This window comes from Curtobacterium sp. PhB191 (genome assembly GCF_004346515.1).
In the GTDB taxonomy this organism is placed as follows: Bacteria; Actinomycetota; Actinomycetes; order Actinomycetales; family Microbacteriaceae; genus Curtobacterium.
On record NZ_SMBV01000010.1, the window covers coordinates 54,730 to 112,400 of the forward strand.

Sequence of the window (57,671 nt, forward strand, 5' to 3'; positions counted from 1 at the left end):
GGTCGGCGGACGTCACCGGACCGCGCGACGTCGCCGAGTTCCGCGGGCGGTTGGCCGAGCACACCGCGCGGCTCGAGGCGATGGGGATCGAGTACCGGCACGAGGCCGGGCCGTTCCCGTGGGAGCAGCGTCCGGGCGTCCCTGGGCGGCCGCACTCGCGCGAGGACCGCGCCGCCTACATCGACGCGATCACGGCCAACATCGCCGAGTAGGGGGACGCGCGTGCTCCTCGCGTGGTCACGACACCCCGTTCAGTGCCGGCGCGCGGTCACGTCTCGTCTTTTGGGCGCCACGCCAGCGACGGAACGTGACCGCCCGACGTGCGGCCGGCGGTGCGTCGCGACCACGGACGGACGGGAGGCCCGGCGCCAGCTGGCTCCGGGCCTCCCGTCCGTCACGCGGTGACGTCGACTACACGGCGACGGCCACGCGGTCGTCTGCCGTCTCGGACACGGCGGCGTCCGCCGCCGGGGCCCGACGCACGAACTTCTTCAGCCCGACGAGCACCAGCGCGGACACGATCGTGCCGGCCAGGATCGCGACGATGAACATCGCGACGTCCCCGATGGCGAAGAACACGAAGATCCCACCGTGCGGCGCCCGCGAGGTCACACCGGCAGCCATCGAGATCGCACCCGTGACCGCGGCACCGACCATCGACGCCGGGATGACGCGCAGCGGGTCGGCCGCGGCGAACGGGATCGCTCCCTCGGAGATGAAGGACGCCCCGAGCAGCCAGGCGGCCTTGCCGTTCTCGCGCTCGGGCTTCGTGAAGCCCTTGCGGTACAGGACGGTCGACGCGAGTGCCAGGGCGAGCGGCGGCACCATGCCGGCAGCCATCACGGCAGCCATGATCTCGAACGGCACGACGTTGGTGGCGGTCCCGGCGCCGAGCCCGGCGACGGCGAACGCGTAGGCGACCTTGTTGACCGGGCCGCCGAGGTCGAAGGCCATCATCAGGCCGAGGATGATGCCGAGCAGGATCGCCGAGGCGCCGGACAGCGAGTTGAGGAACTCGGTCAGCTGGGTCATGAGCCAGGCGATCGGTCCACCGAGCACGAGCAGCATGAGGCCGGAGGCGATGATCGAGGCGAACAGCGGGATGATCACGACGGGCATCAGGCCACGCAGCCAGCGCCAGGTCGGGATGCGACCGATCCAGTACGCCGCGGCACCGGCGATGAGGCCACCGATCAGGCCACCGAGGAACCCGGCGTTCATGAAGACGGCGATGGAACCGGCGACGAAGCCGGGCGCGATGCCGGGTCGGTCGGCCATGGCGTAGGCGATGTACCCGGCGAGCGCTGCGACGAGGAAGCCGAGCGACACGGAGCCGATCTGGAACGCGGCGGCACCGAGGTAGTAGCGCAGCCCCTCCGGCGGCAGGTCGACCAGGTTGTAGTGCTGGAGCGCGAAGACCGCGTTGTTCACGCCGTCGTCACCGTGGGTGAGCGCGATGCCGTAGCCGGCGAGCAGGAAGCCGAGCGCGATGAGCAGCCCGCCGCCCGCGACGAACGGGATCATGTAGCTGACGCCGGTGAGCAGCCAGCGCTTGAGCGCTTGGCCGAAGTGCTCGTTCTTGGCGGTGGACGCACCGTCGACGGCTGCACCGCCCTGGACGCGTGCGGCGTTCGGGTCGTCCGAGGCACGGATGGCCTCGGCGATCATCTTGTCGGGCTCGTCGACGCCGCGCTTGACGGGGCCCGAGACGAGCGGCTTGCCGGCGAAGCGACCGCGGTCGCGGACGTCGACGTCGACCGCGAACACGACGGCGTCGGCGCGGGCGATGAGGGCCGGGTCGAGGGGCTCGACCTGCGAGGACCCCTGGGTCTCGACGTGCATCTCGGCACCGGCGCGCTGCGCCGCGGCGACGAGGGCGTCGGCCGCCATGTAGGTGTGCGCGATGCCGGTCGGGCAGGCGGTGACGCCGACGAAGACCTTGCGGCCCGGCGCGGGTGCGGCGGTCGGACTGGAGGCGCTGCTCGCCTTCCCGACGCCGGCTTCGGACACCTCGCCGCTCACCTCGCGGTCGACGAGCTGGACGATCTCGTCCGGGGTGGCTGCGGCGCGCAGGGCGGCGGTGAAGTCGTCGCGGATGAGCGCACGGGCCAGGGTCGAGAGGACCGTCAGGTGGTCCTTGTCGGCCCCTTCGGGTACGGCGATCATGAACACGATGTCGGCGTCGCCGTCCGGGGCGCCGAACGACACCTTCCGGGCGAGACGCGCGAACGCCAGGGTCGGCTCGGACACCGACGCCGATCGGGCGTGCGGGATCGCGATGCCGCCGGGAACCCCGGTGCCGACGCTGGCCTCACGCTTGATGGCGTCCTCGGCCAGGACCCGGCCGTCGGCGGCGCGGCCGGTCGCGGCGACGCGGTCGGCGAGGACGCGGATGACGTCGGCCGAGGTGGCACCGAGGTCCTCGTCGAGGCCGACGAGCTGGGCGCTGATGAGGCGCGGACTCGAGTCTGCGGACATGTGCTTGCTCCTTCGCAATGGCGCTGATCGCGCGGGTCGTGCAGGTGTTCGGGGAGTGGGGGTGTTCGTGGAGTGGGGGTGTTCGGGCGGGGTCAGGCGGGCTCGGGTGCCGGGTGCGTCGTGAGCACCCGGACCGAGATCGCCGTCGGGTCGGTGTGGTCGAGGGCCGGCACGTCGCTGCCGGGCAGGGCTGCGGCGGCGGCTCCGGTCGCGACGGCCTGGGCGAGGCGCTGCTCGGGGGACGCTCCGGCCACCTCGGCGAGCAGGTAGCCCGCGAGCGAGGAGTCCCCCGCGCCGACGGTGGAGCGGGCGACGATCCGCGGTGCTGCGGCGGCGAAGGCGCCCTCGTCCGACACCAGTACGGCGCCGGCGCTGCCGAGGGTCAGCAGCACCGAGCCGACGTTCCGGTCGCGTAACCGCTCGGCAGCGGCCACGGCGGCGTCGCGGTCCTGCTCGTAGGTGTCGGGGTCGCCGCCGACGACCTCGGCGAGCTCCTCGGCGTTCGGCTTGACCAGGTCGATCCGCTCGCCGGACTGCAGCAGTGCGGTGAACGGGACGCCGGACGAGTCGACCGCGATCCGGACGTCCTCACCGTGGCGTGCGCGGACGGCGCGGACGAGCACGGCGAGCGCGTCGTCGGGGAGTCCGGGCGGGAGCGATCCGGCGAAGACCACCCAGCGGGCGGCGGGTCCGGTGGCGGTCGCCGCGGCCGTGTCGGCGACCAGGTCGGCCAGGTCGTCCAGCCGGCCGGCGAGCGAGGGACCGGGCTCGTTGAGCTTCGTGGTGGTGCCGGTCGGCTCGGTCACGGTGACGTTCGAGCGGAGCGGCGCACCGATCGGCAGGGCGGCGGTCGGGATGCCGCGCGTGGCGAGGCCGAGCAGCACGGGGTCGAGCTCGTCGCCGGGCAGCACGGCGATGGTGTCCCCACCGCTCGCGACCACGACGCGGGACACGTTGACGCCCTTGCCGCCGGGCTCCGCGGTGGAGCGGATGGCACGCTGGACGGCGCCGCGCTGCAGTTCGCCGGAGAGCTCGATGGTGCGGTCGAGGCTCGGGTTCGGCGTGACGGTGACGATGCGGCGGCTCATGCGACGACGACCTCGACGTCGGCGTCGGTCAGGGCGCCGGCGAGGTCGGCCGGCGGCTCCTGGTCGGTGACCACGGTGTCGATCTCGTCGAGCCGGGCGAAGCGCATCAGGGCCTCGACCCCGTGCTTCGCGGCGTCGGCGAGCACGACGGCTCGGCGGGCGGCGAGGACGTAGGCGCCCTTGACCGCGGCCTCGTACTCGTCCGGGGTGCTCAGCCCGAAGCCGGCGGACAGGCCGTTCGTGCCGACGAACGCGATGTCGGGCCGCAGGGCGCTGATCTGCTCGACGGTGGCGGTCCCGACGGCGGCGCTCGTGACCCCGCGCACCCGGCCACCGAGCAGGTGCAGCTCGACGTGCTCGCTGTGCTGCAGGGTCGCGGCGATCGGGACGGAGTTCGTGATGACGGTGAGGGTCGCGCCGGCGGTGGCGGGCTCCCAGCGTGCGAGTTCGGCGGCGGCGGCGGCGCAGGTGGTGCCGGCGTCGATCGCGATCGAGCCGGTGAAGGTCGAGGGCACCAGGCGCATCGCGGCTCGGGCGATCTCGGACTTCGCGGAACCGTGCTGCCCTTCGCGCTCGGCGACGGAGAGTTCGACGACGCTCGAGCGGCCGATGGGCACCGCTCCCCCGTGCACGCGGCGCAGGACCCCGGCGGACTCGAGGGTGTCGAGGTCACGGCGCACGGTCTCGGTGGTGACGTCGAAGTGCTCGGCCAGATCGGCGACGGAGACCCGGCCGGCGTCCTGCAGCGCTGCTGCGATCGCGTCGTGCCGCTCGGTTGCGTACATGCCCGAACTCCTTCGTTCCCGTGGGTTTCAGGAACCATAAGCCACAAACCCACACAAACACAACCACCCGCACTCGTCCCGCTCCCCCGCTCCGTCCCCGCCCCCTCCCCCGAGGTTCCGAAATCTCGGCATCTCGCGGCGCCCACAGCCCGTCCGTGGAACCTCGGCGTCCAGCACGCGGCATGTCGTGGAACCTCGACGGACGGCACACGCACGAACACCCCACACGCACGAACGCCCCACACGCACGAACACCCCGCCGCGTGTGCGACGGGGTGTTCGGTCGAGCGCGTCAGCCCTTGACGGCTCCCGCGGTCATGCCGCTGACCAGGCGACGCTGCACGATGAGGAAGAAGACGACCACGGGGATCGAGAACAGCACGCTCGCCGCCATCAGCCCGCCGAAGTCCGTGCCCTTGTTCGTCGAGAAGCCCGCGAGCCAGACCGGCAGCGTGTACATCCCCTGGTCCTTGAGCATCACGTACGCGATCAGGTAGTCGTTCCACGCCGCGATGAACGCGAACACGCTCGTGGCGATGACTCCCGGCATCACGAGCGGGAACAGCACGCTCCACAGGATCCGGAAGGTGCCGGCCCCGTCGACCTTCGCGGCCTCCTCGATCTCGACGGGTACAGCTACGAAGAACCCGCGCATCACCCAGATCGAGAACGGCAGCACGCTCGCGACGTACGCCAGGATCAGCCCGACGTAGCTGTTGAGCAGACCGAGCGTCTGGAACGACAGGAACAGCGGGATGAGCAGTGCGCCCGACGGGATCATCTGCACGAACAGGATGCCGACCAGGATCGCCCGCCGCCCGCGGAACCGGAACCGCGACAGCGCCGCCGACGCCAGGAACCCGACCACGATCGACAGCAGCACGGCGGCCACCACGACGATGGTCGAGTTCCGCAGGTAGACGAGGAAGCCCTCTTGGGTGAGCGCGCGCGTGAAGTTGTCGAGCGTGGGGTGCAGCGGTGCCCAGATCGGGGTCATGGTGGTGACCTCGTCCGCCGGCTTGAAGGCGGTGTTCACCATCCAGTAGATCGGGAACACCCACACCAGGCAGAACACCACCGCGATGGTGTTCGCCACCACGCGCGGCTTCCGCTTCCGCGCCCGCACCGGCGCAGCATTCGAGACGGTCACAGGTCCTCCTCCCCGCTGCGGACGAGCCGGCGGATGTAGTAGCTGGTGAGCGCGCCGAGGATCACGGTCGAGATGACGGCGATCGCGGCGCCCTGGCCGTACGCGTTGGAGACGAACGACTTCACGAACGTCCAGATGCCGAGCGTCAGGGTGGCCTCTTCCGGACCACCCCTCGTGAGCAACCAGATCTGGTTGAAGACGTTGAAGTCCCAGATCACCGACAGGATCGACACGAGCAGCAGCGTCGGGGCGAGCGCCGGCAGCGTGATCGCGCGGTACATCGTCCACGTCGAGGCACCGTCGAGCGCCCCGGCCTCGTAGTACTCCGGCGCGATCTGGGACTGTGCGGCGTAGAGCGTCAGGGCGACGAACGGCACGGCCTGCCAGATCACGAGCGTGAGCACGATCGTGTACGCCTGCCCGGGGTGCGACGCCCAGTTGTCCTGCGTGTGGTCGCCGAACACCCGCAGCTGCGTGATGAGCCAGTTGAGCACGCCGTAGAAGGGCTGGAACAGCCACTGCCACACCAGGCTCGAGGCGACGTTCGGCATCGCCCAGGCCAGCACGAGCACGACGCTGACCACGGTGCGCATCGCGACGCCCAACCGGGTCAGCAGCTGCGCGACGCCCATCCCGATGACGATCGTGCCGAGCACCATCGCTCCGGTGACCAGGACGGTGCGCAGGATGACCGGCCAGAACGAGGCGTCGGTCAGGACGTTCGTGTAGTTCGAGACCCCCGCGAACCCGGCTTCCCCGGTGAAGATCGCCCTGAGTCCGTAGTCCTGGAACGAGATGACGACGAGCCGGACGAGCGGGTAGACGACGAGCGCGAGCAGCAGGATCGCCGCGGGCGCCAGCAGGACGAGCGGTGCGCGCGACGCCACCGCCGACCGACGACGCGCCCCGCGGCCGGGACGGACCGGCCGCCCCGACCCGGCACCGCCGGTGCCCCCGGTGCCCGCGCCCCCGGTCCCCCCGCCGCCGGCGACCGGCTCGGACTGCTCCGAACCGGTCGCCTGCTCTGCAGTGGAGGTCATCGACTACTGCTGCGCGTTCAGCGCGGTCGTGAGGTGCTTCGAGAAGCCCTCGGCGGCCTGCTCCGGCGACTTCCGCCCGGTGGCGATATCCGCGAACATCGACTGGAACGACGCGTCGCCCTCGATGGTCGCCCAGCCCGGCGTCGCCGGGGTCGGACGGCTCGTGCCCGCTGCCGCGAAGTACGGCTTGTGCAGGGTGTCGACGTCGTCGGCCACGGCGTCGAGCAGCTCGGTCGAGTTCGGCTCCCAGCCGTCCACGCCGAACACCTGGTCCTGCTGGAACTCCTTCGAGGTCAGGATCTTCAGGTAGTACAGCGCGAGGTCCTGGTTGGCGGCCTTCGCCGGGATCCCGAGGTCGGAGCCACCGAGGAACACCGGCTGCGTCTTGCCGTCCGTCTGCGAGGGCATCGGGAACGTGCCGATCTGGTCGGCGAGCGCCGGCTTCGCGGTGGTGATCGAACCGATCTCCCACGCCGAGCCGAGGAACGCCGAGGTGTTGCCCTGCGCGAAGACGTCGCTCTGCGAGGGCTTGTCGGTGTTGATGTCCTGCGTCGACTTCGCGGAGTAGTCGTTCTGGAACGTCTTCCACGCCGTCAGGCCCTGCACGGCGTCGTCGGAGTCGAGCTTCCCGGTCCACTTGCCGTCCTTGTCGGAGGCGATCTCGCCGCCGGCATCCCAGACCCACTGCAGCCCGCCGTACCAGTACTGGCCGGGCATGTAGAAGGCGGAGAAGTCGCTCGCCGTGTTGGCGGCCTTGACCTTGTCCAGGTCGGCGGTGAGCTCGTCGTAGGTGGTCGGCACGTCGGTGACGCCGGCGTCCTTCCAGACCTTCTTGTTGTAGACGACGGCACGGTTGCCGGCGAACAGCGGAGCACCGTAGAGCTTGTCGTCCACCGTGGCCGGCCCCTCGAGCCCGGTGAGCCAGGTCTGGCCGTCCTTGAGTTCGTCGCGGTACGGCGTCAGGTCCATGAGACCGCCGGCCGCTGCGTAGACCGGCACCTGGGTGTTGCCGAGGTCGACCACGTCCGGGGCGTCGTCCTGGGCGAGCGCCGTGGTGAGCTTCGTGGTGATCCCGTCCCACTGCTGGGTCTGGATCTTCACCTTCGCCCCGGTGTCCTTCGTGAACTGCTTCTGAGCTGCGTCGAGGACCTTGTCGCTCAGGTCGCCGTTCATCATCCAGACGGTGATGGTCTTGCCCTTGCCATCGGGTGTGCCGATGGCCTTCGTGCCACCGTCGGAAGCTCCGTTGCTTCCGGCGGAGCACCCGGTGAGGGCGAGCGCGGCCGCCAGGCCGAGCGCACCGAGTGCGGCGAAACGCGTGCGTGTCACGTTGACTCCCTTGGTCCGGCCTTTATGAAAGGTCGTTGCGTATTCGCAATAGAAGACCTTCCGAGAGCCCTTGTCAACCGTTGGATCGGTCCCTGTGAGCGGGTTCGATCCGCGTGTTTCCGGGGGATCACGGATGGCGAACAGATCGTCGCCAACGCTTGACGCGACTGGTCATGACCAGGCATGATCTGCGCCACGCGTCGACGGGGTGGACGGAACGACCGGGAGGCCCGGTACCGGTCCCGCAGACCGGCACCGGGCCTCCCGGATCACCACCACGGCCTCAGACGGCCGCCAGGGCGGACGTCGGTGGGATGCGCGCTGCGCGCGCGGCCGGGTACCACCCGGACACTCCGCCGATCACGACGGTCGCGCCGAGCCCGCCGCCGACGGCCCACAGCGGGATCGCCACCGGCCATCCCTGCGCCAGGGCGAAGGCGACCGTCACCCCGACCCCGATCACCACACCGGCCACCCCGCCCAGGAACGACAGCAGCAGCGACTCGACGAGGAACTGGTCGCGGATGTTCCGCCGCCGCGCTCCGAGGGCTCGCCGCACCCCGACCTCGGCACGACGTTCCAGCACGGTGATCACCATCGTGTTCGCGACGCCGATGCCGCCGACGAGCAGGGCCACACCGCCGATGCCGACCAGCAACCCGGTGAACGAGTCGTCGGTGGCGTCCTTCGCGGCGAGCGCGTCGGACGGTCGGGTCACGCCGACGTCCTGCGGCGCTCCGGGGCGGATCGCGTTCGCCAGGACATCGCGAGCCGGTGCCACCGGCGGGTCGACGCGGGTGTAGACGGCGGTCGGCGCCCCGTCGAACCCGAGCTGCCGGCCGAGGCCGCGGGGGACGAACACCTGGCTGTCCAGGTCGTCGGCGAGCGCGATCGGCTCCAGGATCCCGACCACCTGCACCCACTGCCCGCCGATCCAGACGCGGCTGTCGGCACGGACCCGGTCGATGCCGAGTGCCGACGCGGCGGCCGCACCGAGCACCACCTGCGGCGGAGCCACGACCGAGTCATCGATCCAGCGCCCGGACCCGAGCTCGCCGCCGAGCACGCGCGGCACGTCGCCCCAAGCCGCCATCACGCCGATGCCCTTCGTCTCCGGCGGCGGGATGAACTCGTTGCGGTAGACGGCCGCGTCGACCACGGTGCCGACCGCGGCAGCCGACTGCACGTCGTCCTGGCGGAGTGCCGACTCGAGTGCGGTGGACGGCAACGGCGGCACGTCACCGAACCCCTGGGCCTGCGTGGCGGTGAGCACGTTCGTGCCGAGGGCGTCGAGCACCTGGTCGAGCTTCGCCTTGCTCGACGACGAGATCCCGACGACGGCGATCATCGCGGCGATGCCGATCGCGATGCCGAGCGCCGACAGGACGACACGGCCGGGTCTGGTGCGCAGCCCGAATACCCCGAGCCGGAGCAGGTCAGCGGCACCCAACCGTGCTCGCACGCCGGTCACCAGCCACCCCCGATGGAAGCGGCGATGTCCCCAGCCGGCCCGACCGCCGAGTCGTGCTCCACCAGACCGTCACGCATCCGGACCTGCCGCGGCAACGAGGCTGCGAGGCCCAGGTCGTGCGTGATGACGAGGACCGTGGTGCCGGTGGCGTTCAACGCACGCAGGAGCGTCACGATCGCCGCACCGGAGGCGGAGTCCAGCGCGCCGGTCGGCTCGTCGGCGAGCAGGATCGTGGGGTTCCCGACGATCGCGCGGGCGATGGCCACGCGCTGCTTCTCACCCCCGGAGAGCTGGGTCGGGCGGTGGTCGGTGCGGTGCCCGAGGCCGACTCGTTCCAGGGCCTCGTGGGCGCGTCGGCGCCGTTCACGTCGCCCGGTCGCCGAGTACAGGAGCCCGTCGGCGACGTTCTCCGCCGCGGTGGCACCGGCCTGCAGGTGGAACTGCTGGAACACGAAGCCGACGTGCTCAGCTCGCAGCGCGGACAAGGCGTTGTCGGACATGGTCGCGACGTCGTTCCCGGCGATCGACACCGAGCCCTGCGTGGGACGGTCGAGGGTCCCGACGATGTTGAGCATCGTGGACTTGCCGGACCCGGACGGACCGACGACCGCGACGAGCTCCCCGGCGGCGACGTCGAGCGTCACCCCGCGGAGCGCGCCGACGTCGCCGTAGGTCTTCGTGACCTCGCGCAGGGCGAGGACCGGCCCCGTGCCGCTCATCCCGGCACCACCACGCGGTCGCCTTCCGCGACGTTCCCGGTGATCGCGATCCGGCCGTCGGCGATGAACCCGGGGGTCACGGGAACCCGCTTCGTCGTGCCGTCGCGCCGCACCACGTCCACCGCGTACGCGCCGTTCCCCGTCGTCACGAGTGCCGCGACCGGCACGGAGAGGACGTCCTTCTCGGTGGCTCCCGCGGCGTCGATCTGCGCGGACGCCGCAGCGGGCAGCCGTCGCGAGCCGGGGTCGAACGCGACGGACACGTCGACCTTGGACCCGGCGTCGTCTCCCGAGCTCGGTTGGACGTCGGTGACCTCGCCCGTCATCGGTGCCCCGGCGCCGTTGATCCGGACCCGCACCTCCGTGCCGACCGCGAGCCGTTCGGCGTCGCGCTGGGAGACGGTGGCGACGACGATGCGCTTCGTGCTCGTGACGGAGAGCACGTCGCCGCTCCCTCCCTCCGCCGGCTGGCCGAGCTTCCCGTCGACGGTCGCGACACGCACGTCCCCGTCGACGAACGCGATGTCCGCCGAGGTCAGCACGCCGGTGACCTCCTGCCCCCGGTCCTCCTGCCACTGCCGCACGGCGCGCTGCGTCCGCGGGCCGAAGGAGTCGTCCTGCGCGACGTCGTACCCGAGCGCGGCGAGGTTGTCGTTGAGCTGCTGCACATCGGTGCCCGTCAGCCCGCGTTCGAGCGAGCGCCACATCGGCACCGTGCCGTGCATCGCCCGCACCCCGCGCTCGTCGACCGCGTACAGGAACTCGTCGCTCCTGATGACCTGCCCGGGCGCGGGGAGCCAGGTCAGCGTGCCCGAGGCGGCGCCGGGGACCCCGGTGGCCGTGCCGTACCCGAGGGTCCCGGCGAACACCTTCGAGTCCGTCAGGTCGCCCTTCGTGACCGCGGCGGTCGGGTGCTGCTGCTTCCCGGACTCGGCTGCTGCCGAGGACGGCGCAGCCTGCAGGTCGATGAACAACCACGTGCCAGCGCCTGCGGCGAGCACCGCGACGAGGCACGCGCTCGTGACGAGCGCTCGACGCCTGGTCAGGACGGTCGTCACGGCTGCACCGTCGTGTTCGAACCGGAGCTGCCGCCCTTGCCCAGGACCTCGTCGAAGCACGTCGACGACGCGTCCTGGAACGCGTCCTGGTCGTCGGGCCGGTACGTGGACATCGCATCATCACCGTCGGGGTAGTCGGCGAACCCGTTCTCACGGATGCACTCCGCGATCTGCTTCCGCTGTTCCGGCGTCCCGGCGGGCTTCGCCGCCTGGAACCCCTCACCGGCTCCGGCGTCGCCCATGCACTCCTGCAGGTCCGCCGTCCACTGTTCGTCGTCGATGCCGTCCGGAGCCGACAGGGACAGGGTGCTCCCATCCGACGACGGATCCGGCATGTCGTACCCGTGGTCACGCATGCAGGACGCGAGCGAGGCCCCGGCCCCCTTGCCGCCGCCCGAGGCCGTGTCGGTCGAGTCGCTCGACGGCGCTCCGGAACAGCCGGCGAGGAGGCCGGGCAGGAGCACGACGGCTGCGGCGACGGCGATGATGGTGGTGGTGGTGGAGTGTTTCGTGGATGGCTTCATGGGACCAGCACAGCGGACCCGGTGTTTCGTCCCCGGTACGCGTGGGGTCACACCGACGAAACGTCGATGCGCAGGCCGCCCTCACGGCGCGCGGTGACGACGAGTCGCCACCCGTGCGCGTGCACGATGGACGCGACGATCGACAGGCCGAGGCCGCTGTGCCGGCCGCCGGATGCGACCTCGGGGCAGCGTCGGAACGGTTCGACGAGCAGTGGCGCGACCTCGTCCGGCACGACCGGCCCGGAGTTCTCCACGACGAGGCCGTCACCGCGCGTGGTGACGCGGACGAAGCCGCCGGCTTCGTTGTACTCGACGGCGTTGCCGACGAGGTTGACGAGCAACTGCCGGACGAGCATCGGCTCACCGGTGATGGTGGGTCTGCCAGGAGGCGCGGCTCGGCCCTCGTGGGTGATGGTCACGCCCGCCTCGTGCGCACTCCCGGCGGCTCCCGCGACGACCTCGTCGGCGATGGCCACGAGGTCGATCGACGTCCCGACGCCTGCGAGCCCTCGATCGGCCTCCGCGAGCACGAGCAAGGACTCGACGAGGTGCTCGGTGCGCCGGTTCTGCGCGAGCAGTTCCTCGCGCACCACTCGGACGTCATCGGCGCCGGCACCGTCGTGCAACCCGATCTGCATCGCGGCACGCTGGACCGCGAGCGGGGTCCGGAGTTCGTGCGACGCCTGCGCGACGAACCGTCGCTGGCTCTCGAACGCGGTCTGCAGCCGGTCGAGCAGGTCGTCGACGGTGCCGGACAACCGTCGGAGTTCGTCGTCCGGGCCCTCGAGTGCGATGCGTTCGTGCAGGTTCGACGCCGTGATCCGGTTCGCCGTCGCGGTGATCCGGTCGATCGGTCGGAGCATGCGCCTGCTCACCAGCCACCCGACGCCACCGGCGACGAGGCCCGCCCCGGCGATGCCGATCGCGGACCACTGCCACTGCTGCACGGCGACGAGCCGGACCACCGCGACCGTGGTGGAGGGTGCGTCGTTCGCTGCCGAGCGCTCGCCGATCGGCACCGGCGAGGCGGTCACGAACGTGTCCGCCGGGGAGGCACCGCGCATCGCCGTCGTGTCGAGACCCGCGCCGACCCCGGCCAGGGACATCACGTTCGAGAACACCACCACCCCGGTGGCGAGCGCCATCGCCGCGAGCGCGAACGTCAGCGCCGTGCGGGCCCGGATGCTCCAGGTCCGCCGGAGCCGTCTCACAGCGCGTAGCCCTCGCCCGGGACCGTCCGGATCGGATCGGGGCGGCCGAGCTTCTTGCGGAGCTTCGACATCGTCACCCGTACGGCAGCGGTGAACGGGTCGATGTTCATGTCCCAGACCTTCTCGAGCAGTTCCTCGGCGGAGACGATGCGACCGTCGGCTCGCAGGAGCGCCTCGAGCACCCCGAGTTCCTTCGAGGTCAGGTCGAGCGGTCGGCCGTCACGGGTGACCATCCGACGGTTCGTGTCGAGGACGATCCCGACGCGTTCGAGCACGGGCGCGACCGGGGCCACGCTGCGCCGACCGAGCGCGCGCACCCGGGCGACCAGTTCCGGGTACTCGAAGGGCTTCGCGAGGTAGTCGTCCGCGCCGAGTTCGAGCCCGTTGACGCGGTCGGTCAGGGTCGCCGCCGCGGTGAGCATGAGGATGCGGGTCAGGCTGCCGCGCGACGCCAGCCGACGTGCGACCTCGTCGCCGTGCACCCCCGGGACGTCACGGTCGAGCACCACGACGTCGTAGTCGTTCACCGCCAGCAGTTCGTCGGCGTGGTCGCCGCGGTAGGTGACGTCGACGGCCATGTCCTGCCGCGACAGGCCCTTCGCGACGAGGTCGGCGAGGGCTGCTTCGTCATCGACGACCAGGACCCGCACGGCTGGTCACGCGGCGGTGAGGTCGAGTGACACGACCCCCGCCGCCTCGTCGATGTGGACGATGAACTCGAGGCCGCCGCGGGCGGGAAGGCCGGTCAGGGGAACGGTGTCGGTGCTGAGTCGATCCATGGGTCGAGCATTTCACGTACCGCGTTTCGTCCACATAACGTTTCCGTATCAGTGGTCACGCGTCGAACGGCACCTCACCGTGGTCGCTCACGCCGGCGCGCTGGCGGTACGCCAGGTGTCCGCCGAGGTACCCGCCCACCCCCACGACACCGAGCGCGGCGAACCCGAGCAGCTTGCCGGCGCCGTGGTTGCCGTTCTTGCGCTGCCACCACGACAGGCCGTACAGCGAGATGCCGACCCAGTTGACGGCCTGGTGCACCCATCCCGTGCGCAGCTGCTCGCGGTCGAGTTCGGACCAGTCCACGTACCCGGCGAGGCTCGCACTGCCGGAGGACACGAGCCCGACGCCGACGAGGGTCTTCGCGGCCTTCGCGTTGCCCTTCCCGCCGAACACGTCGAGCACGGCGGCCGAGATCCAGGCCCCGAGCGGTACCTGCACCATGAGCGGGTGCAGCGGGTGCCCGAACGGCACACCGTGCAGCAACTGCCGCAGGGCCTTCGGCCGGGCGAGGGCGTTCACGACCGAACGGTCGATGTCGACGGCCTTGTCGAGCACGCTCGCGTGCTCGACGGTGTCGGTGAGGCGACGGATCGCGCGGATCTCAGGCATGCCCTGCAGCCAACCCGGGAGGCCCGTGCCGGGTCCCAGGAACCGGCACCGGGCCTCCCGTCGGTCACCCCACCCACCGCGGCCGTCGCCTACTCCTCGACGACCTCCGCCAACTGGAACGGCTCGACAGTCAGACCGTCGCCGTCCTCGGCGACGTCCACCCGGACGGTGTCACCGTCACGGACGTCACCGGACAGGATCGCGCGCGCCAGCTTGTCGTCGATCTGCCGCTGCATGAGGCGGCGGAGCGGCCTCGCACCGTAGAGCGGGTCGTACCCGCGTTCGGCGAGCCAGCCGCGCGCCTCGGGCGTGACCGCGAGTTCGAGCCGGCGGTCGGTCAGGCGACGGGCGAGCCGGTCGACGTACAGCGACACGATCTGGCCGAGGTCGTCGGCCGTCAGGGCCTGGAACACCACGATGTCGTCGAGACGGTTGATGAACTCCGGCCGGAACGCCTGCTGCACGAGCTCGCGCACGGCGTCCTCGCGCTGCTCGTCCGTCAGCGTCAGGTCGGTCATGAACTGCGAGCCGAGGTTCGACGTCAGCACGAGGATCGTGTTCCGGAAGTCGACCGTGCGCCCCTGCCCGTCCGTCAGCCGGCCGTCGTCGAGCACCTGGAGCAGCACGTCGAACACCTCGGGGTGCGCCTTCTCGATCTCGTCGAGCAGGATGACGGAGTACGGGCGACGCCGGACGGCCTCGGTGAGCTGCCCGCCGGACTCGTAGCCGACGTACCCGGGCGGGGCGCCGATCAGCCGCGAGACCGAGTGCTTCTCGCCGTACTCGCTCATGTCGATGCGGACGAGGGCCTTCTCGTCGTCGAACAGGAACTCCGCGAGCGCCTTGGCCAGCTCGGTCTTGCCGACACCGGTCGGTCCGAGGAACAGGAACGATCCGGTCGGACGGTCCGGGTCGGAGATGCCGGCACGGGTGCGACGGACGGCCTCGGACACGGTGTTCACGGCGGTGCGCTGCCCGATGATCCGGCGGCCGAGCTCGTTCTCCAGGTGCAGGAGCTTCTCGGTCTCGCCCTGCAGCAACCGGCCGAGCGGGATGCCCGTCCACTGCGCGATGACGGCGGCGATGTCCTCGTCGGTGACGCTGTCGTTCACCATGCGGTCGGCGGACTCGGCCTGCTCGGCGGCCGCGAGCTCCGCTTCGATCCGGGGCTTCTCGGCGTACTCCAGGCGCGACACCGTCGCGTAGTCGGCTTCGCGCTGGGCACGTTGGCTGCGCATGTTCAGGTCGTCGAGCTGCTGCTTCAGCTCACCGATGCGGTTCAGGCTCGCGCGCTCGGCCTGCCAGCGCTGCTCGAGCTCGCCCAGTCGTTCCTCGCGCGTGCGCAGCTCGTTCCGCAGGGTCTCGAGCCGCGCCTTCGAGGCGTCGTCCTTCTCCTGCTTGAGCGCGAACTCCTCGACACGCAGCCGGTCGACGTTCCGCTTCAGTTCGTCGATCTCGACCGGGCTGGAGTCGATCTCCATGCGGAGCCGGCTGGCAGCCTCGTCGATCAGGTCGATCGCCTTGTCGGGCAGCTGGCGGCCGGAGATGTACCGGTTCGACAGGCTGGCCGCGGCGACGAGGGCGGAGTCGTTGATCGTGACCTTGTGGTGCGCCTCGTAGCGCTCCTTGAGCCCGCGGAGGATCGCCACGGCGTCCTCGACGCTGGGCTCCCCCACGTAGACCTGCTGGAAGCGGCGCTCGAGGGCGGCGTCCTTCTCGATGTACTCGCGGTACTCGTCGAGCGTCGTCGCCCCGATGAGCCGCAGTTCGCCGCGCGCGAGCATCGGCTTGAGCATGTTCGAGGCCGCAACGGACCCCTCGCCGCCACCGGCGCCCATCAGGGTGTGCAACTCGTCGATGAACGTGATGACCTGGCCGTCGGAGTCGTTGATCTCCTTGAGCACGGCCTTGAGGCGTTCCTCGAACTCGCCGCGGTACTTCGCGCCGGCGATGAGCGAGGAGATGTCGAGCGAGACGAGCCGCTTGTCCTTCAGTGAGTCGGCGACGTCACCGGCGACGATGCGCTGCGCGAGCCCCTCGACGACGGCGGTCTTGCCGACCCCGGGCTCGCCGATGAGCACGGGGTTGTTCTTGGTGCGGCGGGTGAGCACCTGGCTGACGCGTCGGATCTCGGAGTCGCGTCCGATGACCGGGTCGAGCTTGCCGCTGCGAGCGATCGCCGTCAGGTCGACGCCGTACTGCTCGAGGGCGGTCTTCTGTCGCTCTTGCGAGTCAGGAGCACCCTGGAGGTTCGCCATGCGTTCCGTCCTTTCGTTGCGGTGGTGTTGTACTTGAGTCTACTGCACTCAACTTACGTCGGCGCCGGGAGATTCCGGATCCCGACGGCGCTGACGACCGCGCCGGCCAGCAGGAGGACGGCCATCACGACGACCGCCCGGTGCAGGCCGGCGACGCTCATCTCGCCGCCGAGGACCACGCCCGCGAGCGCCACCATCACCAGGCCGGCGATCCGCGCGATCGCGTTGTTCACCGCCGACCCGACGCCGGCCTCGGACTGCGGCACCGACCCGAGCACGGCGCTGGTCAGCGGTGTCACCATGAGCGCGATCCCGAACCCGATGAGCACGAGCCCGGGGAACACCGCGATCCAGTACCCGTCCGGCTGCGCACCGACCAGCAGCATCAGGAGCGCACCGACCGCTGCCACCGCCGGGCCCGCGGCCATGAACCAGCGCGGCCCGAACCGTCCCGCCAGCCCGCCCACGGCCGAGGACACCAGCAGCAGGACCACCGTCGGGGGCAGCGTCGCCAGGCCGGCGAGCCAGGCCGGGAACCCCCAGACCTCCTGCAGGAACAGGGTGACCACGAAGAAGACCATGCTCAGGGCGCCGTAGATCGACAGGGTGGCGAGGTTGCCCACCGCGAAGTTGCGGGCCCGGAACAGCGCGAGCGGCACCAGCGGCGAACCGGTCGTCCGGATCACGTGGAGTTCCCACGGCACGAAGGCCCCGAGTGCCAGGGCACCGAGCACGAGCGCGGTGACCACCACGGGCGCGCCCCACCCGAGCCGCTCCTGCTCGATGAGCCCGAGCACCGCCCCACCGACCCCGACGACCGCCAGCACGGCGCCGACCACGTCGATGCGCGGTCGGATCGCGGGGTGTACGTCACCGGTGATCCGCAGCACGAGCGGGATCGTCACGGCGATCGGGACGGCGGTCAGCACGAAGATCCACCGCCAGCCGATGCTGTCGACCACCATCCCGCCGAACACGGGTCCGAGGATCGTCGACGCGCTCGACCAGGCGGTCCACGTGCCGATCGCCTTCGACTGCGCGGCCCCGCGGAACGCCGCCACGATGAGGGCGAGCGCGCTCGGGGTCACCAGGGCGCCGCCGACACCCTGGAACGCCCGCGAGACGATCAGGAACTCCCCCGTCGGGGCGATCGCACACGCAACCGAGGCGATCCCGAACACGACGAGCCCCCACGTGATGATGCGCACCCGGCCGAACACGTCCGACAGTGATCCGGCGACGAGGATGAGCGAGCCGAGCGTCACCAGGTACGCGTCCACGGTCCACTGCTGCACGACGAGTCCGCCGCCGAGCTCCTGTCGGATCGCGGGGAGCGCCACGTTGACGACGCTCGAGTCGAGCCCGACGACGAACGACGACAGGATCGCCACCACGAGCACGGTGCGCCGGTCGTCCCGGAGCGGCGCGGTCGCGCGGGGTGCGGCAGTGGTCATGTGCTCATCCTGCGCCCCCTCGGACCGCTGCGCGCCCCGCACGACGAAGCCCCCGCGACCGATGTGGTCGCGGGGGCTGCCGACAGGACGGGGCTGGGTGTCCTGAGCTGGTGTTCTAGCGCCGGGAGTCGGTGTTCGGCTGCGCGCTCGGGCCGGGGTTCAGGATCGGACCGGCGGCGGGCTCGGCGGGAGCGTTCGGCACGGTGCTGGTCGGGGCCGCGGTGTTCTGCACCGTGGTGTCGCCTGCCTGAGCCTTCTTCTCGTCGTCGGTCATCTCCTTCTTGAAGATGTTGATCGACTGCCCGAGGCCCTTGGCGAGCGCCGGGAGCTTCGTCGCGCCGAACAGCAGGATGACGATCCCGAGGATGATCAGCAGGTGTACGCCGCCGAGGTTTCCGAGCATCATGACTCCTTGATCTGGAACTGGTCGCCGTTCGCAGGTCTTCTTCGACCCACGCGGCGGAAGTCCGTGTTCTCCCCATCGTAACTCTCCCGCTCCCCGATGCCCAGGCCGAGGACCGGAACGGACACCGTTCGCACAGGGAAGGCGCCGGGCCGATCCGCCGCAGCACCCTCAGTAAGCGCCGCGCGACCGGAGCACCGACGGCACCGTCCGGGCGAGGATCACCAGGTCGTGCAGGAACGACCAGTTCTCGACGTAGTGCAGGTCGAGCCGCACACCCTCGGCCCAGTCGAGATCCGACCGGCCACTGACCTGCCACAGGCCGGTGATCCCCGGCGTGACCAGGAGTCGGCGGTCGGCGAAGTCCTGGTACAGGGCGACCTCGCGCGGGAGCGCCGGGCGGGGTCCGACCAGGCTCATCGAACCGGTGAGCACGTTCCACAACTGCGGCAGCTCGTCGAGCGACGTCTTCCGCAGGAACGCCCCGACCCGGGTGACGCGGGGGTCGTCCTTCATCTTGAAGAGCGGGCCCGCACCCTCGTTCGCTGCCTGCAGTGCGGCCATCCGCGCTTCGGCGTCCACGCACATCGTGCGGAACTTCAGGATCGAGAACTCCGCGCCCCCACGGCCCACACGGGTCTGGCGGAAGAACACCGGACCGCGGTCGTCGAGCCGGATGACGAGCGCGATCACCGCGAGCACGGGCGCCAGCAGCAGGAGACCGAAGCCGGCTCCGACGACGTCGAGCAGACGCTTGCCCGTGCGACGGCGGTAGTCGGGGGTCTCCACGTGCATCAAGGGCAGGCCGTCGACGGGACGCTCGTGCACGCGACCCGCGGCGATGTCCGCGAGGGGCGACGACACGACGAGCTCGACGCCGTGCTCCTCGAGTTGCCACCCGAGGCGGCGCAGTCGCTCGTGCCCGCCGCGTACGGCGCCGGCGACGACGACCGCCGAGACTCCCTCGAAACGAGCCAGCGCGAGGACGTCGTCGATCCCGCTGACCACCGGGACGGACGCCGAACCGAGGTCGATCGTCGCGCCCACCGGCTCGCAGTCGGTCACGACCGCGCGGACCCGGTACCCGGCGCTGGGCGTCGCGGCGATCCGTCGCCCGACGTAGCGGACGTCCTCGGTGTCACCGACGATCAGGACGTCCTGCAACCGTTGCCCGCGAGCACGACTGCGCGCCAGGACGGTGCGGACGGCCTTCCGCCCGACGGCGAGGAAGAGGAGCCCGAGCGGGAAGGCGATGGCCACGTACCCCCGGGCCAGGTCGAGCTGCGCGGCGTACGCCACGACCGCCACCACGGCGACGGCGACCAGACTCGCGGTGACGAGCCGGCGGTACTCGTCACTGCCGATGCCGGCGATGCGTGGGTCGCGGGTGCGGAACATCGACAGCAGGGCCATCCAGACCAGGATGATCACCGGAGCCGTCGCGAACTCGATCCAGCCGGCCTGGGGTCGCACGGCCGACAGCTCCCAGGGGAAGCGCACGACGTGGGCGACCGCGAACGCCAGGACCAGCAGTCCGACGTCCAGCAGGGCAACGGCGGGGGCGAAGCCTCGGCGACCACCCGCGGGTGCCGACGGCGGCGCGGTGGTCGGTGCGGCGGCGGGGGGAACGGTGATGGCAGCGGTGGGTGGGCGCATCGCGAGCGACATGGTGGGGTCCTCCTGTCGACCGGGCCGACGGGAGGTCGACCGGACGCCGGAGTCGTCGGGTCACGACAGCGAGCGGCGCGCCACCAAATATATCACTGTGTCATTCTGTATATCAATGTTCGAGTGCGCGATCCAGGCTCCACAGGACGGGTTCGGCACCGAGCGCGGGGATGTCGGCCTCGGTCACGCCGGTGAGCCGGAAGGTCACCCGCTCCCCGGGCAGCAGGGTCATGAACCCACGGTCCACCGCACCGGCCGCGGTCACCCGGTCGGGCTGCACGAGCAGGTCGCGGACGAGCGTCTCGGCCTCGACGGTCAGGTCGAGCCCGCCGTCGACGGGCGAGAACGAGGTGCGGTACCGCGCGGGTTCCCACCGCACGTCGACGTCGGGGCCCGGTGTCCAGACCGCCCGACGCCAGTCCATGTCCGCCACGATGAGCTCCCGCGCGGGGTCGTCGACCACGCCGACGGACTCGGGCAGGGCGACGACGGCGACCCCGGCGGACGACAACCGCACTGGCAACGACGCCTCGGCCAGGATCGTGCCGGCCGTGGTGACCCGTCGCACGCGCACCACGCTGTCGTGGCCGCCGCGCGTGGACCGGACGGCGACCTCGACGGGCGAGGACCCGAACGCACCGGGCGAGACGCCGAGGGACAGGGTGTCCGCCACGTCGCCCAGATCAGCCGTCTCGCCTGCGGAGGCCGAGTGGCCGGGGTGATCTGGGCCTCCCGTCCGATCCGCACCAGACGCGACCGGTGAGACGGGCGACGACGCCGGCGAAGCAGCCGGCCCGGAGACGGCGGACGGCGCGACCGCCACCCGCGACACGGGACGGATCGTCAGCAGGACGTCGTCGTACAACCGACGCAGCTCGTGCGCGAGCGGCTTCAGCCGCCCCGCCGAGTCGATCGCCGACCACGACGACACCGGCCACAGGTCGTTGAGCTGCCACATCACCACGCCCGTGTTGCGCGGCCAGTGGGTGCGCCAGTGCTCGACGCCCGTCGCGATGGCCCGAGCCTGCTGCAGCTGCGTCAGGTAGTGCCACGCATCGAACGAGAAGGGCTCCGTGCCGAACCGGGGCTCGATGCCGCGGGCCAGCTTGCCCATCCCGTCGGCAGCCTTCTGGTGGTGCACGACCCCGGGTGCGTCCTGCGACAGCACCTCGTCCGCGACCCCGTCCCGCAGCGTCCGCCAGGCGGGCGGCGCCTGCCAGCCGAACTCGGACACGAACCGCGGCACGGATCCGCGGTAGGCGGTGTCGGGCAGGCGGTTCCAGGCGTCCCACGAGTGGTGCGTCTCGTGGTCGACGTCGTTCGCGGGCAGCGACTCGGCGCCCGACCACGGCGAGGCCACGGTGTAGAAGCGCGACGGGTCGACCGCGTCGACGATCGTCGGCAGCAGGTCGAGGTAGTAGTCGAGGCCCCAGCCGCGGTCACCGAGCGAGTCCGCCCAGCCGTCCACGTCGTGCAGCCAGATGTTCTCGTTGTTGCCGTTCCACAGCACCAGCGAGGGGTGCCGCGCGAGGCGGGCGACGTTGTCGCGGGCCTCGGCGATGACCTCGCTGCGGATCGGTTCGACCTCCGGGTACGCCGAGCACGCGAACGGGAAGTCCTGCCAGACGAGCAGGCCGAGCTCGTCGCAGACCTCGTAGAAGTCGCGCGACTCGTACACACCGCCGCCCCACACGCGCACGAGGTTCGTGCCGAGCGAGGCCGCCGCGGTCAGACGGGACTGCAGGCGCGCGCGGTCGACGCGCGAGATGATCACGTCGTCGGGGATCCAGTTCACCCCGCGCACGTCGATCAGCGTCCCGTTGACGTGGATGCCGAAGGGACGACCCATGTCGTCCACCTGCGTGTCGATCCGCGTCGACCGGAAGCCGGTGCGGAACGTGTCGCGGTCGAGCACCTCGCCGTCCACCGTCTGCAGCTCGACGACCACGTCGTACTGCGCCTGCGCGCCGTAGCCGCGGGGCCACCAGCGCAGCGCCTCGGGCACGCGCACGGTGACGACGGTCTCGTCGTCCTTCGGTGTCAGCTGCGCCCGCGACCGCTGCCGCGTCGGCGTGCCGTCCTCCTTCAGGCCGCTCACGGTCACGACGAGCACCAGGTCGTCGTCCTCGCCGTCCTGGTCCAGGTCGTTGAGGCCGGAGCGCTCGACGGTGATGTGGGCGTCGAGCACGCCCTCGCCGGCCTCGACGTCGACGAGCGGGCGGACCTCGCGCAGCCGCGCGGTCGACCACCGCTCGATCGCGACCGGTCGCCAGGGACCGCTCGTGACGGCGGTGAGCCCCCAGTCCCAGCCGAAGTTCGAGGCGTTCTTGCGGATGTACGGGAACGGCTCGTCGTACGGGCCCGGCATGCTGCCGGCCTTCGCGGCGACCCGGCCGGCCTCGCGGTACGGCGACTCGAACAGGATCTCGAGGTCCTTCGTCGTCGCGCCGGACCCGGTCTGCACGCGCGCGTCGAAGCGGTAGCGGCGGTGCATGTTCCGGGTCGTGCCCACGACGACGCCGTCCAGGCTCAGTTCGGACACCGTGTCCAGGCCGTCGCAGACCAGGTCGACACGCTCGTGGCCGCGCGGGTCGACGTCGACCGCGGTCCGGTAGGCCCAGTCGGCCCGGCCGACCCACTTCGCCGCCTGCTCGTTCAGGTGGAAGGTCGGGTCCGGCAGCAGGCCCTCCCGCTCCAGGTCGGTGTGCACCTGCCCCGGCACCGTCGCCGGGATGCTGCGTCCCGCGACGCCGTCCGGCGCGCCGGTTCCTCCGGCCATGGTCACGGTCCAGCCGTCGCGGAGTTCCTCGCGTTCGAGGGTCATGCAGGTCCTTCTCTTCGGCGGACGGGGTGTCCGTCGCCTCGGTCGGGACGCCGGCCGGTGGCCCGCCCCGTGGCCGGTTGGTCGGCCTGGAGGCGCGGCACCGGTTGCCCGGGCGTCGTCACGTCGCGCGCGCGATCGGGTGGCGCTCGCGCGTGGGGGTGCTCGGCGATGCTAGTACGGGATGCTTTCGGCAACCTACGTGGTGACAGCGCGACTTCGTGGTGACAGCGCGGTCTCGCGCGTGCAGGGTGGGGAGGTGATCACCGTTGCACTCGCCAGGACCCTCCGCGACGCCGGCCTGCGCTGGCACCCCGAGACGGGCGACCGCTTCGTCATCGACAAGCCCGAGGTGGACGAGGACGTCTACACCGTGTCCGAGATGACCGTCGAACGACACGACTCCCCCACCGGCACGATCCTCGGCTTCAACGGGACGACCGAGTGGGCGCTCGACTCCGTGACCGCGTCGGAGTCGCTCTGGCTGCCGCGTGAGGACCAGTTGCGCGAGCTCCTCGGTCCGTCGTTCATCGGGTTGACCCGGGTGTCGGTGAACGGCCGGATCGTCTACACGGTCACCGCGACGATCGGCGGCGCTGACCGCAGCTTCGCGTCCGAGGTCCCCGCGATCGCCTACGGCCAGGCGCTGCAGGCGTACATCGCCGCTGCGCTGGAGTGACGGACCGCCCCTGTCCCTGGGCTGGGACAGGGGGCGGTCCGTGTTGGCTGCGCTGTGTCGTGCCGGCGCCGCTGCGCGTCAGACCTGGCGGTCGTCCGGGCGGCGCTGGCGGCGCCAGAGCAGCAGGACCGCTCCGGCGAGCAGGAGCACGATCGTCGCGGGGACGCCCATCGCGAGGACGGTCGATCCGGTGAACGCGAGTTCCACCGGCTCGGCGGAGGGCTTCTCGGCGGCGGGCACGGGCTGCGGCTCGGCGTGCAGCTTCGTGTGCACCTCGAGCGAGAACACCCAGACCGGCTTCGTCGACGCCGCGGCGGTGGTCACGCCGAACGTCGCTGGCGTCGCGGTCTGCCCCGTGCTCGCAGCACCCGGCTCCTCGGTCGTGGCACCGTCGGCGCGCGTGACCTGGCCGGCCACCTGACCGGTGATCGCGGCCTCGCCGGTCGCTGCTTCTTCCTCGGTCACGACGTGCGCGTCGCTCTCGCACGTGGCACGCTGCCCCGGCTCGACCGTGGACTCCTCGCAGGTCACCGCGGGCATGCCCTCGGCCTGCTGCAGGTCGTGCACCGCGAGGTTGCCGGTGTTGAGCACCTCGTAGCGGACAGACACGCGGTCGCCCGGGCGCAGCACGTGGTCATCGGCGACGACCTTCGTGCTGCCGTCGGTTCCGTGCAGCACCGGCTCGGCGGACAGGTCGAGGGCGCTCTTCGCCGTCAGGCCGACCTGGACCTCGTCGCGCGAGGTGACGGAGTCTCCGGCGGGACCGGTCGCGTCGAGCACCGCTGCGACCGTCACTGTGCCGTGGTCGACGTCCGCCTGGGTGAGCACGTACTGCGGGGTCGTGCAGCCGATCGACGCACCCGGTGCGACACCCTCGCCGACGCACTCGACCGGTAGACCGGCGAGTTCGACGACCTCGGCGCGGGTCCCCGTCAGCGTGACGTTCCCCGCGTTGGTGGCGCGGATGCCCACGCTCACGTGGTCACCGGCGCGCGGCGCCTCGTGCTCGGACTCCGCCAGGTGCGCGGTGACCTGGACCTGCACGCCCGGGGCGCGCTCGATCGCAGTGCCGGCCTTCGCGCCGGCAGTCACGGTCTGGTCGTCCGGGCCGACGGCCGCTGCGGTGAGGGCGAACTGCACCTTGCCCGCGTCGACGTCGCCCTGGGTGAGCGCGTACTCCGCCGCTGCGCAGTCCGCCGAAGCACCGGGAGCGACCCGCTCGGCGGGGCAGGCGACCGTCGTGCCGGCCCGCTCGTCGACGATGCCGCTCAGGTCGTGCACCGTGACGTTGCCCGTGTTCGTGATCGACATGCGGACCGATGCCGTGTCGCCCGCGGTCGGGGCTCCGTGGTCGGTGTCGTCGAGCGCAGCCGTGGCCGTCGTCGTGATCGACGGCGCTCGCACGATCGAGAGTGTCGTGTCGGCACGGGCCTCGACGCGCTGACGGTCGGCACCGGTCGCTGCGCTCGACAGCACGAACCGGACGGCACCGCTGTCGACGTCGCTCTGGGTGAGGGTGTACTCGGACACCTCGCACGTCACCGCGGCGCCCGGGGCGAGATCGTCGTCCGGGCAGTCGACCTCGAGGCCCGCACGGTCTTCGACCTTGCCGCGGATGCCCGTGACCGTGACGTTGCCGGTGTTCCGGATCGTCATCGTGACCGTCGCGGTGTCGCCGGCCAGGGGGACCTCGTGCTCGTTCGCATCGAGGACGCTCGTCGCCGACACGGCGATGGCCGGCGCGCTGACGAGCTCGACCGCCACGGTGTCCGATGCCTGGGTACGCGAACCGCCGGGGCCGTTCGCGTTGACCGTGAGCGCGAAGTCGACGGTGCCGGCGTCGATCTCGTCCTGCGTCAGGACGTGGTCGCCGACGGAGCAGGTCGCCGCGGCGCCGGGGGCGAGCGCACCCTCGGCGCACTCCACGTCCAGGTCGCGGCCGTCCACCTCGGCAGCGAGGCCCCGCAGGGTGGTGTTGCCGGAGTTGCGCGCCGAGACGGACAGCTCGACGTGGTCACCGGCCTTCGGCGCGCGGGACTCGTCGGCCAGGCCGGCGGTCGCGGTCGCGACGATGCCGTGCTGGCGGTCGACGGTCACCGACGCAGAGTCCGAAGCAGTCACGCGACGGTCGTCGGGTGCGGTGGCGGTCGAGGTCAGGGCGAACCCGACCGTGCCGGCGTCGATCTCCCGCTGGCTCAGGGTGTGGTCCGGAACGGTGCAGTCGACGCTCGCGCCGGGTGCGAGCGGGGAGGTCGGGCAGGAGACGGGCATGCCGTCGCGGTCCTCGACCTCGGCGGCGACGTCGCGGAGCGTGACGTTCCCGGTGTTGCGTACGGCGACGCTCAGCGTGACCTCGTCACCGGGAGCGGGGGTCTTGCCGGCGGTGTCGAGCGCCGGGGTGACGGTCGTGGCGAGCGCGGGGGCCTGGGCGACCGTGGTCTGTGCGGTCCGGGCGTCACCACGGACCGGCTGACCGGCGGCGTCGACTGCGGTCATCGTGGCGACGAACGTGACGGTGCCGCGGTCGACGTCGTGCTGCGAGACGGGGTGCGAGCCCTCGACGGCGCACTCGATGGACGCGCCGGGCGCGAGGCGGGTCGGCGGGCACGCGACGGTCATGCCGGGCTCGTCGGCCACGGTCACCGCGAGGTCGCGGATCGAGACGTTGCCCTCGTTGGTCACCGTCACCGTGAGCCCGATGTCGTCACCGACCGCGGGGGCACCGCCCCGCACGACGGGCGTGATGGCGAGCAAGGCGCGCGAGGTGGTGCTCGAGGTGGGGACGGTGGCGGTTGCGCTGGCCGTCACGGCCTGGCCGGCGCGCGATCGTGCAGAGACCGTGGCGGTGTCGTCGATCGAGCCGTGGTCCAGGTCGTCCTGCGTGACCGGGCGGGGAGCGGTCGCGCACGCGGCGGATGCTCCGGGGGCGAGCTGCCGCACGTCGCAGTCCGCGTCGCCGTTCGGGCTGGTCAGCGTGACGTCCCGCACCAGGACGTTGCCGGTGTTGTCGACGGTCGTGCGGAACGAGACGGTCTCGCCGAGGTCGGCGACGGCGTCACCGTTGCCGCCGGACAAGACGGCCTGGTCGGTGACGCGCAGCTCGTTCACCTCGGGGGCGAAGGTGATGCTCGCCGAGCCGGTCGGCAGGTCGACGCCGGTGCGCTCGGTCACGGCGTCTGCACCGATCGTGTACGTGCCGGGAGCCGAGGCGCTGACGTCGAACGTCACCGTGCAGTCCGGTGCGTCGATGTCCAGGTCGCCCGACGCACCGATCGTCGTGGCATCTGCCTCGACGTCGAGGTCCGCCGCGGCGCAGGTGGTCGCGACCTTCGGGTCGGACGCGACGCTGAGGCCTTCGGGCAGCGCCTCGGCGAAGGACCAACCGGGCTTCGAACCGTGCTCGCTCGTGTTCACGACGCGCGCCGTCATGCGCGCGGTGTCCCCGACGATCGGGGCGCCGGAGAACTCGTTCGCCAGGGTCGGGGTCGAGTCGACGATCGTCACTCGGTCGATCGCGCCGTCGTTGCCGCTGTAGGACGACTGGGCGTTGCGGAGACGCCATCGCAGGGTGTCGCCGGAGAAGAGGACGCCGCCGTTCGAGACGAACTCGCCGCCCTTGTACGTGTTGCCGCCCGCGGTGAAGGTGCTCGAGCGAGGGTCGTTGCAAGGGTCGAGGGGACGCTCGGACACCGGGTGCTCGGCAGATCCGTCCACCAGCAGGAAGTCGAGCAGCGGGTGGTCGAACCCGACACAGCTTCCGGCGGCGGCGCTGACACCGAACGACACGAAGCGTCCGGTCTGCCCGAGCGAGAAGTCATCGCGCGACTCGATCTGAACGGCGTTCCGCGGCAGGTTGCGCGACGCGGTCCAAGCACTCACGACGTGGTTGGTCTCCGGGTCCTCGCCGGTGATCTGCCCGAGGACCGACCCGAGCTGCTTGAGCTGGGGGTTGGCGTCGCAGGATGCCATGTCGGAGCTGCTGGCGCTCGTGACGATGCCGTTGCACTCAGCGGCGTTGATCCACGCCGGGTCGGCCGTGTAGGTCTCACCGTTCGCGCCCTTGTACGCGTTCAACAGCACCGGCGTCGTCGTGACGCCGTTCTCGAAGTCCTCGACGAACAGGATCGTGGAGTCGGCGGCAGAGTCGGTCCGTGCGGATCCGGCGTCGGCCGCGGGGGCCGGGACTGCCGTGGCGGCGAGCGGGGTGGCGAGCGCGGCGACCAGGCCGGCCGCGGTCGCCACGGCGGCGACGCGCGGCGCGGTGCGCGCACGAGGGCGTCGTGAAGCGTGTCGGTTCATCACGCCAGAATACCAATATTCTGCATTTGACTTGAACGGTCCTGGGAGCGAGCGGAATGCCTGGGAGCTGGTCGGGTGTTGTCTGGACTCATGACCGTTCCGAACATCACCCTGAACGACGGCAAGACCATCCCGCAGCTCGGCTTCGGCGTCTTCCAGATCGACCCCGCGTCGACCAAGGAAGCGACGCTCACAGCGCTCGAGGTCGGCTACCGCCACATCGACACCGCCGAGATGTACGGCAACGAGAAGGAGGTCGGCGAGGCCATCGCGTCGTCCGGCATCCCGCGTGACGAGATCTTCGTCACCTCGAAGCTCAACAACGGCTTCCACGACCCTTCGGCAGCTGCCGAGAACGGCAAGAAGTCAGCTGACCTGCTCGGCGGCTACACCGACCTGTTCCTCATCCACTGGCCGCTGCCCACCGTCTCGGACTTCGTGCCGACGTGGAACGCGCTCGAGGAGCTCTACGCCGCTGGCACCTCCCGCTCGATCGGCGTCAGCAACTTCCAGGCCCACCACCTGCGACGCCTGCGTGCCGAGACGGACGTCCCGCCGGCCGTGAACCAGATCGAGGTGCACCCGTACCTGACCCAGGACGAGCTCCGCGCCGTGAACAACGAGCTCGGCATCGCGACCGAGGCCTGGTCCCCGATCGCCCAGGGCCTCGTGCTCGACGACGAGACCATCACCCGCATCGCCGGCGCCACGGGCAAGAGCCCGGCGCAGGTCGTGCTCCGCTGGCACATCCAACGCGGCGACATCGTGTTCCCGAAGTCGGTCACGCGTGCCCGCGTCGAGGAGAACTTCGCGATCTTCGACTTCGAGCTCTCCGACGAGGACATGACGGACATCACGACTCTCGACAAGGGCCACCGAACGGGTCCGGACCCGGACACGTTCGACTACGTCCCGGCCTGATCGCTCGGAACACACGACGAAGCCGCCCGGGGAGACCCGGGCGGCTTCGTCGTCTCCGTCGCGTCCGGAGTCGTACCGGTGTGGATCAGGCGTCGGCGTCCGGGCCCACCTCGAGTCGGCGACGTCGAAGCGTCAGGAGCACGCCACCGGCGGCCGCGAGCCCCAGGCCGAGGACCGCTGCGACGAGCACCCCGTCGGAGCCCGTCCACGCGAGCCGGTCCGGTCCGCCGGACGACGGTCCGCCGACGGTCGACGCGTTCTGGGGACCGTCCCCGGGCCCAGCGGCGGAACCGGCACCCGGTACCGCGGTCGTATCGGCCGTCGGCCCCGCGGTCGGCGCCGTGGTCGGATCCGGCGTGGGTTCCGCCGTCGGCTCCGGCGTGGGCCCCGGCGTCGGGTCGACCGCACCGGCCTCGATCTCCACCCGGAGCTCGGCGGACGCGACCTGCCCGGCGTTCGACGTGATCTCGTACCGCACCGGCGACGCGACCCCGCTGAAGCCGTCCTCGGGCGTGAACGTCACCCGCCCGGCGTCGTCCACGACGTACGTGCCCTCGCCCGGAACGCGCAGCTGTTTGCCGTCGTCGGACAGCTCCGCACCGTCGAGTCCCTCGTCGGTGAGCCGCAGCGAGCCGAGGTCGACACCGCTGCCGTCGAGCGCGTCGTTCCCCACGACGTCCACGACCACTGGTTCACCCTGCTGTCCGGTCGCAGCGTCATCCGAGGCGACGGCGTCCGGCAGCACGACGTCGAACGCGATCGTGTCCGTGTTGTTCGTCAGGTCGACGTCGCTCACCGAGCCGTCCCGCGCGAGCGCGGCCCGCCCTTCGTCGAACCGGCCGGTGGTGAAGTCGGTGACACTCTCCACCGGCGCCGAGTACGTCCCGCTCCTCGTGGTCGCCGGCACGGTCCCGCGGGCCAGCAACTCGATCTGCCCTCCGGGCGGCGCCGTCCAGTCGGTCGCCACGACTCCTGCGCCCTGATCGGCACCGCACGACGCGCCGCCCGTGGCCTCGCACGACCAGGTGACGTCCTCGAGCGGGAGCGCATCGATCAGTGCCGTCGTCCGCGCCACTGCGTCGGTGGGCCCACCGATCGTGGCCGGCCCGTCGTTGACCGATCGGACGCGGAACGACACGTCGTCGCCTGAGGTCACCGGCCCCTCGGTGTCCACTGACGCCGTGGTCACGACGTCGGTCGGCTGTGTGGCCCGCACGTTGCGGATCTCGTGGAACTCGGCCCGCCCGCCGGTCGACGCGCTGAACCCGAAGCGCATCTGGCCAGGCAACGCCGTCGCCGGCAGGTCGGTCGAGATCAGGTGGTGCAGCTCCGCCGGCTCCGAGCCGACGGGGGTGGCGTCCGACATCGTGACGATGGCCGTGATGCCACCGGCGTCCCGGGGCACGACGTCGACCTTCACGTGCCGGTAGGTCGCCGTCTCGGCGTCGACGCCGCGGTCCTCGAGGAACCCGTCGCCGCGGTTGCCCGTCGTCGCCAGCACGGGGTAGCACTCAGCCTCGGCCCCGCGGACGGTGACGGCGTTCTGGATGAACTCCGGCAGCGCGAAGTTGCCGAACCGGTCGAACCCGACGCCGACGACACCGCCGTCCAGTCCTGCCGAGCAGGCGGACTTGCCGTCGAAGTAGCCGAGTCCGCCGCCCACGGGGCCGATGGAGTCGAGCGGCATCGCGGCGTCCTGCAGGAAGAACCCGATGCCGTCGGCGTACCCGGTGTCGGTGGGGCTCCACATCCGCTGGTCGAACTCGACGGTCAGTCCGTTGCTCGAGTCGTACGGCACCTCGTTGTACACCGCCGAGGCCATGTACTTGGCGTTGTCGGTCATCCGCAGCCACTTGCCCGCCGAGCCGTTCTCGACGATCGCGGCCTGCTGGTCGTTCGAGGCGATGCGAGCCCAACCCGACGGCATCGTGGTGCCGACGGGCAGGTCCACGAACGGATCGTGGACCGGGAACGGGTCGACGGCGTGGGCCGGTGGTGCATCTGCGACGACGCCCGCGCCGGCGACGAGCGCGCCCAGGGCGACCATCGGGACCAGCGCGACGGTGACGGCCGCGCGGGACGGACGGGCACGAGGCGGACGGGCCGGCGGTGGAAGAGCACGGGTGGAGCGAGTGTGCATGGGAGTCCTCTCTGACGGTGCAGGAGACGACTGTGCACGGGCCGCGGAGTGGTCCGCAAGTATTATCCGTACGATATTCCGCGTTCGGTATGGCGGGCCTCAGTGCGGGGCAGCGACCGACGCCGTGACCGTGAACTTCGGGGTGCGCAGGACCTGCCGCGTCGGCCCGACCAGGCGCTCCAGTACCGGCCGGTAGCGCAGGTGCCCGTTCCACACGCACCACAGTTCGCCGCCGGGCTGCAGGACGGTGGCCGCGTTCCGGAACATCGCCTCGGCCGCGTCGGTGGTCACCGTGGTGTCCGCGTGGAACGGGGGGTTGCAGAGCACGAGCTGGGCGGACCCGACGGCGAGCTCGTCCCCGGCGTCGGTGTGCAGTGCCGTCACCCGGTCAGCGACGCCGTTCGCCTCGGCGGTCGCCCGTGTGGACGCCACCGCGATCCGGGACACATCGGTCGCGATCACCTTGACGTTCGGCCGCCGCAGTGCGATCGCCGCGGCGATGACACCGTTGCCGGACCCGAGGTCGACGACGGTCCGCGCGGTCGGCACCGCGGCGTCCATCGCCTCGAGCAGCACCCGGGTGCCCTGGTCGAGCGAGGTACCGGCGAACACCCCGCCGTGCGCGACGAGCGTCATGCCGAGGTCGTCGACGTGCACCGATCTGGGCCAGGGATTGGTCGCGGCCGCACGGTTCGCCTGGGCACGCAACGGGTCTTGCGCGATGAGCAGGCGCGACTTCCCCCGCCCCCGCGAAGCCGTGACCTCGCCGAACGAGCGGCGCAGCACGTCGTTCTGCGACAGGTTCATGTACTTGACGTTGCCGCCGCACAGCAGCACGACGTCGGGAGCGGCGAATCGCGCGACGGCCCGGGCGATCTCGTCGAGGCGGTCGTGTGACTTCGACAGCCGCAGCACGACGAGCCGGACGTCGCGGAAGGCGTCTTCGAGCGAGTCCGGGTGGTGGAATCCGCGCAGACCGAACGTGCCAGCGTTGGCCTCGAGCGCGCGTTCCCCGACGAGCGAGTCCTGCACGACGCGGATGTCCGATGCGCCGTACTGCGTGATGAGCCCGAGGGTCAGGACTCCAAGACGGTCATCGACGACCGCCACCTCGCCGGGCTGCCGCAGGGCGTCCCCGTGCACGTGCGGCGCCTCGTCGATCAGGAACCGGTCGGTGCCGTCGATCGCGATGAGGTCCGGGGCGGTGTCGTCGCGGCGGCGGAAGAGGTCGGCGAAGTCTGGCACCGCGTCAGCGTACCCATCCCTCGACGGCGGACCTCGCAGCGGCGCGGACGACCGCGTCCAGTTCACGCGGACCAGCGTGCGACTGCACGTCGCCGCCCGAGCTCCACGACGGCAGGTCGGTCCGGGGGCGCTCCTCGTTGCAGAGGACTCAGCCGGTGGTGCCCTCCGCACGCAGCTCCAGCGACGAGTCGCCCGCGACCGCGTCGGCCGGGACACGGACGACCGGCTTCCAGCGAAGCGTCGAACCCGGGGGCATCGAGAACCCCGAACCCGTCTGCAGCGTGAACCGCATCGTCGTGCCGCCGTCGGCGAGCGTCCCGCCCCGCAGCACGAGGTTCGCGCTCGTCCGCCAGTCCTCGCCCGGCTTCCGGTACATGCCGGCGAGCGTCGACTGCCCGGGTGCGAAGGTCGTGCCGTCCGGACTGGTCAGCGTGATCGCCCCGGTGATCGTCGAGATCTGGGCGTGGACCTGCAACCCGGCCTCGACCTCGACGTCGGCGCCGCGGGTCAGGGCGGTCTTCGGGCCCTGCAGTCCGGACAGGGACTGCCACCCCGGGATCGCCTCGGGCGCGGTCAGGTGCAGTTTGCCGTCCGCGATCCGGAACGCCTGGGGCGCGCTCGAGTCCGAGATGAGCGAGTCGGAACGGTACGCGGCGAGGAGCGTCGGTTGCGCGTGCAGGACGAGCACGAACTCGCCGTCCGCGTACGGGCGGTCCCGGAAGGTCTCGTCGAGGACCTTGCCCGTCTGGTTGCCCTGCACCGTGCCCGTGGCGAGTACCGTGCCGTCCGCCGCGAAGTGCGTGACGGTCAGGTAGGCGTTCGATCCCCAGGACCAGTGCGCGTCGTAGGACGTGACCGCCCGCCACCGGAGTTCCTCGTTCCGCTGATCGAGCCACAGGTCGCCGACGACGCGGTTCGACGCCCCGCGCAGCACGATCGAGTCCCCGCCGACGGCCGCAGTCCTGACGACGATCGTGTCCTCGGCGCCGGTGTCGCTCCGGAGCCGCACGAGGAGCCGTCCGGTGTCGGTACCGACGGCATCGGCGACCGCTGCGGCGTCCACGGCGGTCGCGCTCCCTCGGCCGCTCGCGGTCCCGAGCCCGGTGACCGTCGGCGCGGCGACCACGTGCTCGCCGACTGGCACGGGCGACACTGCTCCGGTGACCACGCCGACCGGCGGGTCGTAGTCGGGGACGAGTCGTTCCACGATGCGGTGTCGTGAGTCGACGTTGTCCCAGATGGGCTCCCGCAGGTCGGGGAGCGCACCGATGACAGCGCGGGTCGCGTCCGACATCGGGAACCCGAGCTGGTCGTAGAACGGCGCGAGGTCGCGGTCGGCCACCCGCGAGGCGACCTCGACGAAGATCGCGTGCTTGTCGTCGATGGTCAGGGCGTTCACGTTCGTCTTCGCCGCCTCGGCACGCAGCGCCGCGAAGAACCTCGGCAGGTAGCCGTCGCCGAACGCGCGGCGCAGCTGTTCCCATGCCAGGAGCCGGACCCGGTCGTGGGCGCCTTCCCAGTCCCGGTCCGCGATCGGTGTGGTGAAGTACCGCTCGAGGAGCGGGATGCTCTCGTCCCACCGGCTCCCGAACCCGAGTCCGTCCTGCACGGCGAGCGCGGACAGGTTGGTGATGGTCTCCGCGGTACCCGGGAAGATGTTGATCGGAGCTTCGTAGGTGTGGCCGATCTCGTGCCACAGCCCCCACAGCCCACTCAACGGAAGCCGGAAGAGATCGGCGGCAGCACCGGTGCCGGTCTGGAACATGATGCGCGCGTTGCTCGCGTTGGCGTACCCGGCACCGGAGTCGGGTGAAGCGATGTGGATCCGGTGCGGGTACTTGTGCGAGGTCCCGACGGCACGCTCGTCGAGGCCGTACGTCTCGTTCGTGAGCTCGATCACCCGGTCCCAGTTCGCGGTGCGCTCCGCGAGGTCGGCACCGGCGATGGCCGTGCCGGTCTTCGGCTTCTGGAAGTCGCCGAACATCCGGTTCGACACCACCTCGACGAACGGTGCATCGGCGAACCGCCGGAGGTCCGCTGCGAACGAGTCGGCGGTCGACTGGCCCCGGACGTAGGTCGGGACGGCAACACCACCGGCGATCGTGACCGTCGCTTCCCCGGTGTCCGCCGCGCTGACCATCGAGACCATCCCGTCGTGCGGAGCCGTGACACGGTTCACGCCAGCGGTCAGTCGCGTCTGCTGGTACCCGACATCGGCGCCCGAGTTGTGCGCCGCGTACGGGCCGATCAGCCCGATGGCGACGTCCATCGCCGGCGCACCGGTCGGTACCGACACGGTGACGACGTCGCCGGCGGCGACGAACCGTCCGGCAGGCTGCAGATCACTGTGCCGGAACCGCCGTCCCTCTGCTGTGGCCGCGGCCGCCGCATCACCGATGCCGTGCACCAGGACGCTCGTCGCGTCGCCGTTCGCCGAGTGCTCGATCACCGTCTCGTGGACGTCGACTCCGCCGGTTGCCGCTGCGGCGACCCCGCCACCGATGGCGAGTGCCGTGACGACGAGGACAGCAGGGAGGGCAGGAAACAATCGCATACAGATATTTTACATGCGGTATGGCGATTCGGGAAGGGTCAGCGCGGCCCGCGGTACAGCACGATCTGCGTGTTCCGCTGCGGCCGCGCACCGGCCCGCAGCGACACCGCGGCACCCGTCGTCGTCGCCGCGAACACGCGCGCGCCGGGCCGGTTGATGAGCTGGTCGGCCAACGCGGTCTCGAGCTCGCGCACCCGGTCGCGCAGGTCCTTGTTCTCGTTCTCCAGGTCGAGCACCCGCCGGATCCCCTCCAGCGACACCCCCTCGGAGCCGAGGCGCGCGATCTCGCGCAGCTGCGCGACGTCGCGCATCGAGTAGCGGCGGGAACCGCCGCGAGTACGGCCGGGTACGACCAGGCCGAGCCGGTCGTACTGCCGCAGCGTCTGCGGGTGCATCTCGGACAGTTCCGCGGCGACCGCGATCGCGAAGACGGGCGAGTTCTCGTCCATGTCGGTCATGGCGTGCTCCTTCCGTCGTTCGCGTGGGGTGAAAACCAGCCTGGAGGCGCGGTGCGGCTTCCTGACGGAGCCGCGCCGCGCCTCCAGGCCGGGTCTACTGCATTCGGTGCGTGACGCTAGTCACGCGCCTTCGCGAGGATGTCCTCGCGCGGGTTCTCGTCGGGAAGTGCCTCGGCGAGTGCCTCGACGGCCTCGCGCTGCTTGTCCGACAGGTGCGACGGCACCGCGACCTGGACGGTCGCGAGCAGGTCGCCCGTGCCGTTCTTCGTCGCGACGCCACGGCCCTTGACGCGCAGGACGCGACCCGACGGCGTGCCGGGAGCGACCTTCAGCTTGACGGGCGAACCGCCGAGCGTCGGGACCTCGATCGTCGCGCCGAGCGCTGCCTCGACGAACGTCACGGGGACGTCCACGCGGAGGTTCAGCCCGTCGCGCTCGAACACCGGGTGCTTGCGGACCGAGACGGCGACCACCAGGTCACCGGCCTCGCCGCCGTCGGGCGAGGGTTCGCCCCGACCGCGGAGCCGGATCTTCTGGCCGTCCGCGACCCCCGCGGGGATGCGGACGTTCACCGGGCGACCGTTGCCCTGCGACAGCTTGACGGTGTCGCCGGCGATCGCCGTGGTGAAGTCGAGCGTCGTCGACGCCGTGACGTCCCGGCCCTTCGTCGGTCCGCCGAAGCCGCGGTAGCCGCCGGAGGTCTGGCCGAAGCCACCACCGCCGCCGAACATCCCGCCGAGGATGTCCTCGAAGCCGCCGGCGCCGCCCGGGCCGCCCTGGCCGAAGCGGACGCGCTGTCCGCCCCCGCCCTGCTGCTGCCCGAACATCCCGCCGAAGACGTCCTCGAAGCCACCACCCTGGCCTCCGCCGCCCGCTGTGAAGCGGGCGCCGGAGCCCATGGCACGGACCTGGTCGTACTCCTGGCGCTGCTCCTTGTCGGAGAGCACCGAGTAGGCCTCGCTGATCTCCTTGAAGCGGTTCTCCGCCGCGGCGTCACCCGGGTTGGAGTCCGGGTGGAACTGCCGCGCGAGCTTCCGGTAGGTCTTCTTCAGCTCGGCCTCCGACGCGTCCTTCGACACTCCGAGGACCTTGTAGAAGTCCTTGTCGAACCAGTCCTGACTGGCCACTGGTACCTACCTTCCGTTCCGGCTCAGGCCGGGACCGCCACCGCGACCTTGGCCGCACGCAGGACGCGCTCGCCGAGCTTGTAGCCCGGCTCGACGACGTCCGCCACGGTCTGGCCGGTGGCACCCGGGGTCGGGAGCTGGACGATCGCCTCGTGGATGTTCGGGTCGAAGGCTTCACCCTTCTCGCCGATCTGCACGAGCTTGAACTTGTCGAAGCCCCCGCGGATCTTCTGGCCGATGACCTGCATCGGACCCTCGGCGAGGTCACCGTGGGCCTCGGCCCGGGTGAGGTCGTCGAGCGCCGGCAGCAGGGCCCGCACCACTTCGGCGATGGCGACCTCGCGGTTCGCCTCACGGTCACGCTCGACGCGCTTCCGGAAGTTCACCAGCTCGGCCTGCGCACGGAGCATGTCCGCACGCATCTCGGCGACGAGGTCGCGGTCCGTGTCGGACAGCTTGTCCTCTTGGATACCGCGGGCTGCGTCGTCGAGCAGGGCCTGGTCCTCCGGGGAGAGGTCGTTCGCCGCGTCCGTTGCCGGGCCGCCGGCGGCGGGGCCGTCGGTCGGTACTTCGACGTCGGGCCCCTCCGCCTCGATGAGGTCCTCGGGCTCGGCCGCGTTCGTGGCGTCGCCCTCGACCTGAGGGTCTTCCTCGTTCGGCACGTTGTCCTTGGGATCCGTCATCGTTACTTCTTGTCCTTGTCGTCCTCGTCGTCCACGACCTCGGCGTCGACGATGTCCTCGTCGTCCGCCGGCTGCTCACCCGCGGGCTGCTCGCCACCGGCTGCACCGGCTGCTGCATCCTGCTGGCTGTAGATGGCCTGGCCGAGCTTGCCCTGCGACTCGTTGAGCTTGTCGAAGGCCGTCTTCACGGCGTCCTCGTCCTCGCCCGCGAGCGCCGACTTGAGCGCGTCGACGTCGGCCTGCACCTCGGACTTGACGTCCTCGGGGAGCTTGTCGTCGTTCTCCTTGATGAGCTTCTCGATCGAGTAGACGAGCTGCTCGGCCTGGTTGCGACGCTCGTTGGCCTCACGACGGGCCTTGTCCTCGGCCGCGTGCTCCTCGGCTTCGCGGACCATGCGCTCGATGTCCTCCTTCGGCAGCGACGAGCCGCCGGAGATGACCATCGACTGCTCCTTGCCGGTGCCCTTGTCCTTGGCGGACACGTGCACGATGCCGTTGGCGTCGATGTCGAAGGTGACCTCGACCTGCGGGACGCCACGGGGAGCCGGCGCGATGCCGGTGAGCTCGAACGTGCCGAGCGGCTTGTTGTCGCGGGTGAACTCGCGCTCGCCCTGGAAGACCTGGATCGCGACCGACGGCTGGTTGTCGTCAGCGGTCGTGAAGGTCTCGCTCCGCTTGGTCGGGATCGCGGTGTTGCGGTCGATGAGCTTCGTCATCAGGCCGCCCTTGGTCTCGATGCCGAGCGACAGCGGCGTGACGTCGATGAGCAGGACGTCCTTGCGCTCGCCCTTCAGCACACCGGCCTGCAGTGCGGCGCCGACGGCGACGACCTCGTCCGGGTTGACGCCCTGGTTCGGGGACTTGCCACCGGTGAGCTGCTTGACGACCTCGGCCACGGCGGGCATGCGGGTCGAGCCACCGACGAGCACCACGTGCGCGATGTCGTTGACCGAGACACCGGCTTCCTTGATCACGTCGTTGAACGGCTTCTTGGTGCGGTCGAGCAGGTCGGAGGTCATCTGCTCGAACTGTGCGCGCGAGATGGTCTCGTCGAGGTTGAGCGGGCCCTCGGCCGTGAGCGTCAGGTACGGCAGCTGGATGTTCGCCGACATCTGCGACGACAGTTCCTTCTTGGCCTGCTCAGCGGCTTCCTTCAGGCGCTGCTTGGCGATCTTGTCCGTGGACAGGTCGACGCCGTGCTCGTCCTTGAACTTCTTGATCAGGTAATCGACGATGCGCTGGTCCCAGTCGTCGCCACCGAGGCGGTTGTCACCGGAGGTCGCGCGGACCTGGATCGTCGAGAAGTCGTCGTCCTTGCCCACCTCGAGCAGGGAGACGTCGAACGTGCCGCCACCGAGGTCGAAGACCAGGATGAGCTCGTCTTCCTTGCCCTTGTCGAGGCCGTAGGCCAGAGCGGCCGCGGTCGGCTCGTTGATGATGCGGAGGACGTTGAGGCCGGCGATCTCACCGGCGTCCTTCGTGGCCTGGCGCTCGGCGTCGTTGAAGTACGCCGGCACGGTGATGACCGCGTCGGTGACGTCTTCACCGAGGTACTGCTCGGCGTCGCGCTTGAGCTTGCCGAGGGTGCGGGCCGAGATCTCCTGCGGCGTGTACTTCTTGCCGTCGATCTCGGTGGTCCAGTCGGTGCCGACGTGACGCTTGACCGACGCGATGGTGCGGTCGACGTTCGTCACGGCCTGGCGCTTGGCGGTCTCGCCGACCAGGACCTCGCCGTCCTTGGTGAAGGCGACGATCGACGGCGTGGTGCGGAGGCCCTCGGCGTTCGCGATGACGGTGGGCTCGCCACCCTCGAGAACGCTGACGACCGAGTTGGTGGTTCCGAGGTCGATGCCTACTGCACGTCCCATGTGTGGTGCTCCTTCTTGCTCGAGGTAAGTCGTTGGACTTGCGTCCGATGGACTCAACTCTACTCAGGACCCGGCTCGCGTCAACTCAGGGCGGCCGAAGTTGCGTCGATCCCACTCAACTCCCAGCCAACAGCGCGCCATGCAATGTTTCGCATGTCATATGCCATGTGATATTCTGGGCTTGCAGGCTGGCCGAGAGGTCCTGGACTGCGATCCCCCACCGTGCCGCGGATTTACGGCGGCCCTCCCCGAAAGAACGTCACATGTCTCGAAAGAAGAGGGCAACGGCCCTCAAGTCCTTCGGCGCGGCAGGTCTCGCCGCAGCCACGCTCGTCTCCGGCTTGTCCTTCGGTCCGGCCGCCTCCGCCGCTTCCGCGGCCCCGTCCCCCACCGCATCGGGTGATCGCCTGACCGGCAAGATCGTCTTCAAATACCCTTTCAACGAGCAGTACGCCGCTGTTGATAAGAACTTCGGCTCCAAGTGGTATTCGACGTACGAAGCGGCACTGCAGAACGCCGCTCCAGGATGGGAGATCCCCGCCAAGGGATCAACAGGCATCATCAAGAACAGCGACGGTCGCTGCGTACAGAATCCTGGCTGGGACTTCGGCGGACGGCTGTTCTTCATGGGAGCCTGCGACTCGGTTCAAGCTCAGAGTGGCACTTACTACTCCACCGGTCAGCTGGCGATGGCCCCGTGGGCGATGTGGCACAACGGTTCAGGCTTGTCGACTGGCAACCAGTCGAGCCTTGAACTTGCGAGCGGCAAGGACATGCGCCCCGCGCAGTCCCCACTCGTTGCGAAGGTCGACTCCGTGGACAACGTCGCGAAGACTGCCGTCGTCTCCGGCACCGCCACCCCCGGCGCCGCGATCACTGTCAGCGGCACCTCGTTCGCGACCACCGCGGACGGCACCGGCAAGTGGTCCCTCACCGTCCGCGACCTCCCCGTCGGTGCGAACGGCCGCACCATCATCCAGAAGGTGAACGGCACCGAGGTCGACCGCGTCAACGTCACGATCACCATCGGCGCGCCCTCGACGACGCTCGGGACGTACAACCTCACCGGGAAACCCAACACCGGCGACGCCTTCGCCAACGGCACCCAGGGCACTGTCTCCTGGAACGCACGAGCCAAGACCGGCGAGACCGGCGTCGACATGGAGAGCGGAACCTCGTACTCCTGGCTGTTCACCATGCCCCGCGGCTACGAGGTCTACGACCTCCCCGCCGGGACGAACAACGGCGTGTGGAAGGACGAGTGGATCACCGGAACCAACTCGAACGGCCTCCAGACGCTGACCTACAAGGCCACCAACGTCTCCGCGGTCACGCAGAAGAACGTCGCCACGGGCGTCGCCACCCGCACCTTCAAGATCCGTGCGACCACGCAGCCGACAGCCGACGCCACCCTGTCCGCCGTGTTCACGGCACCTCCGGGATACACCTCCACCACGCCCCAGGCCTCCACCATCCTCAAGGCCGGCGTCGGGAACAGCGTCGTGGTCCCGGAGACGACTCCCCCGGTCGCACTCAACCGCGGCGCGACGACGACCGTCCCGGTCACCGTCAAGACCACCGGCGCACGCTCGGGCGTCAACGCCACGATCGTCCTCTCTGCGCCCGCCGGCACTACCTTCGCCAACGCCGACACGCGTGCCGTGCAGTACAAGACGCCGGACGGCAACTGGACTGACTCGTCGTACCTCGGGATGCGCAACGGTGTCCGCTCCGACAGCAACACGAAGCTCACATACGCCGTCAACGGCTCCGGCTTCGATGTCCCCGCCGGCACGCTCATGCGGTTCAACACCCTGGTGTCCACGCCCGCCCAGGCCGCTGGCGGCAACAGCACCGTCGGCTACGTGTTCGCTGGCACGAGCACCCAGGGTGCCTTCAGCGCGACGGGGTCGACGGTCACCACGCTCACCGCTGCCGCCACGAGCCCGATCACGGCGAAGGTCGATTCCGTCGACAACGCCGCGAAGACCGCCGTCGTCTCCGGCACCGCCACCCCCGGCGCCGCGATCTCCGTCAGCGGCACCTCGTTCGCGACCACCGCGGACGGCACCGGCAAGTGGTCCCTCACCGTCCGCGACCTCCCCGTCGGTGCGAACCCCCGCACCATCATCCAGAAGGTCGGCGGCGTCGAGATCGACCGCACCAGCGTCACGATCACCATCGTCGAGAACGGCCCCATCATCGGCGTGCCCCAGCCGAACGTGACCCTCAGCCGCACCACACCCACCAACGTGCCGTTCGTGGTCGAGAACCAGGCGACCCGCACCGGCATGGAGGGGACCGTCACGGTTGCCGCTCCAGCCGGCACCACCTTCGCGCCCGGCCAGACCACGGTCACCGGACAGTGGCGCAACGGCTCCAGCGGCGCGTGGGCGAACTCCGAGGTTCTCAACCTCAAGAACGGCCGCCTGTTCGACAACAACCGCCAGATGGAGTTCAACTTCGGCAAGACCGGCGGCTCGCAGAGCGCCGGCCAGCAGTTCCGCTGGAACCTCAAGGTCGACGCCTCGAACGCCACGACGACCTCGAGCCAGATGAACTACCTGTTCATGGGCACCAGCTCCATCGGCAGCTACCGCGTCAACGGCTCGACCCCGACGACCCTCGAAGAAGCTCCGGCGAACCCGGCACCGCTCATCGTCCAGACCCCGACCAACGGGTCCACCGTCACCACCAAGCGCCCGGTGTTCTCCGGCACCGGCGACGAAGGCGCAACCATCGAGGTGAAGGGCAACGCCGGCCAGATCATCGCCACCGCAACCGTCAAGGACGGCAAGTGGTCTGCCCCCTCGGACATCGACCTCACGAACGCCGCCTACGACCTCACCGTCACCCAGACGCCCGTCCGCGGCGACACCTCGAACGCACGCGTCAACTTCACCGTCGAGGCGGCTCCGGAGTCGACCACCCTCGGGACGTACAACCTCACCGGGAAACCCAACACCGGCGACGCCTTCGCCAACGGCACCCAGGGCACTGTCTCCTGGAACGCACGAGCCAAGACCGGCGAGACCGGCGTCGACATGGAGAGCGGAACCTCGTACTCCTGGCTGTTCACCATGCCCCGCGGCTACGAGGTCTACGACCTCCCCGCCGGGACGAACAACGGCGTGTGGAAGGACGAGTGGATCACCGGAACCAACTCGAACGGCCTCCAGACGCTGACCTACAAGGCCACCAACGTCTCCGCGGTCACGCAGAAGAACGTCGCCAAGGGCGTCGCCACCCGCACCTTCAAGATCCGTGCGACCACGCAGCCGACAGCCGACGCCACCCTGTTCACCGTGTTCACGGCACCTCCGGGATACACCTCCACCACGCCCGTCGCGATCACGACGCTCAAGGCAGCCGAGATCCCGGCCGACCCGGCACCGCTCGTCGTCCAGACTCCGGCCAACGGCTCGGTCGTGGACACCAAGCGTCCGACGTTCTCCGGTACCGGTGACGAAGGCGCGACCATCGAGGTCAAGGGCAACTCCGGCCGTGTCGTCGCCTCGGCGACGGTCAAGGACGGCAAGTGGTCCGCTCCGGCGGACTTCGACCTCGGCGAGGGCTTCTACGACCTCGGCGTGACCCAGACCCCACTCACGGGCTCCGCCGAGACGAAGCGCGTGAACTTCACGATCCGCACCGAGGCCCCGGCGAACCCGGCCCCGCTCGTCGTCCAGACCCCGGCGAACGGCTCCACGGTCGACCAGAAGCGTCCGGTGTTCTCCGGTACGGGTGACAAGGGCGCACGTGTCGAGGTCAAGGGCACGTCCGGCCGCGTCGTGGCCGCTGCAGTGGTCGATGACAACGGCAACTGGTCCGCCCCGGCGACGTTCGACCTCGGCAACGGTGTCTACGACCTCACCGCGACGCAGACCCCGGTCCGTGGCAACGCCGACTCGAAGCCCGTCTCGTTCACGATCAACGCCTCGGAGTTCTCCACGGCGCTGACCGCCACCGGCGCCTTCGACCAGGACGTCACCAAGCCCGCGACGATCTCGGGCGCGGCGACCACCGGCGCGACCGTCGTCGTCAAGGACAGCCTCGGCAACGAGATCGGCCGCGTCGTCGCAAGCGACGGCCGCTACACGATCCCGGTCCCGGCGAACCGCGCACAGTTCGGCGTGAACGAGTTCAGCGTCACCCAGACGCTGAACGGCAAGACCTCCGCAGCCGTGAACGTCTCGCTCGACTACGGCACGCCGACGCCGATCAACATCACCTCGCCGGCGAACGGCGCGACCGTCAACAAGGAGGGCCTGACCTTCACCGGCACCGGTCAGACCGGCGCGAAGGTCACCGTCCGTGGCACCGTGAACGCGATCGCCAGCGGCGACGTCGTGAACGGCGAGTGGACCGCCAAGGTCGACTTCCCGCTGACGAGCAACCTCTACAACCTGTGGGCGGTGCAGACCACCAAGGGCGGTCTGACCACCCAGCAGGCGATCACCGTGACGGTCACGGACGAGCAGGCGGTCACCCCGCTCACCGCAACGGCGGCGTTCAACACCACCGACGAGAACCTGCCGGCGACGGTCTCCGGCGCGGCCCAGATGGACGCGACGGTCACCGTGAAGGCTGCTGACGGCTCGATCGTCGGTACCGCGAAGGCGACCGGCGGTCGGTACACGATCACGATCCCGCCGGCCAAGGCCGCGTTCGGTGTCAACACGTTCACGGTCACCCAGACCGTCAACGGCGCCGTGTCCGCCCCGTTGAACCGCTCGCTCGACTACGGCAACCCCGTCGCCCCGGTGATCTCCACCCCGGCGAACGGCGCCACCGTGACGAACGGCCAGATCCGCTTCACGGGCACCGGCGCCACCGGCGCCAAGCTCGACATGCGCGGCAAGACCTCGTCGATCGGTGACACGAAGGTCGCCAACGGTGCCTGGACGGTCGACGTCTCCCGGCAGCTCACCCCCAACCTCTACGAGCTGCACGCGCTCCAGACGAGCAAGGGCGGGCTGACGAAGCAGGCCGAGATCACCGTCACGGTGCAGGACAAGCAGGTCACGGAGCTCACCGCGGCCGGCTCGTTCCAGGCCGACGTCGAGAAGCAGGCCACGATCAGCGGCAACGCCCAGACCGGCGCGACCGTCGTGGTCCGCGAGGGCAGCACCGTCATCGGCACCACCACCGGCGCCGACGGCAAGTACTCGCTCTCGATCCCGGCCACCGTCGCGGGCGTCCGCACCTTCACCGTCACCCAGACGGTCGACGGTGAGGTCTCCCCCGCCAAGACGGCGACGCTCGACTACGGCACGGCGACCCAGGTCGTCGTGAACACCCCGGCCGAGGGCGCACAGGTCCCCGGAACCGGCATCACGTTCACCGGTACCGGCCAGGCCGGCTCGAAGGTCGTCCTCGGCGGCACCACGAGCCGACTCGGCGAGGCCACGGTGAACTCCGAAGGCGAGTGGTCCATCACGATCAGCCGCACGCTGACCCCGCAGGTCTACGTGCTCTACACGAAGCAGATCACGAAGGGCAACCTGATCGGCGACGCGGTGGTCACGACCATCAACGTCACCCAGTAACACCCCAGCAGGACCCGACGGCCCGACCCCACCCAGGGGTCGGGCCGTTCGGCGTTCCCGGCACCTGCGCAACGCGCAATGCCACCGGCACCGGCACCGGCACGACAACCCAGCAACCGCAACCGCACCGGCCCACCACCCACCGCCGACCGCCCTGCCACAGCCCACAGCCCACAGCCCACAGCCCACAGCCCACGTTCACCAACGACGAAGGCCGCCGCCCGTCGTGACGACGGGCGGCGGCCTGGCCGCTCAGCGGCGGACTGCGATCAGAAGGCGGCGATGCGGTGCCGCACGGAGCCTGCGAACCGGCCACAGGTAGCGCCGACGCGCGAGGCGGCGGTGATCCGGGCCTCCTGGCCGGTGCCGGCGAGCAGAACGGCTTTGACCGTCGATGCGAGCTCACGGACCCCGTCGACCGCGCGCCACCGTGCACCGGCGGCGCGGTGTGCCCGAAGGAGGCGCGCATCGTCGACGCCGTAGCGGTACGCCTGGTGGAACGCACCGCGGGCCGCGCTGCGCAAGCGGTACTGGACGACCGCCTGCGGGACGAAGACGATGGGCGAACCAGCCGCAGCCACCCGCCAGCAGAAGTCGATGTCCTCGCCGCAGTGCAAGGACTCGTCGAAGCCGTCGACGGCCTCGAGCAGCGCGCGGGTCACGCCGAGCGCACAGCTCGGCGTGTAGGGCAGGTGCCGGAACTTGACGGGCAGCTCCGTCGTCGACGCGGTCACCCGGGCCGCGAGCGCGGGTGCGTTGAGCAGGTCGTACGCCAGTCGGCCGCCGCCGATGCCGTCTTGCTGCACGGCCGCAGCCATCGCCGAGATCCATCCGGGTTCGAGCACGTCGTCCGCGTCGCAGAACAGCACGATGTCGTGTCGTGCGGCGCGCCAGCCGACGTTGCGAGCGTGGCTCGGCCCACGGACGTCCGTCGCGTCGACGACGCGCACGGCCCAGCCGGATGGCCACTCCGTGGCGTCGACGAACGGGCGCAGGACGCTGGGCCTGACGCCGTTGGCAGCGAGGACGACTTCGACGTCGCCCTCGTGCTGTTGCACGGCGATCGCCCCGAGCTGCGCGCTCAGGGCGGTGTCGGGTCGACCGACCGGGACGACGACGGAGACGGGCACGGCGGAGACGGGCACGGCGGACTCGCTCTCTCAGGGTGTGGTTGCGGCGGTGCGCCCGAACCGGGCGGGCACGACGTGGCGCGCCATCGCGATGACGTCGCGGCGGATGCCCGGCAGCACGACGGCAAGGGCGAGCACGACGAGCGCAGAAGCGCCGCCGACCGTGATCGCGAGCCAGGGGCCGAGGTCGAGCAGCCGGGTCAGGAGCGTGACACCACCCACCGCCACGGCCACGATGCCGGGGCGGACGATCGGCGTGACGAGGTCACGGAGCCCGAGCCCTGGGCGTCGACCAGCGACCACGAAGCCGGGGACGACGAGGACGAGCGAGCTGACGGAGAACGCCCACGCCATCCCGGTGACGCCCCACGGCAGGCCGACGAAGAACGAGGCGAGGACGAGTGGACGGCTGACGAGCGCCCAGATGGTCTGACGAGCGCCCTGGCCGGTCGCGACGAACACCCAGACGGTGACGTAGCCGAGGGTCTGCGCGATGCCAGCGAGCACCAGCACGCGGAAGATCGGTACCGAGCCCGCCCACGCGGGGCCGAACAGCACGGTGACGACGGCGTCGGCGAGCACTGCCAGCACCGCGAAGGTCGGCCACAGCACGTACCCGGTCAGGGCTGTGAGGTGCCGGTAGTAGCGCCGGAAGCGCTCGCGGTCGTCGGCGACCTTGGCGAGCACGGGGACCGCGACGCGCTGGAGCGGCCCGTTGACCTGCTCCAGCGGGATCGTGAGCAGCTGCCCGGCCTGTGCGTACAAGCCGGCGGCGAGCGGGCCGAACGACGCCCCGACGATCACCTTGTCGAGGTTGCGGGCCGCGAAGTTGAGGACCTGGACCGCGGTGACGTTCGCTGCGAAGCCGAGTTCCGGCCGGACGGCGGACCACCGCGCGGGGCGGGTCGGGCGCCAGGGACACACGGCGATCGAACCGATGCCGAGCACGAGCGAGAAGAGGAGCGCCTGGGCGACGAGCGCCGACGAGCCCGCACCGGCGATCGCGAGCACGAGCGCCAGGGCGGCGCCGGAGACCATCGACGCGACCTCGAGCAGGGCGAGGGCACGGAAGCGGAGGTTGCGGGCGAGCAGCGCCGTGGGGACCGCGCTGGCCCCGGCCACCACGAAGGGAACCGCGAGCAGCATCACGGACCTGCCGGACGCTGGGAAGCCGAGGACGACCGCGAGTGCCGGCGCCGACAGGGCCAGCGCAGCGCCGACAGCGAGTCCGGCTGCGGCGCTGAGGAGGTGGAGCGAGGAGGCGACGCCGGCGGACAGGCGCGGCGCACGGATGACGAGGGCTCCGATGCCACCGATGCGGAGGAGCTCGGCGAGACCGCTGAGCAGGAGCACGACGACCGCGAACCCGTACTCGGCGGGGCCGAGGATCCTGGCGATCACCACGACGGTGACGAGCTGCACGAGGAACCGGGTCGCGGTGCCGGCGGCGGTGACGATGCCGCCACGGGCTGCCGCGGTCGCGAGCGGAGCGGAGGACTGCCAGTCCGGCAGGGTCGTGCGGGTCATGGCAGTCCTCCGTTCGGGTCGGGTCGGACTCAGCGGGTGACGAACAGGTTCTCGGCGCCCTTGTCCGTGACCTTCGGCTTGCCGTCCGTGGTGACCCGGTTGCCGTTGCCGCTGACCGTGACCTTGCCGATCTCCTTGGCGTCGACGTCGTTGATGGTGCCGCTCATGACGAGCGCGTCGACCTTGCCGAGGTGGACGACCGCGTTGCTCGCGGTGATCTCGACCGAGGCGCAGTCGCCCACGGTGACGTCCTTGTTGCTCTGGTCGATGACGACCTTGCCGTCGGCGCACTCCGCCGTCGCCTTCTGGATGTCGGCCGGCGGCGTCGAGAAGCGGTCGTCTGCCTTGGCGCTCGAGCTGGCCGTCGGCTTCTTGGTGGGCTCGTCGCCGCCGGTGCCGGAGCACGCCGTGACGACGGTGAGGATCCCGATCGCAGCCAGGGTCGTGGCGGCGATGCGGGCGGTGCGGGAGGTGTGACGCATGTCGGGTTCCGTTCTGGGATCGCGGCGAGGCGGATGACGCTTGGCACTGTCGCCCCGGTGACGTTTCAATGTCACGCTCTATAGAATACTGGTATTCTAGATGCATGACAACCCGGAACCTCCCGCTCGTCGCCATGCTCACCCACAGCGCAGCACTGTCCGGGGCGGAGCTCCTCGTGGCGCGGGTGGCCGCCGCCCGGGTCGAGACCGAGGTGATCGTCGTCCTCGGTGAACACGGGCCACTCGAGTCCCTGCTCTCCGGGCTCGGCGTCGAGCACGAGGTCGTCGCGCTCGACCCGTCCGTGACCGAGCACGCAGCCGATGCGGCCGGGGGCCTCCTCGCGAAGGGAGTGTCGACGCTCCGCTCCACGCGGGCCCTCGCGCGACGGCTCCGCGACGTCGGCGCCGACGTGGTCGTCACACACTCGGCGAAAGCGCACGTGTACGGCGGACTGGCCGGCCGGCTCGCACGCATCCCCGTCGTGGCGTACGTCCACGACGTCGTCGGAGCGGCCGGTGCCTCCCGCGCGAACACCCTGGTGCTCCGCGCGGCGCTGACGACGCTCCCCGCAGCCAGAATCGCCAACTCACGGACGACGGCCCGCTCCCTCGGCCGGTCCGGTCCGGCACCCGCGGTGATCGGCTGCCCCGTGGACCTCCCGGACCAGGCCGCCCCGTCGGCACCCGGCCCGTTCACCATCGGCATGGTCGGGCGGCTCACCCGTTGGAAGGGGCAGGACATCGCGGTCCGCGCCTTCGCCGCGGCCCGCGCGCTCGGTCTCGACCCCGATGCGCGGCTCCGGCTGATCGGCGCGGCGCACTTCGGGACCGACGACCACCACGCCGCCGAGTTGCACACCCTGGTCACGGAGCTGGACCTGACGGCGGTGGTCGAGTTCCGGGGACACCGGCAGGACGTCGATGCCGAGATCAGCGCGTGCGATCTGCTCGTGCACGCCAGCCGCCGCCCGGAGCCGTTCGGGCAGGTGGTCACCGAGGCGATGGCGCTCGGTCGACCGGTCATCGCCGCGGACGCTGGCGGCCCTGCCGAGGTGCTCACGCACGGCGAGGACGGGCTCCTCGTCCGTCCAGGCGACGTCGATGCCCTCGCGCACGCGATCCTCCGGTTGGCCGGTGACGAGCAGGAACGGAACCGACTCGCCCGCAACGGGCGCCACTCCGCCGCGCGCTACGCGACGCCGCACATCGTGGCGCAGATCGAGCGCGTCCTGGTGAGCGCAGCCAGGTAGCGACCGACTGGAGGCCCGGTCCACCCCCGCGGACCCTCAGCCGGTCCGGCCCCCCACCGGGATGCCGGTCCACTCCGCGATCTCGCGCTGGAACCGCTCGGTCGAGAACGCGGCGGCGCGCGCACGACAGGCCGCTGGGTCGAGTCGCACGGCACCGTCGACCGCTGCGGCCAGGGTCGAATCCGCGAGGTCGTGGAGGAGCGTGCCGCTCGTTCCTTCCTGCACCGAGTCGCGAGCCCCACCCTCGGCGTTCGCGACCACCGGCGTGCCGAGGGCCAGCGCCTCGACGGGCAGGATCCCGAAGTCCTCGACGGGAGGGAACACGTAGACCGCGGCACGCTGCAGGAGCGCCGCGAGCATCGCGTCGGAGGGCGTGCAGACGAAGCGCACCTCGACCCTCGACTCGGCAGCCAGCGCGCGCAGCCGCTCGGCATCCGGACCGTCGCCGGCGAGCACCACCGGACGCCCGGACGCCCGACCGGCATCGATGACGACGTCGAGGCGCTTGTACGGAACGAACCGCGAGGCACCGAGGACGAAGTCGGCAGGCAGCGCCTCGAGGACAGCGCGGTCGCGCTCGTCGAGCACGGACGCCCAGTCGGCGACCGCAGCGAGCCGCTCCACGCCGACCGGCGGGTTGATCACCTGAGCGTCGATGCCCCAGGTGTCGCGGATGCGCTGCTGCACGAAGCGACTGTTCGCGGCGACGTGACGGAGCCCCTGGGCGCGACGGCGGTCGACGGAGCGGAGTACCGGCGAACCCGCGCGGGCGAGCATGGTCGATCCGCGGGCATCGAGTTCCGGGTTCCAGAGGTACCGGGCCGGCGTGTGCACGTAGGTGAACTGCCGGTCCGGGGCGACCCCGGTCACACGGGCCTGGTGGGCGAACAGGTGCGAGCTCACGATCGCCCAGTCGTACTCGCCGACGGTGCGCAGGCCGTGACTCCACAGGGCCGGGAGGAACGGCATCGACAGCGCCTTCCTGCCGCGGAGGGGCGACCGCGCCAGGACGCTCTCGACCACCCGCCGGTCCGCGTATCGCCCGGGGGCGTCGTTCCACAGCCCGAACACGTCGGCGGCAGGGTAGGCATCGGCGAATGCGTCGACGACACGCTCGGCGCCGCCCACCGCCTCGATCCACTCATGGACGAGCAGTCCGCGCACGGTCGGCTCCGTTCTGGTCGGCGGCGGCGCGTTCCGCGCACGCCGCGATGGTCGCGATGGCGGAGATCGCCCGCTCGCGCATGGTCAGGAAGTCGTGCTCGTCGCCGCGTACCGGGTCGGCGACGTCGTCGAGCGCCGGGTCGGTCGGGGCCGTCGCGACCCGGAAGCGGGACACGAGGCGCGGGAGTTCCGCCCAGAACCGCTCGTCGACGGCATCGGCGTCCAGCAGGGGGCGGACGAGACGGTCGAACTCCGCCATCGTGAAGGTCCACCGCAGGAGGTGCGGCGCGAGGTCGAGGACCTGCGCTCGGTGCGCGCGCTCAAGCGTGAGCACGAGGTCCCTGTCGCGCAGCACCGCGGCGGTCAGCGGCGTCGAGACGAAGGCGTCCGGGTCGCCGCCGTCCTGTCCGACAGCGGTGGCGGAACGCGGGAACATCGGCGTACCCGCTGTCGCAGCGGTGCCGGCGCTGTCCACGCGGAAGACTCCGGGCAGCACTGCGTCGAGGCGCGCCCGGAGGACGCGTTCGACGTACGGCGAACGGCAGATGTTGCCCTCGCAGACGATGAGGATCGAGATCACTGATGGGCTCCTGTCAGGGTGACGGGTCGTGCACGGGCGGCGTCCGGTCCCGGTTCCGGCGGCTCGGCGACGGGGCGCCAGACGCTCGAGGCACATGCGGCGAGGAGCAGCCAGAGGATCGGCGTCGAGAGGTCCGGGGTGCCGACGAGCTTCGCGACGAGCACCGCGGCGAGCGCGACCGAGGCCGGGACGGTCGCCGGTGACCGCGCCGCGCGCACGAGCACGCCGAGCGCGAAGACGGCGAACGCGATCGTGCCCGGGATCCCGACGCAGGTCAGCAGCGTCATCCCGAAGGACGACGGCCGGTTCGCGCCGAGCCCGGCGCCGATGCCGAGGGTGTCGGCGAGGACCCCCCAGCTGAAGCCGTCCGCGCCGGTCCGGGAGTCGTACGACTGACTGCCGACCTTGTCGTCCACGATCGCCTCGACCGGTGCGGCGAGCTGCGGGCCGGCCGCGAGCAGCACGATCGCGATCGTCAGCCCCCCGAGGACGAACCAGACGGTGCCGCGTCCACCCCGGACGACGTACCGCACGGCGACCACGAGCAGGCCGACGGCGATCACGACGGCGGAGGCGACGACAGCGGTGCCGGACGCCGCCTGCAGGAGGTTCGCGCACGACAACGCACTCGCCGCGGCCCAGATCATCCGCTGCCCGCCGGACGACCGCAGTGCCGTGACGGCGAAGTACGCGGCGGCCGGGAGGGCGAACGCTGCGAGCTCGCTCGGTTCGCTGAAGACCCCCCGCAACCGCTCCCCCGGGAGCGCCCACGCGTAGGCGACCCCCGGCAGCGTGTCCATCAGGGGTGCCAGCACGTCCGCACCTGCCTGCACGAGCACCCCGCGCACGGTGGTCACGACCGTGCCGACGACCAGCGCGATCCGGAGCGCGGTCTCTGCCGCCCCGACGCGGACGAGGTACAGCAACGCGCACACCGCGAGCAACAGGTACCCGAGCTGCGCGAGGTTGCTGATCGAGTAGGTGAGGTACCCGGGGTCCAGCACCTGACCGTCCACACCGCCACGTGGGACGAGGACACGGACGCCGGCGAACATCCAGGGGGCGACGGCGGTGGCGATGGTCGCCCACGCGACGAAGGCTGCGAGCGCGTTCGCCGACCAGTGCGTGGTGCGCAGCGGGCGGGTCCCGAGGAGCGCGATGCCCGACGCGAGCGCCGCAGTCGAGAACAGGGGCACGCCGTTCCCTCCGGCGACGACGGCAGCCGTGTACGGCAGGCCGCCGGCGACGCCGATCACCGCGGGGAGCCACGTCCGACGGGCGATCAGCGCAACGGCGAGCACAGCCGTGAAGACGGCTCCGAGGACCGGCATGATCCCCCTCCATTCCACTGTCGCTTGCGGTGGTATTTCATATCATCTACGATAAGTATCACACATCCGATCGCCTCCCGGAAGGCCCCCAGTGACGCTCTCGCAGTTCCTCGAAGTGATCAGACGGCGATGGATCTCCGCGCTCGCGCTGGTCCTCCTCGCCACGTCGGCTGCCGTCGGCGTCACCCTCGTGCAGGCGCCGGAGTACCGCGCCTCGAGCGAGGTCTTCGTCTCGGTCGCCGCCGGCTCGTCGGTCACCGACCTCAGTCAGGGCAACAACTTCTCGGCGGCGCGCGTGAAGTCGTACACGGCGCTGGCACTGACCCCGCGCGTCCTCGGCGCCGCGGCGAAGCAGCTCGGACTCCCGGCCGGCACCGACCTCTCGAAGGTCGTGACGGCGTCCTCCACTGACGAGACCGTGATCATCTCGCTCAGCGCGACGTCAACGTCGCCGGCCCGTGCGGCGGCGATCGCCAACGCGGTCACCACGCAGCTCGTCGCCGTCGTGGACGAGGTCGAGCGCTCATCGCAGCAGAGCGACCTCGTCCACCTCAGCGTGTTCCAGCAGGCGAAGGCACCGACGATGCCGTTCGCTCCGCGGATCCCGGTCAACCTCGCGATCGGCGTCCTCGCGGGCCTCGCACTCGGTGTTGCGCAGGCAGTCCTCCGCGAGGTCCTCGACACCCGGCTGCGGTCGTTCGACGCGCTCCGGCGCCTCACCACGGCGAGTGTGCTCGGCGAGTTCGGGGTGGACGACACCATCGCGAAACACCCCCTCGTCGCCGTCGACAACCGCTACAGCACCCGGGCCGAGAGCTTCCGGCAGCTGCGGACGCACCTGACGTACACGAACCTCGACGGCGGTCCGCAGAGCATCGTCGTGACGAGCGCGACCCCGGGCGAGGGCAAGTCCTCGACCGCCGTGAACCTCGCGCTCATGCTGGCGCAGAACGGGTCGCGGGTCCTGCTCGTCGACGCCGACCTGCGACGCCCGACGACCGGGACGTACTTGGGGATCGAGAGCCGCGTCGGCCTGTCCACCGTGCTCACCCGACAGGTCGCGCTCGACGATGCCATCCAGGAGGTCGGTGGGGACAACCCCCTGCACGTCCTCGCTGCGGGGCGGGTGCCGCCGAACCCGAGCGAACTCCTGAGCTCCAGCCGGATGGCGGACCTCGTCCGCGAGCTCGAATCCCGCTACGACGTCGTGATCGTCGACGCCCCGCCGCTCCTCCCGGTGACCGACCCCGCCGTCCTCGGCGCCATCTGCTCCGGGGTCCTGCTCGTCGTGAGCGTCAACGGACAGACACGGCGCGCCGACTTCGTCGCGGCCGAGCAGACCCTGCGGCAGGTGGGCGCACGACTGCTCGGGCTCGTGGTGAACCGCCTCCCAGCCCAGCGACGCATGAAGACCTACTACAACTACGAGCCCTCGGCGCCGGTGAGCGAGAGCCCTCGCCGCTCGTCACGCGCACGCAACGACTCGACCGCCACCACCGAACAGAAGGAAACCCGATGACCCGCAGCACACCGCCCCGATCGTTCGTCTACCTCGGCTGGCAGGGGTACGGCAACTTCGGCGACGACCTCCTGCACGAGACCTGGCGTGCCGCGCTCCGTCACCCCTTGGACGTCGAGGCGCCCCTGACCCGGCGGGACTACGCTCGCCGCTCACCGCGCTTCGTTCGCGACCGCGCCCGGCTGATCGGTCGCGAGCGGCTCGTGCTGCTCGGTGGCGGCACGACCGTCGGGTTCGCGTCCTGGGCCGGACACGTCGACCGTGCGACCCGGTACTTCGGCGCGACCGGCACCATCGGACTCGGTCTCGGGGCAGCTGCCGCCGACGACAGCTACTCGCTCGGGACACAACCGCAGCAGTGGGACGCCTGGCGTTCGCTCGACCGGTTCGCGCTGCACGGTGTCCGTGGGCCGCTCACCGAACACGAGGTCACCACGAACCTGTGCCCGGTCGACGTCGTGGGCGATCCGGCGCTGCTCTACCCCGAGCTCGTCCACGTCCAACGCACCGTCCGGCCCGACGGCCGGATCGGCGTCAGCATCGGATCTGATCCGACCACGAGGTTCGACGTCGACACGATCGCCGAGGCGGTCGACCGGCACGCGGCCGCGACCGGCACCACCGAGGTCGTCGCGTTCGCGCTGTCCGGGGCCGACCGCATGGCGGCGCACGGGTTGGCCGCCCGCCTGCGCACACCGGCGGTCGTGCACGAGTACATCGACGTCCCGACGACGATGGCCGCCATCGCGGGATGCGACCTGGTCGTGTCCGAACGACTCCACGGCGCCATCGCGGCGGTTTCGCTCGACGTGCCCACTGTCCCGCTGTCGTACGCGTCGAAGTGTGACGACTTCTGGCGCAGTGTCACGGACGGCCCCGCGCCGCTCACGGTGGGCCACGACGTCGACGAGCTCGTCCACGAGATGCAGATCGCCACCCGACACCGTGACGGGATCCGCGCCCGGACGGCCGAGCTCCGGGAGCGGCTGGGCTCCGTCCAGCAGCGCCTCCTCGACTGGCACACCGCAGGCTCGCCGACAGCCGAGCTCTTCGCCCGCACGAAGGCCCACGCGTGAACGCCGACCACCGCTTCCACCTCGTCGTCTCGACGATCCGGACGCCGGACCACCTCGCCCGCTGCCTCGAGACGATCGAGCGCGCCGGGGTGTCGGTGTTCGTCACCGTCGTCGAGCAGCGACCGACTCCGGATGCACTGGCCGTGCTGCAGCCGCTCATCGACGCCGGGCACGCCGAACACGTGCACCAGCCGGACGTCCGTGGCGTCAGCCGGGGCAGGAACGCCGGGATGACTCGACTCCGCGGTGAGGTGATCGCGTTCCCGGACGACGACTGCTGGTACCCCGACGGCGTCCTGGCGACGATCTCGCACCGGTTCGCGACGCAGGGGCTCGACGCGGCCTCGATCCCCTCCCGCGGAAGCGACGAGCAGGGCACGATGCTCCGCTGGCGCCGGCGCCCGGGTGACGTCACGAGTTGGCGGGTGCCGCGGACCGTCGTGAGCTCGGGGATCTTCATGCGTCGCGACGTCCTCGAACGCCTCGGCGATTTCGACGAAGACCTCGGTACGGGCTCCGGAACGCCCTTCGGGGCCGGCGAGGAGACCGACATGGTCCTCCGCGCCCTCGCCTCCGGTGCGCGGATGCGCTACATGCCGGACCTTTCGGTGCGGCACCCGGACTTCCGTGACGCCGGTATGACGACCGAGACCCTCGCGAAGGTCCGCCGGTACAACCGCGGCTTCGGTCGGGTCCTCCGCAAGCACGGTCTGTACGGGCAGGCCGCGTACTGGATCGGTCGCGGCCTGGTCGGGACCGTCGTCCGGACCGTCCGTGGCGACCGCGACGGAGCGCGCTTCCAGCACACGCAGATGAGCGCTCGGTTGCAGGGATGGCGGGGCCGGGACGACGAGGGCCGGGTGTACCCGGCCTGTGGAACCGTGCTATTTCGTCCACAACATACCGAGAAGTAGGATCCCGACGAGATGCGCCACGACACTGGCCCGATGCACCATCGATTCCACTTGATCATCGCCACGAACCGGCCGCCCGAGTACCTCGACCGAGCGATCCGGTCGATCCAAGCCGAGCCGTACCGGGTCTTCCTCTCGGTCGTCGCGCAGCGCCCGGTCCCCGAAGTACCCGACCGGCTCGCGGCGATGATCCGGGACGGCGACGGTGAGTACATCCACCAGCCCGGCGCCAGCGGTGTGAGTACCGCCCGGAACGCTGGGATGCGAACGCTCCGCGCTGACCTCGTCGGGTTCCCGGACGACGACTGCTGGTACCCGACCGGCGTGCTGTCCGCGATCGATGCCCGGTTCAGCAGGGTGGACGAAGAACCCCGGCTCGGCGGTTTGTGCATCCCGACGAAGGACGCGACCGGCCGAGGCACCATGCTCCGGTGGCTCGGGCGATCCCGACGGATCCGGGTGCGGGACGTCCCGCGCACCGTCATCTGCTCCGGGGTGTTCTTCCGGCGAGAGGTCCTCGACGACATCGGGGACTTCGACGACACGCTCGGGTCGGGTGTGGAGCCCTTCGGCTCCGGCGAGGAGAACGACCTGGTCATGCGCGCGGTCGAGGCCGGGGTGCGGGTCGACTTCGACGCGGACCTGCACGTGCACCACGGCGACTTCCGCGACGACGGACCCACCACCGCGGTCCTCGCAAAGGTCAGGCGGTACAACCGCGGGTTCGGGCGAGTGCTCCGGAAGCACGGTTGCTGGGGGCAGGCGAGCTACTGGGTCAGCCGATCGGTGGTCGCGCTCGTGATCGCTCGCGTCCGGCGCGACGCCGCCGCGGTCGAGCAACAGCACGCCCAGCTCGCCGGGCGGTGGCAGGGGTGGTTCGGCCGCGATGACGCCGGGCACCGTCACCCCGTGCACCCACGCACGCGCTGAGGTGCGCCGGCCGCGGGACGGGTCGTGGGGTGTCTGCCCCACGACCGTGTCGCGCGGAGCACCGGCCGCTCGAGCAGGTACCACGATGCCGAGGCCACACCGATGCCCACCAGAGCGAGCCCCAGGCGCACCACACCGGTGGACGGGTCACCCCCGGGCTCGATTCGGAGCAGCGGGTAGTGCCACAAGTAGAGCCCGTACGAGATGGTCCCGAACCAGCGAGCGATCGCCAGGTCGAGCGCGGGAGCACCACCGAGCGCCCCTGCGACGACGACGAGCGCTGCGACCGCCACCGCTGCCGTCTCGACCCAGCGAGCCGCACCGGGCAGGGACCCGACCGTGATCGGCAGCGTGCACGCCGACAGCACCACGAGCAGTGTCGCGCCCACGCCGCCGACCCCGAGCACGACGGCGCTCGGACGTCCGGTCCGCAAGTCGATCTGACCGAGACCGCGGAGACTGCCCGTGCGCACGGCGAACGCGGCGAGCGCACCCACGAGCAGGGCGGCGGCGCTCGTGTCGAGCCCGTACGCCAGGCGGTCGTACGGCAGCACGACCGTGCCGACGACCCGCCAGGTGACCGCAGCACCGACGAGTCCGCAGAGCGCGACCACGGCAACGCGGGGCCGAGTGCGGGCGAGGACGCCGAGCAGGATGAGGACGAGGGGCCAGACGAGGTAGAACTGCTCTTCGACGGCGAGCGACCAGGTGTGCTCGAACGGTCCGAGCTCGACGCCGAGCACCCGGGCGTGGTTGCCCGTGTAGGACCCGACGGTGGCGAGGACGCGGGGCAGATCACCGCGGATCGGGTCTGCCAGCACGATCACCGCGACGGTCACCACCACCAGGACGGCCGTCCACGCCGGGAGCAGCCGTGCCGCGCGGCGGAGCCAGAACCGGCCGAGGTGGATCTGCCCGGCACGCTCGGCCTCGTCGAGGAGCGCCCGGGTGATCACGAAGCCGGAGAGCACGAAGAAGGTCGTCACCCCGACGACCCCGCCGTAGGGGACGACCGACTCTGCGGTGTGCGACGCGACGACGAGCAGGACCGCGAGGCCGCGGAGCCCGTCGAGTTGCGTGAGGCGGTCCGCCGGTTCACCCATTCCAGACCACGAACCGGGGCTTCCACGTCGCCGACATCGCGAGCTTGCCACCGGTTCCCCGGACGGCTTTCGTGCCCCCGTAGGCGTCGACGATGGTGCCGTCGCCGGGCAGACCCACACTGATGGGCAGTTCGTCGAACCGGTCAGCGGTCTGCCACACGACCCGCACCGAGCGTGTGCCGTCGGCCGAGACGAACCGGGCTTCGCGCACGGCACCCGTCACGAACTGACCGGCGAACCGCATGCCGGCGAGCTGGCGCTGCATCGTCGCGTACGCAGCGGCAGCGGGCTTCGGC

44 protein-coding genes (2 of these 44 only partly in view) are annotated in these 57,671 nt (G+C 70.9%); 9 read left to right on the top strand and 35 right to left on the bottom strand.

The features are described 5' to 3' along the window. A protein-coding gene (locus EDF48_RS15870) for a beta-N-acetylhexosaminidase (protein WP_131881203.1) crosses the window boundary here: on the top strand, nucleotides 1-212 show its 3' end. The gene continues 1,534 nt to the left of window position 1, outside the view; the window shows 212 of its 1,746 coding nt (coding positions 1,535-1,746); its start codon lies beyond the left edge, outside the window; it ends in the stop codon at nucleotides 210-212. A gap of 199 nt (nucleotides 213-411) precedes the next feature. Here the strand turns inward: EDF48_RS15870 and EDF48_RS15875 are convergent, their stop codons facing one another. The 19 genes from EDF48_RS15875 to EDF48_RS15960 all read right to left on the bottom strand — a co-directional run bounded on the left by EDF48_RS15875 (nucleotide 412) and on the right by EDF48_RS15960 (nucleotide 22,849). Next, a complete protein-coding gene (locus tag EDF48_RS15875; RefSeq protein WP_123937437.1) occupies nucleotides 412-2,478 on the bottom strand; it encodes a fructose-specific PTS transporter subunit EIIC in 2,067 nt (688 codons plus the stop codon). Nucleotides 2,479-2,570: 92 nt separating this feature from the next. Next, on the bottom strand, nucleotides 2,571-3,566 hold the full coding sequence (locus EDF48_RS15880) for a hexose kinase (RefSeq protein ID WP_131881205.1): 996 nt from the start codon (nucleotides 3,564-3,566) through the stop codon (nucleotides 2,571-2,573). Further along, the gene (locus EDF48_RS15885) at nucleotides 3,563-4,351 is read right to left on the bottom strand and encodes a DeoR/GlpR family DNA-binding transcription regulator (RefSeq protein WP_131881207.1); all 789 of its coding nucleotides are present in this window, start codon (nucleotides 4,349-4,351) and stop codon (nucleotides 3,563-3,565) included. The genes EDF48_RS15880 and EDF48_RS15885 overlap by 4 nt, the downstream gene beginning before the upstream one ends. 292 nt (nucleotides 4,352-4,643) lie before the next feature. Beyond that, on the bottom strand, nucleotides 4,644-5,501 hold the full coding sequence (locus EDF48_RS15890) for a carbohydrate ABC transporter permease (protein WP_243650121.1): 858 nt from the start codon (nucleotides 5,499-5,501) through the stop codon (nucleotides 4,644-4,646). Further along, nucleotides 5,498-6,541, bottom strand: coding sequence for a sugar ABC transporter permease (locus tag EDF48_RS15895; RefSeq protein ID WP_131881209.1), 1,044 nt, complete (start codon nucleotides 6,539-6,541; stop codon nucleotides 5,498-5,500). Before EDF48_RS15895 ends, EDF48_RS15890 begins: the two co-directional genes overlap by 4 nt. Nucleotides 6,542-6,544: 3 nt before the next feature. After that, nucleotides 6,545-7,870 carry a sugar ABC transporter substrate-binding protein gene (locus tag EDF48_RS15900; protein ID WP_131881211.1) on the bottom strand — a complete coding sequence of 442 codons (1,326 nt, stop codon included), beginning with the start codon at nucleotides 7,868-7,870 and terminating at the stop codon, nucleotides 6,545-6,547. Nucleotides 7,871-8,153: 283 nt separating this feature from the next. After that, entirely contained in the window at nucleotides 8,154-9,341 is a 1,188-nt protein-coding gene (locus tag EDF48_RS15905) for an ABC transporter permease (protein WP_243698126.1), read from the bottom strand. Beyond that, on the bottom strand, nucleotides 9,338-10,060 hold the full coding sequence (locus EDF48_RS15910; RefSeq protein WP_131881213.1) for an ABC transporter ATP-binding protein: 723 nt from the start codon (nucleotides 10,058-10,060) through the stop codon (nucleotides 9,338-9,340). Before EDF48_RS15910 ends, EDF48_RS15905 begins: the two co-directional genes overlap by 4 nt. After that, complete coding sequence (locus EDF48_RS15915; protein WP_131881215.1) at nucleotides 10,057-11,118, bottom strand: peptidoglycan-binding protein; 1,062 nt, start codon at nucleotides 11,116-11,118, stop codon at nucleotides 10,057-10,059. The genes EDF48_RS15910 and EDF48_RS15915 overlap by 4 nt, the downstream gene beginning before the upstream one ends. Next, on the bottom strand, nucleotides 11,115-11,642 hold the full coding sequence (locus EDF48_RS15920; RefSeq protein ID WP_131881217.1) for a hypothetical protein: 528 nt from the start codon (nucleotides 11,640-11,642) through the stop codon (nucleotides 11,115-11,117). The genes EDF48_RS15915 and EDF48_RS15920 overlap by 4 nt, the downstream gene beginning before the upstream one ends. A 47-nt stretch (nucleotides 11,643-11,689) precedes the next feature. Further along, entirely contained in the window at nucleotides 11,690-12,853 is a 1,164-nt protein-coding gene (locus EDF48_RS15925; RefSeq protein WP_131881219.1) for an ATP-binding protein, read from the bottom strand. Beyond that, on the bottom strand, nucleotides 12,850-13,503 hold the full coding sequence (locus EDF48_RS15930; RefSeq protein ID WP_131881221.1) for a response regulator transcription factor: 654 nt from the start codon (nucleotides 13,501-13,503) through the stop codon (nucleotides 12,850-12,852). The genes EDF48_RS15925 and EDF48_RS15930 overlap by 4 nt, the downstream gene beginning before the upstream one ends. Nucleotides 13,504-13,509: 6 nt before the next feature. Next, on the bottom strand, nucleotides 13,510-13,632 hold the full coding sequence (locus tag EDF48_RS19575; protein ID WP_260154542.1) for a hypothetical protein: 123 nt from the start codon (nucleotides 13,630-13,632) through the stop codon (nucleotides 13,510-13,512). A 55-nt stretch (nucleotides 13,633-13,687) separates the two neighbouring features. Then, nucleotides 13,688-14,242: a DUF2231 domain-containing protein gene (locus EDF48_RS15935; protein ID WP_123937428.1), complete on the bottom strand. Its 555-nt coding sequence runs from the start codon at nucleotides 14,240-14,242 to the stop codon at nucleotides 13,688-13,690. An 89-nt stretch (nucleotides 14,243-14,331) separates the two neighbouring features. Further along, nucleotides 14,332-16,500, bottom strand: a complete 2,169-nt coding sequence (locus EDF48_RS15940) for an AAA family ATPase (RefSeq protein ID WP_123937427.1) — start codon at nucleotides 16,498-16,500, stop codon at nucleotides 14,332-14,334. A 53-nt stretch (nucleotides 16,501-16,553) separates the two neighbouring features. Then, entirely contained in the window at nucleotides 16,554-17,954 is a 1,401-nt protein-coding gene (locus tag EDF48_RS15945) for an MFS transporter (protein ID WP_131881224.1), read from the bottom strand. Nucleotides 17,955-18,069: 115 nt separating this feature from the next. Beyond that, the gene (gene tatA / locus EDF48_RS15950) at nucleotides 18,070-18,357 is read right to left on the bottom strand and encodes a twin-arginine translocase TatA/TatE family subunit (protein ID WP_123293839.1); all 288 of its coding nucleotides are present in this window, start codon (nucleotides 18,355-18,357) and stop codon (nucleotides 18,070-18,072) included. 171 nt (nucleotides 18,358-18,528) lie between these two features. Continuing rightward, nucleotides 18,529-20,025 carry a sugar transferase gene (locus tag EDF48_RS15955; RefSeq protein WP_131881226.1) on the bottom strand — a complete coding sequence of 499 codons (1,497 nt, stop codon included), beginning with the start codon at nucleotides 20,023-20,025 and terminating at the stop codon, nucleotides 18,529-18,531. 112 nt (nucleotides 20,026-20,137) lie between these two features. Next, complete coding sequence (locus EDF48_RS15960; RefSeq protein ID WP_131881228.1) at nucleotides 20,138-22,849, bottom strand: glycoside hydrolase family 2 protein; 2,712 nt, start codon at nucleotides 22,847-22,849, stop codon at nucleotides 20,138-20,140. A 256-nt stretch (nucleotides 22,850-23,105) separates the two neighbouring features. On the opposite strand from EDF48_RS15960, the gene EDF48_RS15965 reads away from it, so the two are divergent. Continuing rightward, nucleotides 23,106-23,525, top strand: coding sequence for a pilus assembly protein CpaE (locus EDF48_RS15965; RefSeq protein WP_131847075.1), 420 nt, complete (start codon nucleotides 23,106-23,108; stop codon nucleotides 23,523-23,525). 78 nt (nucleotides 23,526-23,603) lie between these two features. On the opposite strand, the gene EDF48_RS15970 is transcribed toward EDF48_RS15965, so the two are convergent. Then, nucleotides 23,604-27,824 (bottom strand): hypothetical protein, encoded by a 4,221-nt coding sequence (locus EDF48_RS15970; RefSeq protein ID WP_131881231.1) that lies wholly within the window; start codon nucleotides 27,822-27,824, stop codon nucleotides 23,604-23,606. Nucleotides 27,825-27,914: 90 nt separating this feature from the next. On the opposite strand from EDF48_RS15970, the gene EDF48_RS15975 reads away from it, so the two are divergent. After that, a complete protein-coding gene (locus tag EDF48_RS15975) occupies nucleotides 27,915-28,745 on the top strand; it encodes an aldo/keto reductase (protein WP_131881233.1) in 831 nt (276 codons plus the stop codon). Between the two features lie 85 nt (nucleotides 28,746-28,830). On the opposite strand, the gene EDF48_RS15980 is transcribed toward EDF48_RS15975, so the two are convergent. From EDF48_RS15980 to dnaK, 7 genes are all read right to left on the bottom strand, one after another. Beyond that, a complete protein-coding gene (locus EDF48_RS15980; RefSeq protein ID WP_131881235.1) occupies nucleotides 28,831-30,885 on the bottom strand; it encodes a hypothetical protein in 2,055 nt (684 codons plus the stop codon). 99 nt (nucleotides 30,886-30,984) lie between these two features. Then, nucleotides 30,985-32,130 carry a class I SAM-dependent methyltransferase gene (locus EDF48_RS15985; protein ID WP_131881237.1) on the bottom strand — a complete coding sequence of 382 codons (1,146 nt, stop codon included), beginning with the start codon at nucleotides 32,128-32,130 and terminating at the stop codon, nucleotides 30,985-30,987. A gap of 148 nt (nucleotides 32,131-32,278) precedes the next feature. Next, complete coding sequence (locus tag EDF48_RS15990) at nucleotides 32,279-34,684, bottom strand: M60 family metallopeptidase (RefSeq protein WP_131881239.1); 2,406 nt, start codon at nucleotides 34,682-34,684, stop codon at nucleotides 32,279-32,281. A gap of 38 nt (nucleotides 34,685-34,722) precedes the next feature. Then, complete coding sequence (locus EDF48_RS15995) at nucleotides 34,723-35,133, bottom strand: MerR family transcriptional regulator (protein WP_123293837.1); 411 nt, start codon at nucleotides 35,131-35,133, stop codon at nucleotides 34,723-34,725. Between the two features lie 125 nt (nucleotides 35,134-35,258). Beyond that, nucleotides 35,259-36,269, bottom strand: coding sequence for a DnaJ C-terminal domain-containing protein (locus tag EDF48_RS16000; protein WP_131847081.1), 1,011 nt, complete (start codon nucleotides 36,267-36,269; stop codon nucleotides 35,259-35,261). A gap of 23 nt (nucleotides 36,270-36,292) precedes the next feature. Continuing rightward, nucleotides 36,293-36,952: a nucleotide exchange factor GrpE gene (locus EDF48_RS16005; protein ID WP_123672067.1), complete on the bottom strand. Its 660-nt coding sequence runs from the start codon at nucleotides 36,950-36,952 to the stop codon at nucleotides 36,293-36,295. 2 nt (nucleotides 36,953-36,954) lie between these two features. Next, nucleotides 36,955-38,820, bottom strand: coding sequence for a molecular chaperone DnaK (gene dnaK, locus EDF48_RS16010; RefSeq protein WP_123293529.1), 1,866 nt, complete (start codon nucleotides 38,818-38,820; stop codon nucleotides 36,955-36,957). 263 nt (nucleotides 38,821-39,083) lie between these two features. Between dnaK and EDF48_RS16015 the strand changes: the two genes are divergently transcribed. After that, complete coding sequence (locus EDF48_RS16015; RefSeq protein ID WP_165932424.1) at nucleotides 39,084-44,369, top strand: Ig-like domain-containing protein; 5,286 nt, start codon at nucleotides 39,084-39,086, stop codon at nucleotides 44,367-44,369. A 269-nt stretch (nucleotides 44,370-44,638) separates the two neighbouring features. Here the strand turns inward: EDF48_RS16015 and EDF48_RS16020 are convergent, their stop codons facing one another. From EDF48_RS16020 to EDF48_RS16030, 3 genes are read right to left on the bottom strand one after another with little or no spacing between them, the layout of a single operon-like run. Continuing rightward, entirely contained in the window at nucleotides 44,639-45,514 is an 876-nt protein-coding gene (locus EDF48_RS16020) for a glycosyltransferase (RefSeq protein ID WP_131881245.1), read from the bottom strand. A gap of 15 nt (nucleotides 45,515-45,529) precedes the next feature. Next, entirely contained in the window at nucleotides 45,530-47,026 is a 1,497-nt protein-coding gene (locus EDF48_RS16025) for a lipopolysaccharide biosynthesis protein (RefSeq protein ID WP_131881247.1), read from the bottom strand. 29 nt (nucleotides 47,027-47,055) lie between these two features. After that, nucleotides 47,056-47,508: a DUF3060 domain-containing protein gene (locus EDF48_RS16030; protein WP_123937414.1), complete on the bottom strand. Its 453-nt coding sequence runs from the start codon at nucleotides 47,506-47,508 to the stop codon at nucleotides 47,056-47,058. Nucleotides 47,509-47,612: 104 nt separating this feature from the next. Here EDF48_RS16030 and EDF48_RS16035 point away from each other — a divergent pair, with 104 nt between their 5' ends. Continuing rightward, complete coding sequence (locus EDF48_RS16035; RefSeq protein WP_165932425.1) at nucleotides 47,613-48,758, top strand: glycosyltransferase; 1,146 nt, start codon at nucleotides 47,613-47,615, stop codon at nucleotides 48,756-48,758. Nucleotides 48,759-48,794: 36 nt separating this feature from the next. On the opposite strand, the gene EDF48_RS16040 is transcribed toward EDF48_RS16035, so the two are convergent. From EDF48_RS16040 to EDF48_RS16045, 3 genes are read right to left on the bottom strand one after another with little or no spacing between them, the layout of a single operon-like run. Further along, nucleotides 48,795-49,922 (bottom strand): glycosyltransferase, encoded by a 1,128-nt coding sequence (locus tag EDF48_RS16040; protein WP_131881251.1) that lies wholly within the window; start codon nucleotides 49,920-49,922, stop codon nucleotides 48,795-48,797. Next, nucleotides 49,900-50,502, bottom strand: coding sequence for a low molecular weight phosphatase family protein (locus EDF48_RS19190; RefSeq protein WP_165932426.1), 603 nt, complete (start codon nucleotides 50,500-50,502; stop codon nucleotides 49,900-49,902). Before EDF48_RS19190 ends, EDF48_RS16040 begins: the two co-directional genes overlap by 23 nt. Next, nucleotides 50,499-51,833: a hypothetical protein gene (locus tag EDF48_RS16045; RefSeq protein ID WP_165932427.1), complete on the bottom strand. Its 1,335-nt coding sequence runs from the start codon at nucleotides 51,831-51,833 to the stop codon at nucleotides 50,499-50,501. Before EDF48_RS16045 ends, EDF48_RS19190 begins: the two co-directional genes overlap by 4 nt. A gap of 91 nt (nucleotides 51,834-51,924) precedes the next feature. Here EDF48_RS16045 and EDF48_RS16050 point away from each other — a divergent pair, with 91 nt between their 5' ends. From EDF48_RS16050 to EDF48_RS16065, 4 genes are read left to right on the top strand one after another with little or no spacing between them, the layout of a single operon-like run. Beyond that, the gene (locus EDF48_RS16050; protein WP_123937411.1) at nucleotides 51,925-53,352 is read left to right on the top strand and encodes a polysaccharide biosynthesis tyrosine autokinase; all 1,428 of its coding nucleotides are present in this window, start codon (nucleotides 51,925-51,927) and stop codon (nucleotides 53,350-53,352) included. Next, the gene (locus tag EDF48_RS16055) at nucleotides 53,349-54,428 is read left to right on the top strand and encodes a polysaccharide pyruvyl transferase family protein (RefSeq protein WP_123937410.1); all 1,080 of its coding nucleotides are present in this window, start codon (nucleotides 53,349-53,351) and stop codon (nucleotides 54,426-54,428) included. Before EDF48_RS16050 ends, EDF48_RS16055 begins: the two co-directional genes overlap by 4 nt. Then, on the top strand, nucleotides 54,425-55,342 hold the full coding sequence (locus tag EDF48_RS16060; RefSeq protein ID WP_165932428.1) for a glycosyltransferase: 918 nt from the start codon (nucleotides 54,425-54,427) through the stop codon (nucleotides 55,340-55,342). The genes EDF48_RS16055 and EDF48_RS16060 overlap by 4 nt, the downstream gene beginning before the upstream one ends. Nucleotides 55,343-55,375: 33 nt before the next feature. Then, nucleotides 55,376-56,272 (top strand): glycosyltransferase, encoded by an 897-nt coding sequence (locus EDF48_RS16065; RefSeq protein WP_165932429.1) that lies wholly within the window; start codon nucleotides 55,376-55,378, stop codon nucleotides 56,270-56,272. On the opposite strand, the gene EDF48_RS16070 is transcribed toward EDF48_RS16065, so the two are convergent. Both EDF48_RS16070 and EDF48_RS16075 read right to left on the bottom strand, forming a co-directional pair. Further along, nucleotides 56,245-57,375, bottom strand: coding sequence for an acyltransferase (locus EDF48_RS16070; protein ID WP_131881258.1), 1,131 nt, complete (start codon nucleotides 57,373-57,375; stop codon nucleotides 56,245-56,247). The two genes, EDF48_RS16065 and EDF48_RS16070, sit on opposite strands and share 28 nt — an antisense overlap. Then, on the bottom strand, nucleotides 57,368-57,671 hold the 3' portion of the coding sequence (locus EDF48_RS16075) for a glycosyl hydrolase (RefSeq protein ID WP_123937406.1). 1,373 nt of this gene lie beyond the right edge of the window; only the last 304 of its 1,677 coding nucleotides appear in the window; its start codon lies off the right edge, out of view; it ends in the stop codon at nucleotides 57,368-57,370. The genes EDF48_RS16070 and EDF48_RS16075 overlap by 8 nt, the downstream gene beginning before the upstream one ends.

Excerpts from the sequence above, each read along its gene's own strand:
- EDF48_RS15920 (WP_131881217.1), bottom strand. The coding sequence starts at position 11,642 with ATGAAGCCATCCACGAAACACTCCACCACCACCACCATCATCGCCGTC.
- tatA (WP_123293839.1), bottom strand. The coding sequence starts at position 18,357 with ATGCTCGGAAACCTCGGCGGCGTACACCTGCTGATCATCCTCGGGATC.
- EDF48_RS16045 (WP_165932427.1), bottom strand. The coding sequence starts at position 51,833 with ATGCCGGTCCTCGGAGCCGTCTTCACGGCTGTGCTCGCCGTTGCGCTG.
- EDF48_RS15935 (WP_123937428.1), bottom strand. The coding sequence starts at position 14,242 with ATGCCTGAGATCCGCGCGATCCGTCGCCTCACCGACACCGTCGAGCAC.
- EDF48_RS15910 (WP_131881213.1), bottom strand. The coding sequence starts at position 10,060 with ATGAGCGGCACGGGGCCGGTCCTCGCCCTGCGCGAGGTCACGAAGACC.
- EDF48_RS15975 (WP_131881233.1), top strand. The coding sequence starts at position 27,915 with ATGACCGTTCCGAACATCACCCTGAACGACGGCAAGACCATCCCGCAG.
- EDF48_RS16015 (WP_165932424.1), top strand. The coding sequence starts at position 39,084 with ATGTCTCGAAAGAAGAGGGCAACGGCCCTCAAGTCCTTCGGCGCGGCA.
- dnaK (WP_123293529.1), bottom strand. The coding sequence starts at position 38,820 with ATGGGACGTGCAGTAGGCATCGACCTCGGAACCACCAACTCGGTCGTC.
- EDF48_RS16065 (WP_165932429.1), top strand. The coding sequence starts at position 55,376 with ATGCACCATCGATTCCACTTGATCATCGCCACGAACCGGCCGCCCGAG.
- EDF48_RS15970 (WP_131881231.1), bottom strand. The coding sequence starts at position 27,824 with ATGAACCGACACGCTTCACGACGCCCTCGTGCGCGCACCGCGCCGCGC.
- EDF48_RS16055 (WP_123937410.1), top strand. The coding sequence starts at position 53,349 with ATGACCCGCAGCACACCGCCCCGATCGTTCGTCTACCTCGGCTGGCAG.
- EDF48_RS15960 (WP_131881228.1), bottom strand. The coding sequence starts at position 22,849 with ATGACCCTCGAACGCGAGGAACTCCGCGACGGCTGGACCGTGACCATG.
- EDF48_RS16030 (WP_123937414.1), bottom strand. The coding sequence starts at position 47,508 with ATGCGTCACACCTCCCGCACCGCCCGCATCGCCGCCACGACCCTGGCT.
- EDF48_RS15895 (WP_131881209.1), bottom strand. The coding sequence starts at position 6,541 with ATGACCTCCACTGCAGAGCAGGCGACCGGTTCGGAGCAGTCCGAGCCG.
- EDF48_RS15940 (WP_123937427.1), bottom strand. The coding sequence starts at position 16,500 with ATGGCGAACCTCCAGGGTGCTCCTGACTCGCAAGAGCGACAGAAGACC.
- EDF48_RS15945 (WP_131881224.1), bottom strand. The coding sequence starts at position 17,954 with ATGACCACTGCCGCACCCCGCGCGACCGCGCCGCTCCGGGACGACCGG.
- EDF48_RS15885 (WP_131881207.1), bottom strand. The coding sequence starts at position 4,351 with ATGTACGCAACCGAGCGGCACGACGCGATCGCAGCAGCGCTGCAGGAC.
- EDF48_RS16035 (WP_165932425.1), top strand. The coding sequence starts at position 47,613 with ATGACAACCCGGAACCTCCCGCTCGTCGCCATGCTCACCCACAGCGCA.
- EDF48_RS15980 (WP_131881235.1), bottom strand. The coding sequence starts at position 30,885 with ATGCACACTCGCTCCACCCGTGCTCTTCCACCGCCGGCCCGTCCGCCT.
- EDF48_RS15880 (WP_131881205.1), bottom strand. The coding sequence starts at position 3,566 with ATGAGCCGCCGCATCGTCACCGTCACGCCGAACCCGAGCCTCGACCGC.
- EDF48_RS15990 (WP_131881239.1), bottom strand. The coding sequence starts at position 34,684 with ATGCGATTGTTTCCTGCCCTCCCTGCTGTCCTCGTCGTCACGGCACTC.
- EDF48_RS16005 (WP_123672067.1), bottom strand. The coding sequence starts at position 36,952 with ATGACGGATCCCAAGGACAACGTGCCGAACGAGGAAGACCCTCAGGTC.
- EDF48_RS15955 (WP_131881226.1), bottom strand. The coding sequence starts at position 20,025 with ATGTCGCTCGCGATGCGCCCACCCACCGCTGCCATCACCGTTCCCCCC.
- EDF48_RS15995 (WP_123293837.1), bottom strand. The coding sequence starts at position 35,133 with ATGGACGAGAACTCGCCCGTCTTCGCGATCGCGGTCGCCGCGGAACTG.
- EDF48_RS16070 (WP_131881258.1), bottom strand. The coding sequence starts at position 57,375 with ATGGGTGAACCGGCGGACCGCCTCACGCAACTCGACGGGCTCCGCGGC.
- EDF48_RS15875 (WP_123937437.1), bottom strand. The coding sequence starts at position 2,478 with ATGTCCGCAGACTCGAGTCCGCGCCTCATCAGCGCCCAGCTCGTCGGC.
- EDF48_RS16025 (WP_131881247.1), bottom strand. The coding sequence starts at position 47,026 with ATGACCCGCACGACCCTGCCGGACTGGCAGTCCTCCGCTCCGCTCGCG.
- EDF48_RS19575 (WP_260154542.1), bottom strand. The coding sequence starts at position 13,632 with ATGGATCGACTCAGCACCGACACCGTTCCCCTGACCGGCCTTCCCGCC.